Raw genomic sequence first — 56,522 nt, forward strand, 5'->3', positions numbered from 1 at the left:
CCGGATGGAACACCTGCGCGACATCCACCACGTGCCGGAATTCCTGCGCCTGGAGATCGAGCACTTCTTCCGCGTGTACAAGGAACTCGAACCCGGCAAGAGCGTCGAAGGCTCCAGTTGGGTCGGGCGCGTGGCCGCCGAGCAGGAGGTCGAGCGGTCCCGGGAACGCGCGACGACGGCCGGTGACCACGGCACTGGGCTCTCCTAGAGTCGGGCAGTCGCCCGCGCTCCTGACGCTGTGTCCAGCTGTTCCCGGTCGACTCCGGAACACGCCAGCAGCGCCTCGATCACCCGTTTCGTCTCGTCGGGATCTCTGACCTGTATGCACAAGACACCGGCTTCCTTGGCCGGGTAGTCGTTCCCGCCCGGGAACAGGGCATCCCCGATGAACAGCATCTGGTCGATGCGAATGCCGAGGACGTCCCGCAGCTTCCGGATCCCGAAGGCCTTGTCGATCCCGGCCTTCGTCACGTCGACCGATGTGGCGCCACCCAATCGGACAGCGAACTCGGGAAGGAGTGGGTCGAGGATGGCCTTGATCCTGGTGCGCTTGGCGAAATCCGGGTCCCATTCCGCTTTTGCCTTGGCGGGAGCCTGCTGCCCGAGCGCCGAGAACGTGATCTGACTGCCGCGGTCCTCGATGATCTCGCCCCATACCTGTTCGGGGGGATCCAGTGATGAACCGGCCTGCTCGAGTGCTTCGACGATCCGGCTCTTCTCCTCGGCGGTGAGGTCTTCCGAGTACAACTGCTCCCACTGCGTGTCGTAGGAGTAGAACTTGGTGCCGCAGGTGGGCAACAGCGAGAGCATCTCCAAGCGTCGGTCGCAGGGAAGGAGGGCCAGCAACTGTTTCTCGAACTGGGGCCATGCCCCGCCGGAGATCACGGCTACCCGTACCACCCCGAGGAGGTCCGTCAGCAGCCTGACCATCTCGTGGTCGAGCGACGCCTTGCTTTCCGCAAGCGTCCCGTCCAGATCGAATACGATCAGCTGTTTCATCGCGATGTCCCATCCGGCAAAGCCACTTCGAGCAGGATCGCCGCGGGGCTCGGCTGAAAATCGCAGGCTCCTACCGCAGCGGGGAGGAGGACCACGTCGCCCGTACGGAGGGCGAATATTCGCTCGTCATGTTCCAGATTCCCCTGGCCACTGATGCACACCAGGACCCGCGGCGTGCCCTGGGCCCCGACGCTGAATCGGCTTTCGCCGCAGAATCGCCGCAACCCGAACTGCTCGCATCGGAAGAGTTCTTCGACAAGTACGGGATCCCGCCGTTGTTCCACCGGAAGTACCGGAAGGACCGGTCCGGTGCTGAAGTCGGCGCAGGCCAGTGCTCGATCGACCTGAAGCGCCCGGGGTTCTCCGGTCCGGGGGTCGACGCGGTCCCAGTCGTACAGGCGAAACGTCTGGTCGCTGTTCTGCTGGACCTCGAACAACACGACACCAGTACCGATGGCATGAACCGTGCCCGCAGGCAGGAATACCCCGTCACCGGCCTTCGGGGTGAAGCATGCCAGGCGCTCTCGCACCGCCGCGCCGGAGGTCGACCGACGCAGATCGTCCGCGGTCGTGCCCGGCTTCAGCCCCGCGTAGATGAGGCTGTCCGGCTCCGCCTCCAGAACCACCCACGCTTCGGTCTTGCCGCTGTCGTCCAAGCGGAGATCGGACGCCTGGCGATCGGAGGGATGAACCTGGACCGAGAGTGTCTCCCGAGCATCGATGAACTTGAGGAGAAGCGGAAATCGTCGAAACCGTCCGGCCGAGGATCCCAGAACATGTTCCGGCCACCGTTCGATCAGTTGACTTATGCTCAGTCCCTTGAGCGGCCCATTCGCCACCCGGCTCTGGTGCTCGTCCCGGTCGCTCAGCAACCAGGCCTCCCCGACGGGTCCGTCGGGCATGGGTGCCGCGAAAAGGTCTACGAAGCGACGGCCACCCCAGGGCCGGTACTGATAGATGGGCTCGAATCGGAGCGGATACAGCGGAGCCGGGCTCCGACCATCCGCGCGTACGGTCGAGGGAAATTCGATCGGTGGTGCCGGTCTCGCGGGCATCGGTGTCGCCTCGCATCAAATTCGGCCTGCCCCGGACGGGCGTGCGTGGCGACGAGGTCAGGATCACCCGGGGCACTGACGCTATGCCCCTCGAGTCGGTCGGCGCAAACAACCGGACGGGGCACTTCGCGCGGCTGTCGGGAATACCGCAGACGCTGAAGGTTCGACCGCGTCCCTTCGCTTCTGACCCTGGCGTTTTCTTGCCCCCGGGGACCTGTTCGACGCCGGGCATGATCTGTGACACGCTCAGGGGAGTTCGCCCAGGACCGCCGGCGGCCTTGACCTTCTTCGTGCCTGAGGATGGACCGTGACGGGCAGCGATCGGGAACGTTCGATCGTCGCGGCATTCGTGTCGATCGCCGAGGCGTTGGCCGACGACTACGACATCGTCGATCTGCACACGGGATTGACCGATACTTGCGTGCAGCTCCTGGACGTCGACTGGGCGGGCCTGTTGCTCGCGGACCCCGATGGTGTGCTCCGGGTGGCGGCTGCCTCCTCGGAGCACACCCGCAACCTGGACCTGTTCCAACTGCAGTGCGAGCAGGGCCCGTGCCTGGACTGCTCGCACAACGGAGCAGTGGTGTCGGTCCCGGACCTGGAGCTGGAATCGGCGCGCCGGCCGCGGTTCGCGCCGACCGCGGTGGCGGCCGGGCTCGCCTCCGTGCATGCCGTGCCGATGAGGTTGCGAGCGACGCCACTCGGCGTGCTGGGTCTGTTCGGGGCGAAGGTCGGGGCACTCGATGCCGACGACCTGGTGCTGGGCCAATCGCTTGCGAACGTGGCCGGCGTCGCGTTGGTCACGGCGCAATCCGCGGTCGACGAGAAGGCGCTCAACGCCCAACTGCAGCGCGCTCTGAACAGCCGGGTGATCATCGAACAGGCCAAGGGGTTCCTCTCCCAGTACGCTGATCTGGACGTGGACCGGTCGTTCGCCATCTTGCGTAGGTACTGCCGCGATCGGAACCTGCGCCTGACCGATGTCGCGCTGCAGCTGGTCGATCGTGAGCTTCCCGCCGACGTGGTGCTCGGGCACGGCCACGAGAAAGGGCTTGGGCGAGGGGCCGCCCGAACACAGTAGAGCCCCGGAGCGACCGAGGCGAGATCGCACCGATCAGGTCTGATGGTGCGTCAGATAGAGGTCAGGACGGCGGACGTTTGTGGGCGAGCAGGGTGGTGATCAGTTCGGCGTGCGCCCAGGCCAGCCCGCGTGCCCCACGGGGCACGCCGGTGACCGCGTCGATCTGTTCGCTGATGGCCGCCGGATCGACGTGGGCGACCACGAACCTCAGGTACCCATCGGCGAGGTCCCGGTTGCCCTTGTGCAGGTGGTACTGGGCCATCCACAACGTCGCGATCGGCCAGGGATTTCCACCCGTGCTGCCGAAGCCGTCGTTGGCGTCCTCGGGGAACCGGCCGATGCCGGCTCCCGAGTTCCCAGCCCGTCGCCACGCCAGGTTGACCGGCCACTTGGCTGCAAAGTGCGCCTCCAGCCGTCGCGCGGTCTGCGCCAGACAGGGGTGATTGAGGTCGCTCCCGCCGTCGAAAGCGAGCAGGGCGCTGCCCAGGACGCTCACGTCCAGGCGGGTCGTGTGCTTGAACCACGCCGGTTCGGGATCCAGGACGTGCCGCCAACCGCCTGCAGGGTCGACGAAAGTGGGACGTTCGTCGGTGACGCGACACCGTCGGGCGAGGTCCGGGTCGACTTCTGTCGCGACCGCCGCGGCCAGATGCAGCGCCCGCCGACGCAGGTTCGACGCGTGGAAGCTGCGGCCCTTGATGAGTTCCCAGAGGTCGAATCCCGTGCGCCGGCCGGGCAGCAGCAGGTGTTCCAGGAAGGGGCGGACGATCTCGACGGCGTCGGGGTTCAGAGTGAGGACCGCGAGCACCGTGGCGGCCGGTCCGTCGTGCTGCGGATCGCCGTAGCCACCGACCGGTGCGCCGCCCATGGTGGTCCGCCCCGCGGCCACGGCACCGCTGTGTCCGATCCGGTCGACGAACCCCAGGTAGCCGCGGCACAGCGCAGCGGATCGGGCGCGCAGATCCAGCGGCCCAAAGTTGGACAGCGCGTGCAGGGCGAGCGCGGTGGCGGCGGCGTCCCGCTGCCAGAAGAACCAGTAGTCCGGCTCGTCCGGCCCGGCCTGCGGTGCCGCGGCAATGGCGCCGTTCGGGGCGCAGCAGGCCTCGATCGCGGCGAATGCCTTACGCAGCAGAGCCTCCCGGTCCACCGCCACGACCGGGCAGGCCGGGCCCGGGATGTACAGGGGGCACACGGCTCGGTCCACGCCACGCAGGACGTCGAGGTCGAGGGCGATTCGAGCAAGGTAGGGATGTCCGGCACCGGCCGCGCGAAAGGCCACCGCGGCCTGTTCCTGCACCAGGGCCGTGCCCAGCATGCGCAGGATCTGGGCGGAGGTCGCGGCTCCTCGTCCGAGGGTCCGGTGCATCCATCGCGGTGTCGGCCCGGCTCCGACGTACCAGGCGTGGCAACCCGGCACCGGGGGGATTTCGTCGCCGAAGATTCCCACGGCCGGCGTGGTGAGGGTGACCGGACGGCCGCCGCCGACGACGATGACCTGCAGACCCGAAGCCTGCAGCAGCAGTCGTACCTGATCGCTGCCGCCGATGGCTGCCTCGTCGATCAGGACAACGAACGGTTCGCCCTGCCACAGCGCAGGTGTCACCGGTGACCGAGATTCTGCGGATCGCGGTGCTGGCCTCGGTGGCGCATCGCACCCCGCCGCGCAGTTACGGGCCGTGGGAACAGGTCGCGTCCACCCTGGCCGAGGGCCTGGTGGCGCTCGGGCACGACGTCACGCTGTTCGCCACCGCCGATTCGCTGACCACCGCTCGATTGCACAGCGAAGTGCCGACCGGCTACGAGGAGGACCTGGCGATCGATGCCAAGGTCTGCGAGGGCTTGCACATCGCCGCAGCCTTCGAGCGCGCGGGCGAATTCGACCTGTTGTCCAACCAGTTCGATTTCCTGCCGCTGACGTACAGCCGCCTGGTGTCGACCCCGGTGGTCACCACGATTCACGGGTTCTCCTCCGAGCGGATAGTGCCGGTGTACCGAACCTACGACGAGACCTCGCACTACGTCGCGATCAGTGACGCCGACCGGCACCCGGACCTGGGCTACGCGGCGACGATCCACCACGGCATCGACCTGGCCCGGTTCACCTTCGTGCCCGAACCCGGCGGATATCTGCTCTTCCTCGGACGGATCCATCCGCACAAGGGCACCCACCTGGCGATCGAGGTCGCCCGACGCGTCGGGATGCCGCTGGTGATTGCCGGGATCGTGCAGGACGAGGAGTACTTCCGCGAGCAGGTGCAGCCGCAGCTCGGCCCCGACATCACCTACGTCGGGCCCGTGGCCCCGATCGAGCGTGACGGGTTGCTGGGCGGCGCGTTGGCCCTGTTGCACCTGATCGGCTTCGCCGAACCCTTCGGCCTGTCGGTCGTCGAGTCGTTGGCCGCCGGCACTCCGGTCATCGCGTTCGGTCTCGGCTCGATGCCGGAGCTGATCGATCACGGCCGGACCGGATTTCTGGTGGCTGATCTCGCGGGTGCTCTGGAGGCCGTGTCGAAGGTCGGGCAGCTGGATCGGGCGTCGTGCCGCGCCGAGGCTGTGGCGCGTTTCTCCGCCGAGCGCATGGTGGCGGACTACGCGGAATTGTTCGCGCGGATCGTCGCCGGGGGATCTCCGGTGGCGAGCCGGGCGAGCAACTCGGCGACGTTGAAGAAGGCAAAACGCACCGAGGCATCGCTCACTCCGTAGGGCAGCAGCAGCGTTCCCTCGTGGATCATCCCACCGCAGGAGTAGACAACGTTCGGCACGTAACCGTTGCGCTCGTCCTCGTTGGGCCGCATCAGCGGTTGACGCAGGCGCCCGAGAACCTTCGTGGGGTCGTCCAGATCCAGCAGCAGGGCGCCGAGGCAGTACTCGCGCATCGGACCGACGGCATGGGTGAGCACCAACCAACCGGCCTCGGTCTCCAACGGCGAACCGCAATTTCCGGTCTGGATCAGCTCCCAGGGCTCGCGGGGTTCGTAGACCTGCGGGCCGTTCTCCCACCGCCGGCCGTCGGCGGAGGAGGCGATCGAGCAGTTCTCCCGGTCCCAGCGCGACAACGCGAAGTACCGGCCGCCGATCCGACGGGGGAACAACGCCATTCCCTTGTTCTTCGCGCCCGGCCCGGCGAACTGGCTGACGGCGAACTCGTGGAAGTCGGTCGTCGCGATCAGTTGGGGCACGATGTGGTTGCCGTCGAAGGCGGTGTACGGGGCCAGGTAACGCACGGCCCCGTCGTCGTCGACGAAGCGCACGAAGCGCGCGTCCTCCAGCCCGTGGCTCTCGGCCGGCCCGTATGGCCACAGCACGCGCTCGGGCAGGGTCGACTCCTTGGCGAACACCACGCGGTAGCTGTTGCGGACCAGGCTTCGAGCAATCTCATCGGTGTGCGCGCCACCGTGTCGGGTGACCTGTTGACCGTGCAGCGCTTGCAGGGCGACCTCGAGATCCGCATAGCCGAACTCGGTGGCGAGTTGACTGACCAGGTACCGCGCGCTCTCGGTGTCCGCGCCCTCCTCCCGCAGCCGGTCGGCGAAGACTTCGCGGTCGTGTCGGGTGCGTGCGATGGCGCCCTGCTCGACGTGCGGTCCGGGGTCGTCGAAGCTCAACGTGTGCCCCGGACCCCAAACGCCGGTGCGGAACTCGATCGAGGAGACGTGCCCCTCCCCGACGGCGCGCAGGCTCATCACGAAGCGGACGGCACCGGTGGGCAGATCGCTCTGGTCCGGGTGGGGGACGACGCTCGGGTTGAACAGAGCGGCACCCTCGATGGAGTACTCATTGGTGAAGGTCGCCCCGAGCAGGGCCTTGCGCTCAGCGGTCAATGGATCGCCGCTGGGGATGCGGTGAGCGATCTGGTCGTAGTTGGCGCGCAGGATCCCGGACAGGTCGCGGTGTCGACCGAGGTACTCCGTCCGGACATGCTCCAGCGCCGCGCGTACCGCCTCTTCGGGCATCGCCAGAATTCGCGACAGCACCCCAGTGGCGCGGGACTCGGTCTCGGTCGGCAACTCGTGGCCCGGCACGAACAAGAGGGCGAGCACCCGACTGGGATCGGCCCGCAGAACGACGTCGCTGCGGGTGATCACGCGGCGCGCAGCGACAGTGCGCGGACCTGCTGCAGTGCCGTGATGAGCGCGATGGTCGATTCGGCGCCCTGGTTCTCGTTGCGGCCGGTGGCCTCCAGCCCGTCGCAGCCGCCTCCGCTGTCGAGGTCGACCAATGGGACTCCACTGTCGTTGTGCCCGAGGAACCATCGTGCGGCCAGGTGCACGCCCTGCGCCCAGCGAGGGTCTCCGGTGACGGCGAAGGCGCGTCCGCAAGCATCGGCCAGCGCCGCGACCTCGATCGGCTGTTGGTCGTAGCGCGGGTGCCGGCGGTCCGCCGGCCCGCTACCGCCGACCGGGGTGACCGACAGGTGGCCGTCCCGGGTTTCCCGCTCGAGCAGCCAGCCGAGCAGGAACAAGCCGTCCGCGAGGACCACGTCGTCCTCCAGCGTGGCCCCCGCGGTGATCAGGGCTTCGGGCAGGGCTGCGTTGGCGTAGGTCAGGCGCGGCTCCGGCCAGGGCCACCGTGGATCGAGGCCGGGCCGCCCGATGGTGGTGACCGCGTCGCGGAGCAGGGCGCTCGCACCCTGATGGGTGGGCAGGACCGTGAGCAGCTCGGCGGCCCCCAACCCGGCGAAGGTCATCGCCCGCGACCACCCAGAACGCCAGGACACCGCCCTGTCGAATGCTGCCAACGCACCGTCACAGTCCGTCCGCGTCGCGCGGATCACCGCACCCAAGGCCCAGACCCCGCGGCCCCAGCAATCCTCGACGCAAGGCTCCCCGTGCCAGGCGCCGTCGGTGCTCCTGCGGTTGCGGAAGCGGCCGTCGGGCGCTTGGGCGTCCAGCACGAAACGCAGGTACTGACGGTGCAGCAGCTGCACCGGCCCGGCCGGCGTGGACTCCCGGCTGACCACGACCAAGGCCCGGGCGACGTCGTCGAGGCAGTAGCCGTGCTCCGCGCGTGGACGGGTCCGTTCGGCATGTTCGTGCAAGCCACCGCGGTCCGTCAGGCGCACCAGATGGGCGAAGGGCGGGGCGGGGTATTCGATCGTAAGGGTCATGACGCGGACGCCAGCGCGGCGACGCACAGGTCTTCGGCGAGCTCGCGGTACCGGTCGGCGACGGCGTCCCAGAACAATGCCGGTGCCTGCAGTGCCGCGCGCGCCGACATGGTCCGCGCCAGACCTGGTTCGCTCAGCACCTGGCGGACGGCCGTGCCCAAAGCGGCCGGATCGCGTTGCGGGACAAGCAGTCCGGCACCCTGCGCGAGCATTTCGACGGCATGCGGAAAGGCGGTCGACACGATCGGGCGCGCGGCAGCGACCGCCTCGATGAGGACCCCTGAGGTGACCTGCTCCCGAGAGTCGTAGGGCAGCAGCACCAGGTCGGCGCTCGCGACGACGTCGAACAGCTCGCCCGCCGGCAGGTAGCTGGAGTCCAGTTCCAGGAGATCTGCAACGTCGAGATCTCGGGCTCGACCGGAAAGTCTGTTCCGGTAGGCCTCACCCTCCCGGGCGAGGATCCGCGGGTGAGTCGCGCCCAGCACGAGATAACGCGGGTTCAGATCCCGCAGCCCGGGCAACGCCTCGATGGCCCACTCGATGCCCTTCCCCGGGCCGAGCAGGCCCCAGGTGAGCACCAGTGGGCGAGCCCCCGTGCCCCGCCCACCGGCACGCTTGTGATGGTCGATCGCCCCGTGCGGAATGGTCCTGACCGCGCGCGGGTCTGCACCGTAGAGGTCGACGAGTCGGCGCTGCGCCGTCTTCGTCATGGTGACCATGGCATCGGCCGCCCGGATCAGGCGCTCCAGGATCTCTCGCTGCCGGGTGGTCGGTGTCTCCAGCACCGTGTGGAACACCACGATGGTCGGAACCCGGAGACTTTCCACCAGATCGACAACCTCGACCCCGTCGGGACCGCCGAAAATTCCGTACTCGTGCTGAACGATGACCACGTCGTAGTCGTTGAGTTTGTGCACAGCGCCGGCCACGCTGCTCGCAGACCCGTTCACCAGATGCGCCACCACGCCGGGCTCGAGTTGGCTTACCGGCTGGTCCACCAATCGGACGACATCAGTCCGCGGGCCCAAATGGCTGCGCAATGCCGCGCAGAACGTCGCAAGTCCGCACTGCGTCGGCGGATAAGTGCTCAAAATCGCGATACTGGGGCGCCGACCAAGAACCGAAAGGGCAGCCACGGCGCCTCCTCCATCGCAATGAACCCGTCAGCGGCGATGGAGGCACAGGGTCTGGGTAGATCCGAAGCGCGCTACGGGAACCCAGTATGTCACGCTCAACGACGGACGGCCACCGCGGAGCATCGAGCCAGGCCGGACTCGGTGGCCGACGAGTTGAGCCGGCAGGACCGATGAATTGTCAGTTAAATTCTGCACGCCGACTGTGGTCAGTTAAGTGTTTTTCCTGCGCCATGCCGTGGGGAATCAGAATTCAAGACAACCGCTCGACGGAAATAGCGCGAGCCACCGGCAATGACCCCGAACTCGGCCGTTCGTGGCTCGGCGCCCTCTCTGCACCCGAAATCGCGATCAACGTCAGCAGCGGCGCCGGCGAGCGACGACCATGATCCCCTGCAGAGGCCATTCGGCCTCGACAGGCACTCGCCGGAGCCGCGCTGGATCGGGTCTAGATCGGGCGCACGTTCTGCGCCTGCGGGCCCTTCGGGCCGGGGGTGATCTCCAGCTCGACGCGCTGGTTCTCCTCCAGCGAGCGGTAGCCGTCCGCCGCGATCGCGGAGTAGTGGACGAATACGTCCGGCTGGCCCTCCACGGCGATGAACCCGAAGCCCTTTTCGCCGTTGAACCACTTCACGATGCCTTGAGTCATGTCCTCATCCTGTCTGCATCGAGACGTATAAGTCGCGGCGCCCCTGGTGGGCGCGCTGGGCTACGTGGTCGATCGATGCAAAGCGCCCGGCGATATTCACTGATCCGCGGACGTCAGGAACGGCGAGGAATCGTAAACGTGCAACCGCCGACCACGGTAGCACGTCGCGCCCTCGTTGCGGGGTCGATCAATCTGCGGCGTGGCCCTACGGGCGTGGCCGATTGGACCGTCCGGAGGCCGGCGGTGGCAGTGCGGAATATCTGCGCCCCGCAATTGCTCGAAGCGTTCAGGTCAGCCGGCGTTCTTCCCGGGCAGGCCGAGCCCGCACGCCGGGCACACGCGATCCATCACCGGATCATTCAGCAGTTGGTCGGTCGGCTCGAAATACACCCGGTGGCGGCCGAGGCCCACCACCCGCAGAACGTGCTCGCACTGGGGGCAGGTGTAGGTCGCTCGCGCATCCAGCTTGGCCGAGAGGGTCTCGGCGGCGGTCGGTGTGGCGTCGGATCCCCGCTCGGGGATCACTCCTGCCGCGGCCGAGTCGACCGGCGAACCTCGCGTCTTGGAGAGCATTTGGAGGATCTCCTCACGGTGGTGCGAGGGGATCGTCGCGTCCGCTCGTCAATGACTGAAGACCGTAGCATGAAATCGAAGTCTAGAATCGGTAGACTAGTTCGGATGGACGAGAGCGCCGCGCCCGGCTGGACGTTTCTGACCAACCACGCCCAGGTGGTGGTCTGCATCGCCCACGATCCCGGCGTTCGCCTGCGCGACATCGGCGAGCGCGTCGGGATCACCGAGCGCGCCGCGCATCGTATCGTCACCGAGCTCGCCGACGCCGGCTACCTCACGCGCAGGCGAGACGGGCGCCGCAGCCACTACACGATCAACGCCCACCTCCCGCTCCCTGATCCGGTCGCCCGCGAGCGGAGCGTCGGTGAGCTGCTCGCGATACTCGCCGGCCCCGGACTGACCAGGCGGGTCGACCCGCCGGAGACGAGCGGATGATCGCGGGCGAACGGGGCAGTACACTGGGGCCATCGCCTGCCGGCGCCCAGGCGCATCGACGTCACCGCGGTCGACTCAGATACCGCCCCAGGACGCCTCCGTGCGTGGGATGGTGTGAGCCTGCGAACGGCGCGTCGCCCGGTCCGGCTGCATGCGCCGCCCGGACTGACGTAACGTCGCTCGAACGCCTTCACCCGTCTCGCATGTCACACGGCGCCGATGACGATGCCGGCGGCAGGAGCCGATTCACCACTTCCTCAACCCTACGGAGACCAGTGCCCAGACAGCTGAAAGCGAAAACTATCGGGGAGAAGACCAAGCCGGTCCGACGTGTACCGGCGCCCGAAGTGAACCGGGCCAACATCAAGGCGTCCGGCACCGGTTGGACGTCCTGCCGGCCGTGCCGCGAAGCAGGTCCCGGCGCCATGGCCACGTGCGGGCACGTGGCCGACTGGGCCGAGGCCACCCCGACCCCGACCTGAGCACCCCCAAGGCCCGCCGGCGCGCTCACGGCACCGGCGCCGCCGCCGCTCGGCAGCGCCACAAATCGGTACGGGCGTGCGCGGGCGGCGCAAGTCAGGTTCCACAGGTAGATGGCCGAGGCCGCTGAGGATCGCACCGCCGATACCAGGCGCGGGCCGGCTGCGGAACGCGCTGCGCCAGATCCGCCCCCGGGAAGTGGTGTTAGATCCCACTTCAGAGAATGGGGCCGGGCGGTGGCCCGATCACCGTGTTCGGCGTCGCTTGTCAAGCTGTTGCGGTTGGCACTGCCCGGGGGTCGTTCTCGCGCGACGCGAATCGCCGGGACGGCGCTCGGCAGGTCGCCGAACCATCTCGCGGTGCCTGGCGGACCCCAGGCGCCACGACAGGAGAGTCTGTGGCTCGATCTCGCCAGGCGCTGTCGGCGCCTCGCCGGAGCACCTCTGCGCCCGAGCGGCGTGCCCCGCGTCGACGCGACGACGAGGGCATCATCGGGGTGCTCGCCCGCGCCGCGCGTGAGGTCGAGGCCGCCGTGCGGGGCGGGACCGTGTTCCCGTCGGTGCGTACCAAGTTCCAGGTCGTCGCCCTGCTGGTGCGTCGGGAGCGCGCGCGGATCAAGGCAGAGCCGACCGGGTCTGCGTCCCAACGGGCGGAGACGCTGCGACGCCTGGACGGGATCGCAATGATCCTGGCCCAGACCGCGGTTGCCGACACTTCCCTGCTGGCGCTCCTGGCCGAGGACGCCGTCGTCTCCGAGGCGGCCCGGTCGCTGACCCGCGCCATGCTCACCGATGCCGGTGTCGAACTGCCCCCGGAGGAGTCGGCGGACACCTCGCCTGCCACCGAGCCCGCCGGACGCGGCGTAACGCCGCAATCGGTCGTCTCGCGCCAACTGGCCAACCCCTTCCTCGCCCCGGACTTCTCCGCCGCCGGGCAACCCACTGTTTCGGCGCGCCGCCTGGCGGGCTGGGAGCTGCTCGGCCCGCTGTTCCGCTCCTTCGAGGAGGCCGGCGGCGGCGCCCCGGCGTGCATGGCTCTGCCCGCGCCGCGCGCCGTGCGCGTGCCGAGTGGGGTTGAACTGATGCCGCATCAGGCGCAGGTCGTCGCCGCTGCCGCGGCCGGACACCGGACCTTCCTGCTCGCCGACCAGCCGGGCCTGGGCAAAACGGCATCGGCGCTGCTGGCCGCGCAGGCGGCGAACGCGTACCCGTTGCTCGCGGTGGTCCCCAATGTCGTGAAGACCAACTGGGCGCGCGAGGTGGGCCTGTGGACACCTTCCCGCTCGGCAACCGTGATCCACGGCAACGGTGAGACGATCAACGGCTTCGCCGACATCGTCATCGTCAACTACGAGGTCCTCGACCGCCACGTGGATTGGATCGGCGAATTCGGCTTCCGCGGGATGGTCGTCGACGAGGCGCACTTCATCAAGAACAAGACTTCTCAGCGCTCGCGGCATGTGCTCGAACTGGCCGACCGCGTCCGGTCGCGCACCGCGCGGCCGTTGTTGATGGCGCTGACCGGCACTCCGCTGATCAACGACGTCGAGGATTTCCGGGCGATCTGGCAGTTCCTCGGCTGGATCGATGACTCGCAACCGCTGGTCGAGCTCATGCGGGCCCTGGAGGAGACCCGGCTGACCCCGATCGACCACGGCTTTCGTCCCGCCGCTCGGCAGTGCGTGATCGATCTGGGCATCGTCCGGCGCCGCAAGGTCGATGTGGCCGCCGACATCCCCGCGCGGCGCATCGCCGACCTGACCGTCGAGCTCGACGAGACGGCCGGGCGCTCGATCCGCCAGGCCCAGCAGCGGCTGGCCAAGCGCATGGTGTCCCGGTACCAGGCCGCGCTCGAGACGCGCACGTCCGGTGTCTGCGTCGACGGCATCGACCACGACCTGGTGCGGACCATCGCCGGCCGGGAGCGCAAGGAGGCCACGGTCAGCAAGACCGACGGCAACGTGTTCGGCATGATGCGCCGCATCGGTCGGGCGAAGGCGCCCCTGGCCGCGGACTACGCGGTGCAACTCGCGCGCAACGCGGGCAAGGTCGTCTTCTTCGCCAAGCACATCGAGGTCATGGATGCGGCCGAACAGACCTTCACCAAGGCCGGGATCCGGTTCTCGTCGATCCGCGGGGATCAGAGTTCCAGCGCTCGGCAGAAGCAGATCGATGCGTTCGTCAACGACCCACAGGTCGCCGTCGTGGTCTGCTCCCTGACCGCGGCCGGGGTGGGGCTCAACCTGCAGGTCGCCTCCAACCTCGTGCTCGCCGAGCTGTCCTGGACCGACGCGGAACAGACCCAGGCCATCGACCGCTGCCACCGCATCGGCCAGACCGAGCCCGTCACCGCCTGGCGCATCATCGCGGCGCAGACCATCGAGGCGCGCATCGCTGAACTGATCGACAGCAAGGCCGTGTTGGCCGCCCGGGCGCTGGACGGCTCGGAGGACGAACTGTCGTCCTCGGCCGATGTTCAGCTCGAAGCGCTCATCGCGCTGTTGACCGACGCCCTTTCCGGGCCAACTGGCTGACGGGCCGGCTCCGCGGCGTGATTGTCCGCCCGGTTCGGGTTCCTTGGATGGTCGAGCAGATGCTCACCAGGTGGTCGACGAGGTAGGGGTGGTCGGCCAGGTGCTGGGTCCGCGCGATGTCGCTCATGACCGTGAGTTCGGCCTGCACGAGGATGCGTAGTTCGACGCTGTCCATCTCGGGGCGGTCGTGGGTCAGGAGTCGGATCCAGTCGGAGACGAACTCGTGCTGGGCCTGGCGCGCCGCCTGGCGGCGGTCGTCGGGCAGGTGCTGCGTTTCCCCGATCAGCACGTCGAGCAGCGCGCTGTGGGCCACGACGAAAGCGATGGAGCCGCGCAACAGCGCGTCGGCCGCGTCTTCGGCAGCTGACGCCGAGCCGAGCACCTGCGTCACCAGGAACTGGAGCCACTGGGTGGCTCGAGTGATCGCTGAGTCGAGGATCTCGGGCTTACCGCTGAAGTGGTTGTAGACGCTGGGCCCGGCGATCCCGACGGCGGCCCCGATGTCCTCCATGGTCACCCCCTGGAATCCGTGGCGGGCGAACATCTCGACCGCTGCATCGAGCAGGGCCTCCCGGCGGGAAACCCGACCGGCGAGCAACTGGCGGTCGATCGCCGGTCGGGCGGTGGATCGAGGTGTCGTAGCAGGCAGCGGCGCGGCGAGCGCCGAGCACGCGGCGGCGGTCAGGATCTCGTCGAACCTGGGACGGGGGAACTCCCTCTTGCTGTGCGAGGGACTGGCGATGACCGCGAAGACGCTCCAGGCCAGCAACTCGGCCTGGAACTCGGTGAGCTCCGGCCGGTGGCGGCTGATCCGATCCGCCAGGCGCAGAGCCAGTTCCCGGAGCCGGTGCCGAAGCTTGTCCCGCTCGGGCCCGGGCAGCTGGCGGGATTCGCGCTGCCACAGCACCCCAAGATCTCGGACGTCCAGCCCGTGCGAACTCAGTGCGCGGACCAGGTCCTCGAGGGGTCCGTCCTCAGCCGCGCTGAAGACCGCTTCGAATCGTTGCAGCCGGTCGAGAATGATCTCGCCGAGCAGATCCTGCTTGCTCGGGAAGTGCCGGTACAGCGCGCCCGCCGTGATGCCGGCCGCGGCAGCGATGTCGCCGGTGGCCACGCGGTGGTAGCCGAGTCGATGAAACTGGTCGGCGGCTGCGGCGATGATCAACGCACGCCGGTTCCGGGGCCTGGTGGTCATTCGCGCCCCTTCCCTTGACTGACGTCCAAACTAATGCCAATTTACATCCTGACTCAAGCCCCCGTTGGAATCTGCCTGTTCGCGGGGAGTTGGGCGGAGCACTCGTTCACTTCCGGAGAGATAGGTCCCCGTGACCGGCTTGAGCGTGGAGTCACCGCAACCTGGCGTCGCGTTGGTCGTGCTGGACCGGCCCGGCTGGCTCAATGCGTTCGACGAGGCGACGGTCCGGGCCTTGCCAACACTGCTCGAAGCGCTGGCCGAGGATCCGCAGGTCCGGGTTGTGGTGCTCACCGGCGCCCCCGGAGCCTTCTGCGCAGGCGGCGATCTGGCCCTGGTCGGCACGTTGCCACTGCTGGGCGCGGAGGAGTTGGAAGCCCTGCTGCTACGCGGTTTCCAGGCCTCGGCCCTGCTCCACTCGATGGACAAGCCGACGATCGCGGCTGTCAACGGACCCGCGGCCGGGGGAGGGCTGGGTCTGGCACTGGCATGCGATCTGCGCATCGCCGGCCGGGACGCCACGTTCGTGTCGCCGTTCATCAACATGGGTCTCGCGCCCGACTACGGGGTCACCTGGCTGCTCCCGAGGATCGTCGGTCACGCGGTCGCCCTGGAGATGGCGGTGACCGGACGGCGGGTCGGCGCGGCGGAAGCGCTGACCACCGGCTTGGTCAGTCGGCTGTGCGACGACCCGCTGGCGGAGGTGCTGTCGCTGGCGGGCCGGATCGCTGCGCAACCCGCCCAGGCTGTCGCGCTCACCAAGCGCCTCATGCGCGACTCCGCACCGCTGGACCTGCCCACGGCACTTGCCGCCGAGGCCAAGGTGGCGCGGGCTGCCTTGCAGAGCGAGGAATTCGCCGAGCGCTGGGCCACCTGGCGAACCGAGATAAGCGGCGTGACCGACGGGAGAAACTGATGCCTTCGATCTGCGACACCCTGCGCTCCACCGCTGCCCGCTGCCCAGACCGGGAGGCACTGGTCTTCGGCGTTCGGCGCCGGTCCTACCGCCAGTTGTCCGACGACGTCGAGCGCGCCGCCTCAGCGCTTGCCGCCGCAGGGACGCGGCCCGGCGATCGAGTGCTGTTGATGGCCCCGAACAGCGACGCGTTCGTCGTCGCCGCGTACGCGGCCTTGCGTGCCGGAGCAATCCTGGTGCCGGCCAATCCCCGGAACGCCCCCCCGGAGATCGCCCACCTGATTGCGGATTCCGGCGCGACGACAGTGCTCGGGGCCCCGGAGTTCGCCGAACTGATCACGGCGGGGATCGAGCGGGCAGGTGCCCGCTCGACTGTGTTCGCCCTCGGGCCCGGGTCGCCGTTCGGTGACCTGTTCGACGAACCGGAACGCGCTGAGGTCGCTCATCGGCCCGTCGAGTCCGACGACGCCTTGCTTCTGTACACCTCGGGAACCACCGGTAAACCGAAGGGCGCCTTGTTCGACCACCACCGGACCATGTGGGTCGGAGTGAACATGGCGGGTACCTGCGGCGTGCGGGATGCGGAACGGTTACTGCACGTCGCGCCGCTTTACCACGCGGCCCAACTCTGCGCGATGCTCTGGCCCGGCACGATCTTCGGTGCCACTCACGTCGTGCTGCCCGCATTCGAACCGGTCGCGGTGGCGGATGCGCTCGCGGCCGAACGGATCTCGGTGTTCTTCGGCGTACCGACCATGTACCAATTCCTGCTTCGGCTGCCGGATCTCGCGGTGCGCGACCTCACCGCCTTGCGGGTCGGGTTGTTCGGCGCGGCCCCGATGCCCGCGGCCACCGTCAAGTCCTTGCTGGAGGCGCTGCCGGGCGTGAGCCTCTATCAGTTGTGCGGCCAGACCGAGGCAGGACCGGGCGGGATCTACGCCGGGCCGGCCGACGTCGCGGCTCGTCCGGACGCCAGTGGCCGATACGCGTTGCCGAACACCGAGGCACGGGTGATCACGCCCGAGGGTGCCGAGGTGGAGCCAGGTCAAGTCGGCGAACTCATTCTGCGGGGGGAGACGATCATGAAGGGCTACTGGAATCAGCCCGCAGCCACCGCCGAGACCATCCGGGACGGTTGGCTGCACACCGGCGACCTCGCTCGCCTCGACGTCGATGGCTACCTCACCCTCGTCGACCGACTGAAGGATCTGGTGATCACCGGCGGTCGCAACGTCTACTCGGTCGAGGTCGAGAACGTACTGGCCGGCCACCCCGACATCGCCGACGTAGCGGTGATCGGGGTACCGCACGAGGACTACGGCGAGAGCATCCTTGCCGTCATCGCACCCGTCGAGGACCGCGAGCCGACCCTGGACGACATCCGTTCCTGGTGCCAGGACCAGATCGCCGGCTACAAGATCCCCCACGCCGTGGTGTTGCATCCCATCCCACGCAACCCCTCCGGGAAGATCCAGAAGCACCTGCTCCGGGCCGAGCTCGCGAATTCCGTGGCGGTGCTGTCATGACCCGCCGGTCGCTCACGGCCGCGATTGCGAGCTGCACCGCGGTGGCACTGCTCGCCGGCTGTGGTGGCTCCGCCGCCGGGACGAGCACCGTGCAAGCCGGTGCAGCCTTGGGCGCCGTGAACACCGCCGCGCCCGCGGTGGCCGCGGGTCCGACGGTGGCCGGTACCGCCGGCCACCGCACGGGCAATGCAGCGGGAGGCGCGGGCACGTCGACCGCTACCACCGCCGCCGCCCCGAGCAAGCGCGGCACGAAGACCGGAGCCGGCAACGGCGCGAGCAGCGGCAAGACCATCGGTGGCAAGAGCAGCGACGTGCCCAGCATCGGCCAGGCGGCGGCGGGTCCCGCCGCGGCCGTCGAGCGCCTCGTCTCCAGCCACCCGATCTTCGGGGGCAGTGCAGCATGCGGGCCCGCGAGCCTGTCCGAGATCCCGATCGGAAACGTCAGCACGCTGTCCGGCGTCCTGGGCGAGGCGTTGTCGCCCGCACGGGAGGCTCTGCAGATCTTCGTCGCGGCGCAGAACGCCTGCGGTGGCCTCAACGGACACCGGATCAAGCTTTACATCGATGACGATCAGGGCGACCCGGCGACGGCAACTGCCAAGGTCCAGAGCATGATCGAGACCAAGAAGGTGCTGGCGTTCGTCGGCAACACCGAGGTCCTCACGATCGACGCCGTCGTTCCGGTCATCAAGAAGTACGGGATCCCGATCATCGGCGGCGACATAGCCAGCAACACCTGGTTCACCAACCCGCTGCTCTTCCCCCAGGGCCCGCCGCCGGCTTCGGTCGCCTACGGGTACCTCAAGGGCGCCACCGAATACTTCAAGAAGACCAACGTCGGCGACCTGTGGTGCATCGAGATCCCGCGCGCCTGTGAAGAGAACGACCGTGCGTTCAGGGAACTCGCGCCCGGGTTCGGTATCACCGTGAAGCGGTCGATCGCATCGTCGATCACGGCACCGTCGTACGTCCAGCAGTGTCTGGACCTCCAGAGCTCCGGTGTCGAAGCGTTGGCGCTGCTCGTCGACGCGGCGTCCATGGTGCGGGTGGCGCGTTCGTGCGAGCAGGTCGGGTACCACCCGAAGATCCTGCCCACCCCGCTCGGCATCGGCAACCAGAAGCAGTTCCTCACCGGGAACGCGTGGCTCGGCAACTCCTACGTGGCGCTGAACTACTTCCCCTGGTTCGCCAACGAGACCCCGGTGGAGAAGTACTGGCAGTCCGCGATGAAGAAGTACGACCCCGGCGCCGACATCGGCGCCGCGTCCAGCGCCGGTTGGACCGCCGGCGCACTGCTCGTCGCAGCCTCGGCCCTACTGAGCCCGACCAACCCGACCACCGCGGAACTGCTGGCCGGACTCTACGCATTCGGGGGCCAGAAGTGGACCGGGCTCGGCGGCCTCAGCGGGCCACGGACATTCCTTGCAGGCAAGGCCCCCCGGGTGCCCTACTGCCTTTTCGCCGCGATCTCCAACGCAACGAACACCGGGTGGGCGAGCGCGGTCTCCACGCCGCAGTGCACCGAAAAGCTTGCGCCGTCGGATCCGCAGAACGGCCAATGACGCCCCGGCGCTTTGTGAGATGAGGAACTGAGGGGACGTCAGGACGGCACCGTGATTTTCGGCGCGACCTCCTGAGCCAGCCGGTGCATGGACTCGTCCCACGGCTTCGAGTCGTCAAGGTAATCGTGGCCGTAGATCAGCAGGGTGCCGAAGCCGCCGGTGGAGCCCTGCCAGTCGTTGATCTTCTGGGTGACGGTCTCCGGGGACCCGGTGATCCAGACGTGCTCGGCGAGGTAGGCCGCATCGACGTCCTGGACGTTGTGCGAAGGGTCGGCCAGCAGACCCTCCATCACGCCGAAGCGCTTGTAGGTCGGGGCCAGGTACTGCTCCCACGCCTCGCCCAGGCCGCCCTCGATCGCGAACTTCTTGGCCTCGGCGTCGGTGTCCGCGACCACGACGTCCCGCACGACGCGGTGTATGGCACGGTCGACCGGGTGGCCGTGCGCAGTCGCCGCTGCCGAGTAGACCGCCCAGTGGTTCCGCACGAAGGCGTCACCCGAGTAGATGCTGACCGGGATGTAGCCGTTGGCGCCCGCGAAGCTGATCGACGGGGAATCAGGGCTCAGCCCGGTCATCGCCATCTGGATCCGGCCGCCGGGTGGGCGGATGTCGCGGACCGGGTGGATCGGGTCCTCGTGGGGGAAGCCGTGCTTCCAGAACTGACCCTGCTCCTGGTATTCCTTGCCGGCCCAGACCTTCTCGATGATCTCGATCGCCTCGAAGAGCATCTTGTGGTTCACCGACATGTCGGTGATGCCCCGCAGCGCCGCGTCCGTGTGGTAGGCCCCGGCCGCGATGCCCAGCTGGTAGCGCCCTTCGCAGATCTGCGCCAGCCACGCCGTCTGCACTGCCAGCGTGGCCGGGTTGTGGTACGGGAGCAGGTGCGCCAGCGGCCCAAGCTTGATTCGTGAGGTCTGCACTGCCGCTGCGGCGATGACGAGTTCGGGACTGGGGATGCTCTCCCACTGCAAGGTCGCGTGCTCGCCGACCCAGTACTCGCTGAAGCCGGCCTGGTCGGCTGTCACCGCCTGGGCGACTCCCCATTCGAAGACCTGACGCGGAGTCCGGGTCGGCTGCATGAAGGGGTCTGGAACATGCCTACGTCCACGTACCGCCTCTTTCTCCGGGTGAGACGGCTAGCCTGCCCGCGTCGATACCGATCTGTCACCCCTACCGGGAGCCGACGATGCCCGCATATCGAACCGTCGATGACATCAACCTCGGCGACGTGGAGTTCTGGAAGCGGCCGATCCCCGAGATTGACCGCGCGTTCGCCGCGTTGCGGGCGGAGACCCGCCGGGGAGGCGGCATGTGCTTCCACGAGGAGATCACGCTCATGGGCGGGAACTCCCCGGGCCCGGGCTACTGGTCGGCGGTGACTCACGACGACGTGCGGGCCGTCAACCGCGAGCAGCAGATCTTCTCCTCCGCCGGCGGAGTCATCTCCAACGACCCGGCGCCGGAGTACCTCGCGGTCGGATCGATCATCGTCACGGACAACCCGAGGCACCACGAACTGCGCAGCCTGGTGTCGAAGGCGTTCACGCCTCGGGCGCTCGCCCGGACGGAGAACTCGATCCGAGAGCGGGCGCGGCGTCTGATCGGCGCGGCCCGCCAGACCGGCGGCTCGTGCGACTTCGTGGAGTCCTTCGCCGCGCCCCTGCCGCTGCAGGTCATCTGCGACATGCTCGGCATCCCGGAGGAGGACGAGCCCAAGGCCTTCCACTGGACCAACGTGCTGCTCGGCATCGGGGACCCGGAGATGGGCGCCGACGTCAATGCCGTCACGACCGCCGCCACGCAGTTCATGGAGTACGCCATCGGGCTCGGCATCGCGCGGGCGGAGCATCCGGAGGACGACCTCAGCTCCGCGTTGATGCAGGCAGAGGTCGAGGGTGAGCGCCTGACCCCGTTCGACTTCGGCGCCTTCGTCGTCCTGTTGGCGATCGCCGGCAACGAGACCACCCGGCACGCCATGTCCTGGGGCATGCACCAGTTGACCGAGCACCCCGATCAACGCGCTCTGCTCGCGGCGAACTACGAGGCGATGGCACCGCGGGCCGTCGAGGAGATCGTCCGGTGGGCCACGCCGGTCGTGTACATGCGTCGCACCGCGCTGGCCGACACCGTCGTGGGCGACACCAAGATCTCGGCGGGGGAGAAGGTCGTCATGTGGTACTGGTCGGCCAACCGCGACGAAGCGGTCTTCGAGGATGCGGCCCGGTTCGACATCGAGCGCAAGAACGTCGCGGAGATGGTCGGCTTCGGCGGCGGCGGCACGCACTTCTGCCTGGGCGCGAGCCTGGCGCGGCGCGAACTGACCGTCATGTTCGACGAGATCCTCAAGGGTCTGCCGGACCTCCAGATCAGCGGTCCACCCACCCGCTTGCAGGGAAACTTCGTCAACGGCATCAAGTCGATGCCGTGCGAGTTCTCGGTTCGCTGACCGCGAGCAGCCCCATCTCGCCGGGAGTCCTACGGCTTGCCCACCACGAAGGTCCCGTTCATGTCGGGGTGCGGGTCGCAGCGGAAGAACCACCGTCCCGCCGGCAGGGCAGGAACGGAGTATGTGGTGACGCCTGGTCCATCAACGAGATCGCCCTGGAACAACACTTTCTGGGCCGTCGGGTCGCGGTAGATCGCCACGTTGTGGGGCAGGCCGCGGTCGAGGTTCTTGAAGTCGATGGTGAAGGCCTGGCCGGCCGGGGCGGCCAGGCACTTCTTGTCGAACTTGCCGTCGAGGGCGATGACCGACAAGGCGGTGCCGTTCGGGCTGCAGGTTGCCCCGGATTGCGAGTCGGCGAACGCTGGAAAGGCGCTCAGCCCAAGCAGGCATCCGGCGGCGAGCGCCGATGCCCGCAGGGTGACGACAGTGCTGCGGCTACCCATGTCGTTGAGCTCCTCAGCGCAACCGCGGGCAGTCCACCGGCGGTGCTTGAGTGAAGTCGACGGCAGTGGTCGTGTTGCCGATCACCGGCGCCGCGGGCTCGTGGGGGAGGTTGAAGTACATGCTGGTCAGCAGCATGTGATCCTGGCCGTCGTTGTACGCCAAGTGGCGATGCGCGGGGTGATAGAAGCCCTGGCCGGTGTGATAGCTCTCGCTGGTGTCGCACTTGCCGTCCCGGGCCATGACGTAGCTGATCCGCCCGCCGGTCACGATGTTCACAGCCGGAAGGTGGGAGATCCAGCCGGTGCTGAACCCGGGATAGAAGTCGACGAAGTCGGCGAACACGTCCATGCCGGGCTTGATGGTCAGGACGGCGCCACCGCCGAACATGCCGGGAACCATCTCCGCCGATGCGGGGCTGGTCAGCGAGACCCCCGACGGGGCCGAGGCGGCAGAGAAGTCGCGGCAACCTGCAGGCGCGGCGGCGGTCGGTCCCTCGGCCAGCGGCTTCTGGGCGCCGAAGGCTTGGTTGATGAAGACGCCGAAGACCTCGAGCGCTTCCTTACCGGAGTTCTGGACCAGATACGTGCCGGCCGGTAGGACCGATGCCTGCCCCGCGGCGTAGTCCTTGGTGCTGCACCCATCAGCTCGGCGGACCGTCAACGTGCCCTTGTTCACCGCGAGGATCGTGGCGCCGGACAGTTGCCGCCACCCGGTCGCACCGCCGGGTGCGACGGAGTACGACCCCATCGCCAGGGTGGCGCCGGGCTTGATCGGCACGGAGACGCCCTCCATGGCCTGGGCCCGGGTGAGGTCCTTGAACGCGATGGCGCCCGTCGGCGGGGTTGCCATGGCGACGTCCGTACTGAGGACGCTCATCGCCGCGACGACTGTGATGACGGCCGTCCTGACGAGGGCCGAATGTCTGCGCATGCTGTGCCTCCACGAGGAGATTCAGATTCGTCGTGCGGGCGGGGGCAGCGTTCACCGGGGCTCCAAACCTACTCAGGAAAAACTCAGAAAACTAGTGGAGTCAGGGGCACGAAAGCCGCTTCGGCGCGAGGTCCGCACGCGAGTTGAGCATCTGATCACCATTGATCAATCGATCGGGTTTGCCTTACAGTCCTTCCCGACCGAGGAGGACCGATGGCGGTAGCCGCGCCCGAGATCACGCTGGATGCCAGCGACCCGCGCTTCTACAGCGAGCAGAACCGACCCGCCTATCTGCGCATCCATGCCACCGACCCGGTCTACTGGGTCGAGGCCGAACACACCCAGCCGTTCTGGAACATCTGCCGGCACGACCTGATCCGCGAGGTCGGGCAGGACGGTGAACTGTTCACCACCGAGTTCGGCGTGCACCTCAACGCCGCGGCGTTCGAGGTGCGCCACGCAGCGGGGATGATCGCGCAGCTACCGGTGGCGCTGCGCCCGGCGAACTGCCTGGACTCGGCGAGCCACCGCCGGGTGCGCGGTCCGGTCAACCAGCACTTCCGGCCGGCCGCCGCGGAGCTGTTGGAACCCGCGGTGCGGACCGAGGTCGGACGGATCCTGGACGCCGTCGCGTCCGATGCCGAGGTCGACTTCGTGCGGGTGTTCGCCACCCGGGTGCCGCTGTTGGTGACGACCCGTCTCCTCGGGGTCGGCACCGACCGGGAACATGACTTCGAGCACTGGGCGAACACCGTGCTGGAGTCCTTCGAGCCCGGCGCCACCCCGGACTTCGCCGCGCTGGGCGAGATGGTGGCGTTCTTCGCCGCCGAGGTGGGCGCTCGGCACACCGCCCCGCGCGAGGATCTGATGACCCGTCTGATCCACACCGACCTGTCGGACGACGAGGTCGTGATGTGGTGCTGGCTGCTGCTGGTGGCCGGGTTGGAGACCACCGGCAACCTGATCGCCGCCGGCCTGGATCTGTTACTGCGTCACCCCGAGGCCATGGATGCCCTGCTCGAGCAGCCGATGTTGATCCGCCCGGCAGTCGCGGAGATGCTGCGGGTCATCACTCCCGGCCGCTACATCCGCCGCACCGCCACCGCGGACACCGAGATCGGCGGACACCCAATCAGGGCGGGCGACGCGTTGGTCATGAACTTCACCGTGGCGAACTTCGACCCGGCGATGTTCGACGACCCGTTGTGCTTCGACATCACCCGCCGGCCCAGCGAGGCACTGGCCTTCTCCTGGGGTCCCCACAAGTGCATCGGCGCCGCGGTGGCCCTGGTCGAGACCCGGATTGCCTTCGAGGAAATGCTTTTCCGCTTTCCCGGGATCACCGCCCGTGGTCCCGCCGTGATCCGGCCCAGCCTGGCCACTGTGGTCGTCGAGTCGATGCCGGTGTCCTTCGGTGAGGTCTGACCCGCCGTGCCGATCCTGCCCGAGGCCTCTCGCAGCCCGTCCGTGCGCGTCCAGCGCCGTCAGCAACGCACCCGCGCGCAGCTGACCCGCGCCGCCGCGACGATCATCGCGGAGAAGGGCGTCGAGGGACTGCGGCTGCGCGAGGTCACCGACGCCGCGGATGTCGGCTTCGGCTCGTTCTACAACTACTTCGAGTCCAAGGAGGGCCTGGTCGAGGCGGTGGTGCTCGACCTGATGTCCGCCTTGGCCGGCACGCTGATCGCGCACGTCTCGCAGTTCGACGATCCGGCCGAGGCGGCCGGCGCGGCGCACCGCTGGTTCGTGCGCAACGCCACCGAGGACCCGGAGACGGCGCGGCTGATGGTCAACCTGGACCAGGCCGATGTGCAGTTCCAGGAACGGATCCTGCCGTTCGGGCAGCGGCTGCTGGAATCCGGCGTGGCGGCGGGCCGGTTCGGCCCGATGCCCTCGGCGGTCACGACGCTGAGCTACGTGGTCGGCGCCACGATCGCGGTCACCCGCGCGGTGCTCGACGGGCGGCTGGGCCCGCAGGCGGAGTCGGAGACTGCGGAGGTGTTGCTGCGCGCGCTGGGCGTGGACGCCACGCAGGCACGCGAGATCGCGTACCGCGATCTGCCCAGCGTGACCCTGTCGGGCGGCAGCGACAAGTGAGCCACGGCGTCAGGGAGGGATACCGTTGATCATGACTGAGACGGGAACGTTCGTGATCGTCGGTGCCTCACTTGCCGGGGCGAAGGCCGCGGAGGCGCTGCGCGCGGAGGGTTTCAGCGGCGAGGTTGTGCTGATCGGCGCGGAGAGCCGTCGCCCGTACGAGCGTCCGCCGCTGTCGAAGGGTTACCTGCAGGGCACGGAGGACGAGGAGAAGCTCTACGTCCACGAGGCCGGCTGGTACGCCAAGCACGACGTGGACCTGCGGCTGGGCACGGCGGTGAGTGCGATCCACCGGGAGGCCCGTCAGGTCGAGCTCGCCGACGGCTCCCGACAGCGCTACGACAAGCTGCTGCTGGCGACGGGTTCGGTGGTGCGCCGCATCCCGAACACCGACCACGACGGGGTTTTCTACCTGCGGCTGCTCGAGGACGCGGACCGGTTGCGCGAGGCATTCACCCGGCACGGCCGCGTTGTCGTGGTCGGCGGCGGTTGGATCGGCCTGGAGGGCGCAGCAGCGGCTCGCCACCACGGGTGCGAGGTCACCTTGCTCGAACCGGAGCCGGCCCCGCTCAACCGGGTCCTCGGGCCGCAGCTCGGTGGGATGTTCGCAGACCTGCACCGCGAGCACGGCGTCGACCTGCGGCTCGGGGTCGGTCTGGCCGAGATCCGGCCCGGGCCGGTCGTGGTCACCAGCACCGGGGATGTGATCGAGGCCGACGCGGTGCTCGTCGGGGTCGGCATCAGACCGGCGACCGAACTGGCCGAGGCCGCCGGGCTGGAGGTCGACAACGGCATTCGGGTCACCGCGCAGCTGCAGACCACCCGCGATGCGGACATCTACGCCGCAGGTGACTGCATGAACGCTGATCATCCGCTCTACGGCCGGCCGATCCGGGTGGAGCACTGGGCCAACGCCTTGAACGGCGGCCCGGCGGCGGCCCGGTCGATGCTCGGCAACCCCGCACCGTACGACCGGGTGCCGTACTTCTACTCCGATCAGTACGACTTGGGGCTGGAGTTCTCCGGCTGGTTCGAACCCGGTGGGTACGCCGAGGTCGTCTATCGGGGCGACCGCGCCGCGCGGGAGTTCATCGCGTTCTGGCTGGATGCAGCCGGCCGAGTGCTGGCCGGCATGAACGTCAACGTCTGGGACGTCACCGACCCGATCCAGCAACTGGTTCGCTCCCGGGCACCGGTCGACCGGCAACGGCTGATCGACCCGGAGATACCGCTCACTGATCTGACGGCGCCTCAGAATTGATCATCGGGAGACGTGGCGCCGGTGCCTGTCGGGCACAGGTGTGCAAGACCTAAGGAGGTCGACGATGGCAACCACGTCCGAACCGGCGAGCCTCACCGCACTTGAGGCCGAGCAGACGATCACGGTGAACCTGCCACCAGTCGATCACCACGGCGAGGTGGTTGAGCGCGTCGGCGGGGATTCGATCCGAGTACGGCTGCCGTACCACCCGGATTTCATGGGCGCGGAGCCGTGGCAGAACGGTGGCGGGCGTGTGTTCTCCGGGCCGACGGTGATGGGCTTCGCGGACACCGCCATGTACTGCTGCGTCATGGCTGCGCTGGGGCACGGCGTGATCCCGGTGATGGCCAACCTCAACATCACCTTCCTGCAACCGGCCGCTGCGGCGGACCTGATCGCGGAGGCCAGGATCGTGCGGCACGGTCGACGGCTCTACTACCTCGAGTGCTGGCTGACCTCCGCCGGCCAGGATGAGCCCTGCGCACACGTCACCTCGACCTACCGGATCGCCGCCCGCTGACCCGCGACGGTCCACCCGACCCGCGCCGGCTATTGCTGCAGGGCCCAGGCCGCGTTGCGGACTGTGGAACGGAAACCGGGGATCCGTCTCAGGCGTGGCGTGCGCGACACGTCGTTGGCGAGCATCTGCGCGGCCTGGACCTTGATGCGGGTGACCGTCGGGTCCTCGCTCGGGCGGTGGGCCGCCGCCAGCGCGACCCAGTCCGCAATGTACGCGCGCTGTACCTCGCGGACGGTACGGCTGCCGAGTTCGTCGTGCAGGTGCACGGTCTCGGTGATCAGGACGGTGATCAGGTCGGGGTGGTCGAGCGCGAGATCGACGTAGGCGTCGGTGAGCCGCCGCAGGGCGTCCGTGGAGTCCGTGCCGTGCTCCTGCGCCAGGCGCATCGCTTCCTGGAGCTGTGCGGTGCAGCGCCGCATGGCCGCGACGAGGACGGCCTGCTTGCTCGGGAAGTAGTGGTAGATGGTGGGCCCGGCGATTCCGGCGGCGCCGCCGATGTCGTCGGTGGAGACCTCGGCGTACCCACGTTCGGCGAACAGCCGGACGGCGCAGTCCAGGATCTCGTCGGCCCGGGCGACGTCCGATGCCCGGCGCGGGCGGGCATCGCGCGGATCACCGGCGCCCGGGGGCAGCGCCAGGACGCGGGTGCCCAACTCGGCGAGCAGGTCAAGGTAGGCCGGGCGGGGCAGTTCGAGTCGGTGGAAGGAGACGCTGGAGACGGCGTCGATCGCGCACAGGCCGAGCAGTTCGACTTGTGCGGTGGACAATTCCGGACGCGCTGCCGACAGTTCGGCGGTGAGCCAGCCGGTGAGCCGCCTGCGCTTGGCCCGGATCTGGGCCGTTGCGTCGAGACCGAGGTGTCGGGACTCGCGCTGCAACAGGACGCCGATGCTCCGGTGGTCCAGAGCTCGGGTCGCCAGTTGACGCGCGATGTCAGGCAGGTCCGCGGCCCCGGCGGCAGGCAGGTCGGCGACCAACGAGTCCAACGCGGTGCTCAGGATGTCGAACAGCAGGTCGTCCTTGCCCGACCAGTGTCGGTAGAGCGCGGACGGACCGACGTTGACTGCCGCTGCCACCTCGGCCATCGCGACGTTGGCGAACCCGTCCCGGGCGAACAGGTCGGCGGCGGCAGCGCGCACCAGTTCGCGGCGGTTGGGTGGACGGGTGCCCGGCGCCGGGGCCGTGGCACGGGCTGGACTCACCGGTTCTCCTGCTCTAGCGAAGATTCACTTACTCTGCCATGCTAAGTGAATCACGGCTAGAGCTGGAGGAGTTCGGATGACGCACCACGCACGCATTGCCGGAGTGGGGATGGTTCCGTTCGCGACCCCGAGCCGGGCGCAGAGCTACGACGTCATGGCCGCTGGTGCCCTACGGGCGGCCTTGGCTGACGCCGGGGTGTCCTACGACGTGATCCAGCAGGCCTACGTCGGCTACGTGTACGGCGACTCGACTTGCGGGCAGAACGCGCTCTACGGGGTGGGCCTGACCGGCATCCCGGTGGTCAACGTCAACAACAACTGCTCCACCGGCTCCTCGGCGTTGTGGCTGGCGCGGCAGGCGGTCGAGTCCGGAGCCGCGGAATGTGTGCTGGCGTTGGGTTTCGAGCAGATGCAGCGTGGGGCGTTGGGTTCGAACTGGAACGACCGGCCCTCGCCGTTCGAGCGGTTCGACGAGGTGCTCAGCAAGCTCCAGGGCGAGAGCGACGCCCCGATGGCGCCGCGGTACTTCGGCGGCGCGGGAGCGGAGTACGCGGAGCGGTACGGCATGAACACCGATGTGTTCGCCCGGATCGCGGTCAAGGCGCGTACGCATGCGGCGAACAACCCGTACTCCGTCTTCCGCGACCCGATCAGCCTCGAGGACGTGCTGGGTTCACCGAAGATCTACGACTTCCTGACCCGGCTGCAGTGCTGCCCGCCGACCTGCGGCGCGGCCGCGGCGGTGCTGTGCACCCCGGAGTTCGCGGCCCGGCACGGGCTGCGGGCGGACGTGGCTATCGCGGCGCAGGCGATGACCACCGACCGACCGTCCTCCTTCGAGACCGACCTGATGAAGCTGGTCGGATTCGACATGGCACAGGCGGCCGCGGACAAGGTCTACGAGGCGGCCGGCGTCGACCCGTCGGACATCAAGGTCGTCGAGCTGCACGACTGCTTCACCACCAACGAACTGCTCACCTACGAGGCGTTGCGGCTGACGCCGGAGGGCACGGCGGAGAAGTTCGTGATGGACGGCGACAACACCTACGGCGGACGCGTCGTCACCAACCCGTCGGGCGGCCTGTTGTCCAAGGGTCACCCGCTGGGCGCCACCGGACTGGCCCAGTGCGCCGAACTGGTCTGGCAGCTGCGGGGCGAGGCCGGCCCGCGCCAGGTCGACGATGTCAACGTCGCACTGCAGCACAACCTGGGCCTTGGCGGGGCCGCGGTCGTCACGCTGTACGAAAAGGTGGCCTGAGATGGCGATCAGCCCGGACGCGATCGGCATGAGCCTGCCGCCGGTCGGCATGGACATCGAGCGAGGCCGGCTGGCCGCCTTCGCCCGCGCCACCGGTCAACGGGACCCGGTGTATTCCGACGTGGACGCGGCGAAGAACGCCGGGCACCCGGATGTGCCCGTGCCGCCGACCTTCCTGTTCGCGATCGAGCTCGAGCAGCGCGACCCGTTCGCCTGGGCCGGCCGGATCGGTATCGACCTCAAGTACGTGTTGCACGGCGAGCAGCGGTTCGACTACCACCGCGTCGCCCACGCCGGTGAGCGGCTGACCGCGACCGCCACGATCACCGACGTCTACAGCAAACGCGGCGGCGCCTTGGATTTCGTGGTCAAGAAGACGGCGGTCACCGACGAGGCGGGCGCGGCGGTCGCCGACCTGACCTCGGTCATCGTGGTCCGCAACCCGGAGGTGGGTTCGTGAGTGGGTTCGTGAGCGCCCCGGTCGAACTGAAGGTCGGCACCGAACTGCCCGCCCTGAAGATCTCGGCGATCTCGCGGACCACCCTGGCGTTGTTCGCCGGAGCGTCCGGGGACACCAACCCGATCCATCTCGATCACGAACTCGCCCGCGCCGCGGGCATGGAAGACGTGTTCGCCCAGGGGATGCTCTCGATGGCCTACCTGGGCCGGTTCCTCACCGACCTGTTTCCCCCGGACCGGATCCGGTCCTACGCCGTGCGGTTCGCCGCGATCACCCCGGTGCACGCCGAGCCGATCTGTACCGCCACCGTCACCTCGATCGCGGAGGTCGACGGCGAACAGCGCGCCACCCTGGCGCTGAACGTCAGCCTCGCCGACGGCACCACCACCCTGACCGGCGACGCGGTCGTCGCCCTGGCAAACGTAGGAGATTCGTGATGGGCAAGTTGGACGGGCGCGTGGCGCTGGTGACCGGATCCGGGCGCGGCATCGGCCGGGAGATCGCACTGAAACTGGCCGGCGACGGGGCGGCGGTCGTGGTCAACGACCTCGACGACGCGCCGGCCAAGGAGACCGTGGCCGCGATCGAGGCCACGGGCGGCCGGGCGGTCGCCTGCCCCGGGTCGGTGACTGCGGACGGTTTCGCCGAGCGCTTCATCCAAACGGCTGTCGAGGAGTTCGGCGGGGTCGACATCATCGTCAACAACGCCGGCTACACGTGGGACTCGGTCGTGCAGAAGATGACCGACGAGCAGTGGGACGCGATCCTCGACGTGCACCTGAAGGCGCCGTTCAAGATCCTGCGCGCAGCGCAGCCGGTCATCGCGGCTGCGGCGAAGGCCGAGATCGCCGCCGCCGGGGTCGCCCGGTGCCGCAAGGTCGTGAACATCTCCTCGATCGCCGGGCTCGGCGGCAACCCGGGCCAGGCCAACTACGCCGCGGCGAAGGCCGGGGTGACCGGGCTGACCCGCACGCTGTCCAAGGAGTGGGGCCGCTACAACGTCACCATCAACACGGTCGCCTTCGGCTGGATCAAGACCCGCCTGACCGAGGCCTCGGCCGGCGGCAACGCGACGATCGACGTCGAGGGAAAGACCATCGCCGTCGGCGTGAACCCGCAACTGCAGGCCGCGATGGAGCAGATGATCCCGCTGGGCCGCGGCGGCGAACCCCACGAGGCCGCCGGCGCGGTCTACCTGTTCTGCATCCCGGAGTCGGACTACATCTCCGGCGAGACCGTGACCTGCGGCGGTGGGATCCGGATCTAGCGCACGTCCCCCAATCCCGATACGCGGTGCGGCTGCGACGGCTGGTGAGCACACTCGATACGGGTGCGACGGGAAAGCCGGCGCGACCCGCAACGCCGGTTGCGGTGGTGTTCAGGAGCCGACGGGATCGGGGTCCGGAATGCGTTGAAGCGCTGCTGGGTGATTCTCAGCGCCCGGCGCGGTAATCCCCGTACGGGGTGTCCCGCTCCGCGACCGCGGTCCGGAACCCTTCCGCGGCGGCGCGTTGTTGGAATCCGTAGCCCTCGCGGGTGTGCCGGGAGATGCCGTCCAGGACGGTGCTGATCATCGTGGAGTTGGCCACGCCTGCGGCGTGCAGAGCGGAGTTCAGCGCCAGTTTCACCATCATCAACTGGTTGATCGGCGTCGCGGCGACGCGCTCGAGCAGCGCCTCGGTGCATTCGTCGAGTTTCTCGGCCGGCGGTGCCTCGACGGCCAGACCCCACTCGGCGGCGTCCTTGCCGGTGAACGCGTCGCCGGTGAACAGCAGTCGCTTGGCCCGCTGATCACCGACCCGGTGCGCCCACATGCCGCCGGCCGGGATGCCCCAGACGCGGGTTGGCGGGTAACCCATCGTGGTGTCCGCGGCGGCGATGATCAGGTCGGCGAACAGCGCGATGTCGGTGCCGCCGGCGACGGCGAAGCCGTGCAGCTTGGCCACGGTGGGTTTGTTCGCGTGCAGCAGACTGGCGAACCCGCGGTTGAAGCGGCTCATCATGGCGTAGTCCAGCATCGGGTCCCAGGTGCGCCCCGAGTCGTGATTACGGCCTTGCACGACCGGATCGAGGACGCTGCCCGGGTGCGGGCTCGACGCCTCGGCGCTCGCCCCGAAGCCGTCCTCGCCGAACAGCGCCAGGTCGTAGCCGCCGCAGAAACCCTTGCCGCGTCCGGCGAGGACGATCACGTGCACCCGCGGGTCCAGGTCGGCCCGTTCGACGGCGTCGGCGAGATCCAGCGGGGTGTCCCAGGTGATCGCGTTGCCGCGCTCGGGGCGGTTGAACGTGATCCGGGCGATCCGGCCGGTGACCTCGTAGGTGAGGGTGGGGTAGCTGCGTCCGGCGGCCGGTGGGGTGGTGCCGGCGAACACGGAGTCGGCGGCCTCGGTCCAGTTCTGCCGCCAGGCCGCCGCCGGAACCTCGGTCTCGTCGGTGCTCATGCCTGGCCGCCGTTCTGCCGCGGTGCCGGATTCCGTTCTGCGGCAGCGTACTCAGGACCGTTTGGCCTTACGCAGCTTGGCCAGGTCGCCCAGCAATGTCTGCGCCGCGAGCTTGCCCGGCAGCGCGCACACGCCACCGGTCGGGTGCGTGCCGGCTCCGGACAAATACAGGCCGGGCACCGGGGTGCGGTACTTACCGAACCCGGGCGCCGGGCGCATCGGGCCGAAGCGGGTGATCAGCGGGTCGACGTGGTAGACGTTCCCGGCCGGGGCGTTGAACCGCTTCTCCAGGTCCGGGCCGCAGAGCACGGCACGGCCGATCTCATGGGTGTCGAGACCGACGTAGTACTGCGCGGCGTCCTTGAGCACCGTCCGGCCGACCTCGTCGCGCACCTCCTCCCACGGGGTGACCGGGTTCACCGGCGGGATGCCCGACCACAGCCAGAAGGTGTCGCCGTCGGCGGGAGCCTGGGTCGGGTCGACGCGGCTCGGCACGATCGAGCAGTGCACCGGCATCGGGTGGTACCACTCGCCGCGGACCGTCATGTCCCACGCCGCGCTCTGCTCCTCGAGGGTTGCCCAGGCGACGAGGATGCCGGTCGGGTCGAGCTTGTCCTTACGCCACTGCCGGTGCTTCTCCATCGTGATCTTGCCGCTGGTCGCGACGTTGATCTTCAGCGACGTCGCGTGGGTCTTGCGGATCGGGATGTCCTTGGCCCGCGCCTCGAGCTTGTGGTCCAGTGTGCCCGCGGGCAGCAGGCGGGTGAGCGTGATGATCGGGTTGCAGGTGGTCATGACGCCGTCGCGGGCGCGGATCTTCTCGCCGGACTCCAGCGTCACACCGACGAGCCGGTCGCCCTCGAGGTTCAGTTCGGCGACGGGGGAATTCACCCGCACCTCGCCACCGTGGGCGAGGAAACACTGGTGCAGCGCCTTGGGCAGCGCTCCGGTGCCGCCGACCGGCATCGCGTTGGCGACGCGCTGCACGATGCCTAGGTAGATCATCGCCCAGGCCGTCATGTCCAGCTTCAACTGGGAGAACGCCGCCATCGCTGACAGCGCGCCCTTGGGCAGCTCCGTCTCGAAGGTCGAGTCCAGGAATTCGAAGTGGGACGCGCCGACGATGTGCTTGAGCCCCCACATCTTGCGCAGGTGCGGGACCGCCTTCGCGGTCTCCTTCAGGAATTCCTTGCTGAACGGTCGCGTCGGATGCACCTTCATGTACTCGATGACCGGGCCGATCGCGTGGTACATCGCGTTGGACATGTCCAGCCACGCTCGCGCGTCCTTCGGCGAGAAGTAGCGCAGTTCGTCGGCGGTCCTGCTCGCGTCCTTCCAGATCGCCAGCGAGCTGCCGTCGGGCGCGAGCTGGATGTGCGCCGGGTCGACGGGGATCTCGCGCAGGCCGTACTTGTGCAGCTCCAGATCCTCGGCGACGCCGGAGAGCCGGAAGATGCCGGTCAGCTGGATCGCACCTTCGTTGAACAGGTGCGCCGGGGCCTCGGGGATGATCGGGTTGGTCGCGGTCATGCCGCCGACCTGCGAACCCGCCTCCAGGATCAGCACCTGCTTGTTCGCCTTGGCGAGGTAGCAACCGGCGGTCAGGCCGTTGTGGCCTGCGCCGACGACGATGACGTCGGGGTTCGGGGTGAGGGTGACCATGGCCACACGATCCTCCTTTCTGATTGCAGAATCAAGTTTGATATCGAAATCATCTGTGCGAAACTGATCGGGTGACGGAGGACTCCGACGGCCTCGGCCGACGTGAGCGGCGAAAGCTCGAGGCCCGCGCCCGGCTGCTCGCCGCCACGCGGCAGATGCTCGCCGAGCAGGGCGCTGTCGACCTGAAAATCGCGGACATCGCCAAGGCCGCCGACGTCGGCTTCGGCACCTTCTACAACCACTTCGAGTCCAAGGACGCGATTGTCGAAGCGGTCCTCGCCGACGTGCTCGCCACTGCGGCGACGGCGATCGGCTCGTTCGCACTCGAATTTGCCGACCCCGCCGAGACCGCGTCCTTCTCCTACCGCCGGTTCGTGCTGTTCGCCCGCGAGGAGCCCGAGCTCGCGGCGGTCCTCACCAAGCTCGCCGGCGCCGAGGAGCTGTTCGAGGAGTCGTTACTCCCTTACGCGCGCAAGACGCTCGAGCGTGGCCGCGAGACCGGACGCTTCGACATCGAGGACCTGGATCTCTGCCTGACATCGGTGGCCGCGGCCGCGTTCGCCGCGATCAAGGGCGTGCTCGCCGGCCGTTTCGGCCCCGACGCCGACGCCGTCGGGGCGGAGATGATGCTGCGCGCGTTCGGGCTGACCAAACGGGAGGCACGAAAGATCGCCCGGGGACCGCTGCCCGCTCTGGACCTGCACGTCTCCGACTGAGGGGCACCGCCCTGGTGCGCCACTCGCACGCGACGGTGCGCCGGCCTAACTGATCCCGCTGATCCCGGCCAGCTGGCGGCGAACGTCGCGCACCGGTGACCCCGGATGCAGCACCCGCCGCAGAGTGGTGCCGATCATGAACGCCAGCACTGCCTCGGACCGCACCTTCCAGTCCTTGACGCGGCAGTCCTTGAGCAGCCCGGCCAGGACCTCGCGCAAGGCGACCTCGATCGCGACCGCGGGCTCCCGGCGCCCGGCCCGCACGCAGGCGATCGAGTAGTCGAACCAGAGCATCGTGCGCTCGGGCTGCTCGCCCAGTGCCAGGTGGTACCGCTCGGTCACCGCCCAGAACCGGGCGACCGGGTCGTCGACGCCGGCCGCGGTCGCCCGCAGGTCGGCGACGAAGTCGTGCAGATGCGAGGCCATCGCCGCATCGACGATCTCCTCCATCGAGGCGAAGTAGTAGTGGATCGCGCTGCGGCTGAACGCGCTCTCCTCCGCCAGCACACGGGCGGTGCACCCGGCGAGGCCCGCGCGCAGCAGGACGTCCTTCGCGGCGGCCACGATCTGGCGCTGCTTCTCGCGCTGATTGGGGGAGACCTCGGCGATGGTCATGGGCTCAGGGTAGACGTATTGGGCCAGCTGGCCCAAGATATGGGCCAAGTGGCCCAACCGATGGAGGCGAGCCCGGTGCGCGACGTCAAGTACGGACCCTGCGGGCACATGTTCGACCCCGATCTGAACCGCGCGATCGGAGCGCTGTACGAGCGGCAGGGCTACGACTTCATGATCTGGTCCGACCAGATGATGCTGACGATCCCGCGCTCGCTGTGGACGCCGGACCTGGTGCCGGCCAGCGCGGTATGGGACATCGACACGTTCATGGACACCTGGCCGCTGATGACCGACGTGGCCATCCACACCACCGAGATCCAGCTCGGTACGACGGTCTTCGACGCGATCCGCCGGCCGCCGGCGAACCTGGCACAGTTGGCCCTGACGCTGGATCACTATTCGAAGGGGCGTTTCTTTCTCGCGATGGGTGCGGGCGAGGTCAAGCAGTTCACGCCCTACGGCGTCGCGCACGACAAGCCGTTCGCGCACCTCGAGGAGTCCGTGAAAATCATCAAGCTGCTGATGGACGCCGAGGGTGTCGTGAACTACGACGGTCCGATCTGGAGCCTGCGGAACGCGGTGCTGCCGCTTATGCCCTACGGCGCGAAGCGTCCGCCGATCCTCATCGCGGGTGGTCCCGGCCGCGCGGTACGGATAGCGGCGACGATCGCCGACGGCTGGATCACCTACGTGCCGACCTGCGGCAGCCCGGACTGGTACGGCGAGCAGGTCGCCGAAGCGCGCCGCCTGGCCGAGGAGTCCGGCCGCGACCCCGACGAACTGATCTTCTACCTGCTCGCGATGAACATCATCGAGACCACGCAGGAACGGGTGGACGCGCTGGTCGCGAGCCCGATCGCCCGTTGGGACTCGGCCGCGGTCATCCCCGGCCCGCAGTGCTACCGGGACTGGGGGATGGGCGAGCACCCGATCCGCCCGGACTACGCCTATCCGGCGCACCTGATCCCGACCGACTGGTCGCGTGCCGACGCTCTCAAGATCATCGACGCGACGCCGGTGGAGGTGGTCCGGCGGGCGCGGGCCTGTGGGACCTCGCAGCAGGTGGCCGCCCAGTTGCAGCCCTACATCGACGCGATCCCCGCAGCCAACCAGTGCTGGATCAACGTCATCAACTACGCCAGCTTCCTCGGCGGCGGCGCGTTCGGGGATCCGGACTCGCAGGTGGACCTGGTGCTGGAGACCTGCAACCATCTGCGCGAGATGAACGGGCAGCCGGTCAAGCGTTCCGCACTCGCGGCGCCCTGACCATGCCCAGTGCCGGGTCGTTCGACCTGCCTCAGCACCCGGACGGGCTGAGGTTTCCGCACACGTCGCAGATCGTTGTCACCTCGGTGATGGGCGCGCTGGTTCTGGTCTTCGCCTGCTACGCCGTGCGCGAGATCGTCCGGCATCGCAGCTACCTGCTCGCGCTTCTACTGGTCGGCGGCGGAATCTCCTACCTCAACGAGCCGATCGATGACGTCCTCGGCTGCCTCTACCACCCCGTCGACGGTCAGTGGACGGTGCTGGACACCTTCGCCAAGGTGCCGCTGTGGGGCCTGGGCATCTACATCGTGTTCTTCGGCGGCATGCCCTATCTGATCCTGAAGGCCCTTGACCGCGGCGTGACGCGACGTCAGTTATGGCAGTGGGTGGGCATTCTGTTCGTGGTCGACGTAGCTGTCGAGATCCCGATCCTGGCCCGCGACATGTACGTCTACTACGCCGACCCGCCCTTCGACCTCGCCGGCTTCCCGCTCTACTGGCTGTTCATCAACGTCGGCGGACCGTTCGAGGTCGCGGTGCTCCTCTACGCGGCCCGTCACCTGTTCACCGGATGGCGCGCGGCCTACCTGCTCGCGTTGCCGATGGTGTGCAACGCCGCGGGCAGCATCGCCGTGGGCTGGCCGATCTACAGCGCGCTGAACGCGCAGGCCTCCGAACCGGTGAAGTGGGTCGCCGGCGCCGCCACGATCGCGCTCGGCTACCTGTTGCTCGACCTCACCATCACCTGGGCCGCGCGCAAGTCAGGTCAGGCAGAACCCGACCGCGACGTCGCGTACAGCGTGTTCCAGACGACGTCGGTGGCCGCGTCCAGCAGCAGTTCCGCCTCGTCGCTGTCGGCCTTGTCCACCAACTGATAGAGACCGCGCTCGAGCATCCAGACGATCCACTTCGCGGTGCGCACCGGGTCCAGCGTCGCGTCCGCACTGCCCTGGCTCTGCGCTTCCGCGAGGTGCACCGCCAGGCCCTCGGAGACCTGGCCCATGAGCAAGCCCTGCTGGGTGCGAACGCGCTCGTCGTAGGTGGCCACCTCGACCATCGCGCCGAAAATGATGTGCGCGCGGCGATAGGTGTCGAAGGGCACCTGGATCCGGGCGCGCAGGTCGGCCTTGTTCCCGTCGTGCGGGAACTCCCACCAGTTGTCCCCGCTGGCGACCACGTCCGCGACCGCGTCGCCGGCCATCGCGGCCAGCAGGTCGATCTTGTCGTCGAAGTAGTTGTAGAACGCCGACCGGGACATGCCGCCGGCCTTGATGATCCGCTCGACGCTGAGGTCCCCGTAGGGCTCGCCATCGGCGGCGAGCTTCTCGATCACCGGAATCAAGTGCCGGCTCAGCTGGCGCCGCCGGTCCTCGCGGGACACGGCAAAGGGCCGGGCGGCGGGGGCATCGACGGACTTCTCAGCGGACTGGGGCACGAATCCAGGGTACCGATTTGTCCGCCGGCGTACAGCGTGTCTTGACAGACAGACACCGTGTCTCCACCATGGACACCATGTCCGAACAGACCGTCCCAGCGGCGGCCGACCCGGTCTTCGTCATCGGCGCGGGACCGTCCGGGCTCGCTGCTGCCTACCGACTGCACCAGGCCGGCCGGCGCGTCGTCGTGCTGGAATCCCGCGACCGGGTGGGCGGTCAGCTGCTCACCGTCCGACGGGACGGATTCCTCATGGAGGCCGGCACGACGATCCTCCCGGAGGCCTACGGCAGCGTCATGAAGCTGGTTCGCGACCTTGGGATGGCCGACGAGCTGATCCCGGCCAACTCGTTGATGGGCTTCATCCGCGGGAGCCAGATGCACTACCTGCGCGCGGACAAGTTGGCGCTGGACGCGGCCCGGACCAAGCTGCTTTCGACGCGGTCCAAGCTGAAGGTGGCCAAGCTGGTCCGGGACGCGTTCCGGGTGCGCAAGCTGCTGTCCTACGAGGACCTCTCGGTCGCGGGCAAGTACGACGTGGAGACTCCGGCGCAGTACTGCGAACGTCGCGGTCTGGACGGCGAGCTCTACGACTACCTGATCGAACCGACTGTGCGTGGTGGCGCCGGGGTTCCCGCCGAGATGATCTCGGTGGTCGAGTTCTTGTTCCTCTGGCAGAAGGTGCTCGGGACCAAGCTGTTCGCGTTCCGCGACGGCTACTCCTCGTTCCCCCAGCGGTTGGCCGCGGCACTGCCGGACGTGCGGTTGAACTGCAACGCGGTCGAGGTGGTCGAGACCGGCGACGGCGTGGAGGTCACCTATCTCGGCCCGGACGGGTTGATCACCGAACGCGCCGCGGGGGCGGTGGTGAGCTCGATGGGCAACCTGGTTCCGGACCTGGTGCCGCAGCTGGAGCCGGACCGAGCCAAGTTCCTGCGCGAGCTCAACTACACCTCGACGATGTCGATAAACCTTGCGCTGTCGCGAATCCCGCAGTGTCCCGCCTCGTTCGTCGTGGTGCCGAAGCCGGTGTCGGAGGGTCTGTTCGCGGTCATTCTCGAGCACAACAAGGCACCCGGGCGGGCGCCTGCCGGCAAGGGCCTGATCTCGCTGTTCGTCATGAACCAGTGGGCGATCGACCGGATGGACGCGACCGACGACGAGGTTCTCGACGCCGCGCTGGCCGAGCTGGACAAGGTCCTGCCGGGCGTTCGCGCCGACGTCGAGTTCAGCCGGATCAATCGCTGGTACCCGGTGCTGGTCTACAGCCACCCGGGTCTGTACCGGGACCTCGGCCGCTTCCATGCGGCCCGGGATCTGACCAGTCGGATCCACCTGGCGGGCTCGTACAACTCCTCCGGCAACGTCAACACCGCCACCACGGCCGGCGAGCGGGCCGCTCGTGAACTGCTGGCCGCCCTGCCGCGCTGAAGCAACACCGTCCGGTCTGTCCGTCAGTTGTCCCCCGATCGAGGAGCGTGTCCGTTGGCCGGCCGCCACACCGCACGACGGCGCCGAACCTGGCGTCGCGCCGCCGTCCTGGCCGGCGCATCCGTCCTGGTCGTCAGCGCCGGTGCCGCGCTTGCCGTCGCCCCGCCGGCCCAAGCCGCGGACAACAGTTTCGACGCTGTCGCCAGCGCCTACGGCATCAACAACGGGATCTCCAACCCGTCGTTCCCGCTGAACCTGGTGCTGACCGGGTCCGGCCCGGTGTCCTCGGCTCACCTGACCAGCGTCGGTGGCTCGGACGCGTTCGCGTCGTTCCCTTATCCGGGCGACACGATCGTCGGTGCGCCCGGACTGATGTCGGGGTTGTTCGGGGTCTCGTTCCCGAACTACCCGCTGTACGTGGCGACGAGCGCCGGTGAGGCACCTCGGTCGGCGAACTACCCGGGCATCACGCTGAACTCGCGCAGCGACGCGTTGGTCGCGGAATCCCGCGCACTGGTCGGGACCGATGTCAGCGGTTTCGAATCCACCTCGCGGATCGAGGTGGACGGGGACCGCGGCGTCACCTCGCAGGCTCGGACGGTGTTCAAGACCCTGCAGTTCGGCGACGTGTTCACGCTGTCCGGCGTGCGGTCGCTGGCCACGGTCGTCGCCGACGGCAACACCGGAAAACTCACCCGCTCCTCGGAGATGAGCATCGGCGCGATCACCGTTCCCGGGATGCGGATCGTGATCCCGAAGCAGACGCCCGGCACGGTGCCGCTGCCGATCCCGGTGCCGGGCTTCGGCCAGGTGCAGCCGCTGAAGTTTCCGCCGATGCCGGTTCCGTCCGGCGGGCAGACGCTCGACGCGCCGGCCCTCGGCTTCACCGACGGCGTTTTCACGGCGACCTTGCCCGGGCAGTCGGGCCACGACTACGCGATCCCGTCCGGGCCGGTGCTGAAGGCTTTCGCCGACCGGGGAATGAAAGTGACGTTCCAACAGGCCGCCGACACCACGAACGGCGTCGTGGCCCCGGCCGTCACGTTCACCACCGATTTCCCGGCCCCGCCGGCGAATCCGTACTACAACGGGGCCACCCACGCGACCTACACCCTCGGCGGATCCCTGGCCGAGGTCGCGTTCGACGTGCCCAAGCCCGTTACCGCCCTCGGCCCGGCGCCGGCGGCGGATTCCCCGACCAGCACTGGTGCCGTGCCTGCGGCCGTCCCGATCCCGGGTGTCTTCGCACCCGGTCTGCCGTCGGTCACCGATCCTGTCCCCGCGGCCGGCCCGCCGGTTCGGACCGTGCCGGCCTCCGCGCAGCCGGCCGACCTCGTCGCGCTGCGGTCACCGCTGCTGGTGGCCGACACGCAGAACATCTACCTCGCCGTTGTCGCGGTCGCGATTGCTGTCCTCGCGGTCGGTACCGGCCTTCGCCGTCTGGGGGTTCTCCGGCCATGGAAGTGATGACCGCGCTGCGTACGCAGTGGGACCGCACCGGTGCGATCGTGGCTGTGATCATCGGTCTGGTCTCGCTGCTGCTGGGCTATCTGGGCGTCAGCGACACCGAGTACATCGTCAAGCAGATGCCGTACATCATCTCCAACGGGTTGTTCGGCCTGTTCATGCTCGGCATCGGCACGGCCTTGTGGCTCTCGGCCGACCTGCGCGACGAATGGCGTGAACTGCGTGCGCTGCGCATCGCCGTCAACGAGCACGGCATCGCGGCCCGGACCGATGACGAGGGCACCGCGAGCCGATGACGACCGCTGTGCGCGAACCGCGCGTGCGCCGCGCCGCAACCCGAACCGGGGGCCCACGGGTGCCGGCCTACGTGACGGCGTCGAAACGGCGCTCCCGGGGCGAGGTGGTGCTCGGCGATCGCCCGTGGGGTCGCCGCGACCGGGACATCGCGATCGGCGGGAGCGTGCTCGGCCTGGCCGGGCTCGCGGTGTGCAGTTGGGGCGGCGCCGGTGAGGTCGACCTGGCAACCCAGATGCGTTGGCTGCTCGGGGGAATCGGCGCCGTCGTGGTCTCCGCCCTCTGCCTGGTCCACTGGCTGTTGGCGGGCTTGCGGACCGTGCGGATCGAGATGGCCCGGGTGTTCAGCACGATCACGCCGAACCGATCTGTGGTGGGTGCCGCGGCGACCGGCGGCCGGGTCGTGACCGTGGCCGGCATGGTGCGCTTCCACCGACCCGAGTGCCCGCTCGTGGCGGGCAAGGCGATCCGCGTGCTCGACCCGGCCGACGCTGCCGCCGAGGGGTTGCGTCCCTGCGGAGCGTGCGAGTCATGAACGCCTACATCCCCTTCATCGTCACGGGATTGATCGTCGGGTCGATCTACGGCCTGTCCGCGATGGGCCTGGTACTGACCTACAAGACCTCCGGGTTGTTCAACCTCGGCCACGGCGCGATCTGCGCTGCCGCCGCATTCGTCTTCTACGAACTGCGCCAGGTGCACGGCGTCCCGTGGGCAGTGGCAGCCGTTGTCACGGTCGTTGTCTTCGGCGCCGCGACCGGCCTGGTGCTGGAACGCCTCGCCGGTGCGCTGTCCGGGGTGACCACCACGTACAAGATCGTCGCCACCGTCGGTCTGCTGGTTGCCGTCCGCTCGATCGTGATCCTGATCTGGGGATCCGAGCAGCTCACCTTCGAGCCGTTCCTGCCACAGGGCAAGGCATTCGGGGTCTCCAACGTCTCGGTCAGCTGGGACAACGTCATCGACATGGCCCTCGGGGTCGCCGCGGCTCTCGGCCTGTCGGTCTTCTTCCGAACCTCTCGGCTGGGCGTCGCGATGCGTGGCGTCGTCGACAACCCGGCGCTGCTCGACATGGCAGGCACCGCGCCGGCGAAGGTGCGCCGGACCGCATGGATCATCGGCTCGATGTTCGCGGCCGTCTCCGGTGTGCTGTTCGCCTCGGTGACTTTCCAACTCGACGTGAACGTGCTCTCGCTGCTGGTCGTCCAGGCGTTCGGGGCCGCGGCGATCGGGCGGTTCACCTCGATCCCGATGGCCTTCGTCGGCGGCCTGACCGTCGGCCTGGTGCAGAAGTTGGTGTCCAAGGAGTTCGCCGGGGAAGTGGTGCTGCGCGGCATCGATCTGAACGTGCCGTTCATCATCCTGTTCATCGCGATGCTGGTGACTCCCAAGAGTCGCCTGCAGGAGATCGGGCGCAAGGTGAAGGATCGGGCGCCGACTGCCGGCTCGTTCAGCGTCAGGACCCGCGGCGCCGGCTACGCCGTCCTGCTGGGCGCCGCGCTACTCGTGCCACACCTGGTCGGCACTCGACTCTCGCTCTACAGCACCGGGCTGACCCAGGTGATCCTCTTCCTCTCCCTCGGCCTGCTGGTGCGGACCTCCGGACAGATTTCCTTGTGCCACGTGGGTTTCGCCGCGGTCGGTGCCGCCGCCTTCGGACACATGCTGCACGACGGCCTGCCCTGGGGCGTCGCACTGTTGCTCGGCGGCCTGTTCGCTGTCCCGGTCGGGGCGTTCATCGCGATCCCCGCGATCCGCCTGTCCGGGCTGTTCCTCGGCCTGGCCACTCTCGGGTTCGGGATCCTGCTCGCGCAGTACGCCTACGGGCAGAGCTGGATGTTCGGGTTCGGTCGGCTGGACACCCGGCGCCCACACTTCGGCGGCCTGGACTCCGACACGCGTTACTACTACTTCGTGCTCGCCGTCGCGCTGGCCTGCGTCGTCGCCGTCGTGCTGGTGGAACGCTCCCGGCTCGGCCGACTGCTGCGCGGCCTGGCCGACTCACCGGCGGCGCTGACCTCGCTCGGGACCAACCTGAACATGATCCGGGTGATGGTGTTCTGTCTGTCGGCGTTCCTGGCCGGGATCAGCGGGGCGATGTACGCCTCACTGTTCGGCAGCGTCAATCAGGACAGCTTCAACTATCTGCAGTCGCTGGTTCTGCTCGCGGTACTGGCCATCTCCGGTCGCGGCACGGTGACCAGCGCGGTGCTCGGCGCCCTGTTGCTCTACGTGCTGCCCGGCTACATCGACAACCCGGACCACCTCTCGTTGCTGCAGGTCGGCTTCGGCCTGGCCGCGATCCTCGCCGCCGCGCTGTCGCAGGGCCAGTTCGCCGAGGTAGTCGGACGGGTCGCCGCGGCCGGACGACAACGAACGCTCAGCCCCTGGCGCGACCGCATGGACCCGGTGCACCAGTTGCCCCCCGAACTGCTCGTCAGCTCCGCGACCCACGAGCCTTTGCTGACCACTGGAGTACATCGATGAGAACCCGTAACGGCACGGCGGTCGCGCTGGTCGCCACGAGCGCATTGCTCCTGACCGGATGCGGCAACCGCGTCTCGGAGGCCCGCATCGAGGCCGCCAACTCCGCCGTCATGAAGCTCAGTGACCAGCAGCTCAAGGACGCCGGGATCAACCCCGCCACGGCGCCGCAAACCACCGACAGTGCCGAGACCACAGCCACTGCGACCAACTCGGCCGCCGTGGCCACTGCCGCGGCGGCGCCGGTTCGCGCCGGCGCCCCGGTCACGGCAGGCGCGGCAGCCGGCGGGGTCCCCGCGGCGGCCGGGACCGGCAGCACGGCCGCCACCGTCGCCGCGGCGGGCGCGCCCAAGGCCCATACCGTCGGCGCGGCGCTCACCACCGCGTCGGGTGCCTGCACGAGTTCGCTGCCGCCGGTGTTGCTCGGCCAGACTGGCGTGTTCAGCGGGTTCATCGGCGCCGTGGGCGCAGGCGCCCGGCCCGGGCTGCAGGTCTGGGCCAAGGACCTCAACTCCCGTGGTGGGCTGGCCTGCCACCCCGTCGAACTGATGCAGCTCGACGACCAGTCCGACCCGGCCAAGGTCACCGCGAACGTGCTGGACCTGGTCCAGAACAAGAAGGTCGCGGCGCTGATCGACGCCTACGTCCCGATCACCGTCGGCCCGTACCGGGAAGCCGCCGCGAAGTTCAAGATGCCCACCATCGGTGGGGACAACATCGACCTGGACTGGAACAAGGATCCCTACCTGTTCCCGGTCGGGGCCTCGCCACTGGGCACCTACCTGGGCAGCATCAAGTCCGCCGCGGAGTCCGGACACTTCAAGAAGTTCGGCATCCTCTACTGCGTCGAGGCCACGATCTGCGGCGTCCTCAAGGAGTCGACGACCTCCAAGGGTGGGTTGGCCGACCAGGCCGGTGTGCAGACCGTCTACAGCGCGCCGTTCTCCTTGACGCAGCCGGACTTCACCTCCGAGTGCCAGAACATGAAGAACGCCGGCGTGCAGTTCGCGTTCGTGGGCGGCGACGGCTCGGCGGTGTCCCGGGTGGCCCGCGCGTGCAACAGCCTCGGCTTCAACCCGACCCTGAGCACGGTGAGCCTGGCTGCCGGATCGGCTGTCCAGAGTGACAAGTTGGTGGCCGGCGACGGGCTCTACCTCGGTTCGTTCCTCGCCCCGTTCCCGGCCGACGACACCCCTGGCCTGAAGGAGTACCACGCCGCGTTCGAGCGCTACGCGCCGACGCTCACCCTCGACGGCGCCTCGATGATCGCCTGGTGCTCCGGCAAGTTGCTGGAGGCGGCGGTGAACACTCTCGGAGCCCAGGCGCGCTCCGGCCCGCTGACCACGGCTCTGATCATGAAGGGCCTGGGCAACATCAACGGCGAGACACTCAACGGTCTCAGCCCGCCGATGACGTTCAAACCGGGTCAGCAGTTCGCGCCGGCCATCAACTGCTACGCCGTGATCGCCCTCACCGCCCGCGACGTCAAGTTCCGGGCGCCCGAGGGCACGAAGTTCCACTGCCAGTGACGGGTCGTCAGTGATGAGCGCGCAAACGAGATCGAGCGACGTGGACGGCTTGGCCGTCGAGAAGCTGACGGTCCGCTTCGGCGGTCTGACGGCGGTCGACGGGCAGACGCTGACCGCTCCGCGCGGCCGGATCACCGGGCTCATCGGGCCCAACGGTGCCGGTAAGACCACGACGTTCAATGCCTGCACGGGCGTGGTCCGGCCCAGTGCCGGTCGGGTTTCCCTGTTCGGTCAGGACATCACCACCTGGTCGCCGGACGCCCGGGCACGCAACGGCATGGGCCGAACCTTCCAACGGATGGAACTGTTCGACACCCTCACCGTGCGGGAGAACGTCCGGCTCGGCAAGGAGGCCGGTCTGGCGGGCAGCAATCCTTGGCGGGCGTTGCGATCCAGCCGTGCGCAGGCCGCGGCCGTCCGTCGCCTGGCCGACGACGCGATGGACATGGTGGGAATCGGCGATGCGGCCAACCGGCGCCCGGCCGATCTGAGCACCGGCGCGCGCCGGTTGGTCGAACTGGCCCGCTGCATCGCGGGCGGTTTCACGGTGATGCTGCTCGACGAACCCTCCTCGGGCCTGGACGGGACCGAGACCGAACAGTTCGGCGGGGTGCTGCGTCGCCTGGTGGCCGAGCGCAACGTGGCGATCCTGATCGTGGAGCACGACATGGAGTTGGTCATGACCACGTGCAACTACATCCACGTCCTGGACTTCGGCAGGCCGATCTTCGAGGGCACGGCGCGCGAGGTCGCGTGCTCCCCGTTGGTACGCGCCGCCTATCTGGGTACGGAGGCCGACGGCCTGGACGAACTCGCCGGCACCGGGGCGGTCGGCTGATGCTGAGGCTGGACTCGATCCGTGCCGGTTACGCCGGTTCCACCGTGCTGCGCGGCGTCAGTCTGCTGGTGCCCCCGTCCAGCGTGGTCGCGTTGTTGGGTCCGAACGGGGCCGGCAAGACCACGTTGCTGCGGGTGGCCTCGGGCCTGCTGCGTCCGACCTCCGGCCAGGTCCTGCTCGACGGCCGGGACGTCAGCCGGTACGCCCCGCACAAGTTGGTCGAGCGCGGGGTCTGCCACGTGCCGGAGGGCCGCGGCGTGTTCCCGTCGCTCTCGGTGCGGGAGAACCTGATCCTGCATTCCAGACCCGGCACGGAATCCGAGTCGGTGGAGAAAGCGGTGTCGGCGTTCCCGCGGCTGGGGGAGCGGCTTTCCCAACAAGCGGGCACGATGAGCGGCGGCGAGCAGCAGATGCTCGCGCTGGCGCGGGCGTATGTGCAGAACCCCCGCTTCGTGCTGCTCGACGAGGTCTCGATGGGCCTGGCCCCGAAGATCGTCGACGAGATCTTCGACTTCCTTCGGCTGCTGGCTTCGCAGGGCGCCTCCTTGCTGCTCGTCGAGCAGTACGTGACCCGCGCGCTGGAGGCCGCCGACTACGTCTACCTGCTCGGCCGGGGAACCGTGACCTTCTCCGGCGAGCCGGGAGAACTCGACGCCGACGCGTTGGCCGAGCAGTACATCGCGGCCGCCCACACCTGAGGAGAAGAAGGCATGCACCAGATGGTGTTCCAGCGGGTCTGTGCGTGGAGCGGAATGGTCTGTGTGACCCTGTTCTTCGCGGCGTTCGGGTTCATGCACTTCATCCCGCCGATCACCCCAGGCAGGTCGGCCGAACAGATCGCACACCACTACCAGGAGCACACCAACAGCATCCGCTTCGGCGCCCTGCTGATGCTGTTCAGCAGCATGTTCTACGCCGCCTTCACCGCAGTGGTCTCCGCTCAGATGCGCCGCATCGCGGGTATCCACCCGGCAGCGATCTACACGCAGCTCGCGGCCGGCGCGTTCGCCTGCCTGACCTTCCTGGTCCCCGGCCTGATCTTCGAGGTGGCCGCGTTCCGGCCCGACCGCGACCCGTCCCAGACCCTGCTGCTCAACGACATGGGCTGGATCTTCATGGTCATGCCGTGGATGCCGTTCCTCACGCAGAACTGGACCTTCGCCTACGCCATCCTCTCCGACAACCAGGATCGGCCGGTCTTCCCGCGCTGGCTCGCGTACTGCAACGTCTGGGCGATCATCATCTTCTCCCCTTCGGTCGCCCTGCCGTTCTTCAAGCACGGAGTCTTCGCCTGGAGCGGCCTGTTCGTGGTCTGGATCCCGGCCTTCGCGTTCATCGCCCAATTCGGCGTGAACACCGCGATGTTGCTACGTGCGATCGACCGGGAGGAGGCCGAGGTCCGGTCGACGGGGCCGGAACGCGAACTGGTCCCTGCTTAGGTCGACTCCCGGGGTTCTGGTGCCCCGGTTCCCGCGGGGGCTAGGGTCCGAGCACGCCCCGCGTCCCCGGAGGTTCCGATGGCCAGACGACGTGACATCGAGTTCGACAGCGACGGCACCACGCTGCGCGGGTGGTTCTACCCGGCCGCGGGCGCCTCCGGCACCGCCCCGACCGTCGTGCTGGCGCACGGGTTCTCGGCCGTCAAGGAGATGTACCTCGACAGCTATGCCGAACTGTTCGCCGACAACGGGCTGAACGCCCTGGTCTTCGACAACCGCAACTTCGGCGACAGCGACGGGACGCCTCGTCAGGAGATCGAACCGTGGGCACAGGTCCACGACTACCGGACCGCGATCACCTACGCGACCACGCTGCCGGAGACCGACGTCAACCGGATCGGCCTCTGGGGCAGCAGCTACTCCGGCGGGCACGTGCTCGTCGTTGCCGCTATCGACCGTCGGGTCAAGGCCGTTGTCGCCCAGGTTCCGCTGATCAGCGGCTACGAGAACGTTCGGGTCCTGGTCCGTTCCGACTTCATCGACATCTACCGCGAGCAGTTCGACGCCGAGCGGCTCTCGCGGTTCCAGGGCAACCCGCCCACGATGGTCCCGGTGGTCGCCGAGGACCCGATGGCGCCGTCCGCCCTGCCGACGTCGGACTCCTGGCAGTGGTTCACCGAGACCGGCGCCGGTCGGGCACCGAACTGGAAGAACGAGGTCACGCTGCGCACCATCGAGGCCCTCGGTGAGTACAACCCGGTCGACTACATCGACAAGGTCAGCCCGACCCCGTTGCTCCTGCTGCCTGCCCGCAACGACGTGCTGACCCCGGCCCGGTTCGCCATTGCCGCCTACGAGAAGGCGCTGGAGCCGAAGAAGCTGGAGATCCTGCCGGGCGGACACTTCGACGCCTACGTCAAGGGTTTCGAGGCTTCCAGCAGTCCCGCGCTGGCCTGGTTCCTGGCCCACCTCGCGCCCTGAGCCCCAGCGGCCGCCCGCTGCCGCCTGGACGGCGCACCGGGCAGAGAGTTTCATGGGCCTGTGTCGGAACCACTTGGGGCGAGCACGGGGGTGGGGCTCTCGCCCGCCGTGTCTGCGGTGGCCGCGTTTCGTTCGGTCACGGCGGCCCTGGTGGAGGAGCAAGACCTCGATACCGTCCTGCGCCTGATCGTCACCAAGCTGTCCGAGCTGACCGGCGCCGGCCGATGTTCGATGCATCTGCTCGACCGGGAAACCGGGTTGTTCCATGGAGCTGTTGCGCACGCGCCGAGCGACATCGACTCCAAGGTGAAAGCGCTCATCAGCGGTGGGCCGGGCGACGAGTTCACCCGCGAGATCGTGCGTACCCAACGCCCCGTCATGGTCGTGAACACGCTGGTCGATCCGCGGCCGCTGCAGGTCGCCATGCGCCGGTGGCACACGAAGTCCCTGCTCGGTGTGCCGATGATCCTCCGCGACGAGGTGATCGGCGTCCTGTGCCTGGACAACGAGGACGTCGTGCTCGAGTTCGGTGCCCACGACCAAGAACTGGCGCTGATCTTCGCCGAACTCGCCGCGACCGCGGTCAATCAGGTACAGCTGACCTCCCGGTTGCGCGCCAGCCTCGCCACCCAGGCAGGCCAGCTCTCGAGGCTCCAACAGGCCGCCCGGATGGAGAACCAGCTCACCGAGATCCTGCTCCGCGGCTGGGGAGTTCGCGGCCTTGTCGAGGCCGTGTCGCGCCTGCTGGACAAGCCGTGCTGGATCTACGACGCGAGCTTCCACTGTCTTGCCCAAGCAAACCCCGAAGGAGGAGTTGTCCGCATGCTCGACGAGGACCTGCGCCGGCAGCCGGCCGTGGCGTCGCTGCTCGAGCAACTTTCCGGGGGCCACCCGCTGACCGTGGGACCGCTTCCGCGAGCCGACCTGTTGCACCGGCTGATGGTGGCCAAGATCGCGGTCGAGGAGGAATGCCGGGGCTATGTCGTGGTCGCGGAGCATCCTGGCCGCTTCGGGCCTTTCGACGCAGCGATCGTGCGCCGTGCCGCCCACAATTTGGCGCTGGAGCGTTCGCGCGCCAGGCGCGAGGGTGACATCGAATGGCACGCCGTCGAGGCGTTCACCGGGAGCCTGATCCGAGGCGAACGGGTGGCGCTCGACTACCGCGCCCAGGGCCTCGGAATCAGTCTGGACTCTCCGCGCGTGGTGGTGCTGGTCGGCCGTCGAGACGGCGGAGAGTTCGACCTCACCCCGAAGCTGATGGCCCGCATGATGACGGCAACCGACGCTCCATCCGCGGTCCTGGCCACGCCTTCGGGCAACGACATCGCCCTTGTCATCGAGGTACCCGGCACCCTCGACGAGCGCGCCGGATCTGCCTGGGTGCGCAAGCAGGCTGAGATTGCGTTGGACGGTATGCAGCACGCCTGCCCGGTCTTCATCGCGATCTCCACGATCGTCCGGTCGCCCGGTGATGACGCCGCCGCGCACACTCAGGCCTGCCAGGTGTTGCAGGTCATGCGGGCCCATGTCGACTCCGATGGCGACATGGTGCTCGCGACCGGTGACCTGGGCGCCGGACGGCTCCTGCTCGCGACCGCCGACCACGACTGGGCGCAACGCTTCGCCCGCGACACCTTGGGTGCGATCCTGTCGCCGGCGCCCAAGCACGAGGAGCTGCTCGTCACCCTCAACGCGTTCCTCCAGGTCGGTCGGGGCGTGCGCCGCGCTGCGGAGCTTCTTGATGTGCATCCGAATACCGTCAGGTATCGGCTGGCCAACATCGAACGGATCACCGGTCTGGCCGTGACGACCGACGACCATGCGTATCTGACGGCCCAAATGGCGCTGCTCGTGCTGCGCCTCTCCGGTCGCCTGCCGTTGGTGCCGCTCGCCTAGGTCGGAGGTATCCGCTGGAGGCCGGCGGCGCGCCGGGCGCGATCGCTCATGCGTTGGTGCAGGTCGAACAGCAGGGCATCCACAGCGGGATCGAGGGTGTCCGAGTTCCGCCATGCCTGTTGGATGTCATCGAGGTCGGCCTGCAGTCGTTCGTTCTCGTGGATCGACCCGGCGAGCGCGCCGTCCTGCACGCCGGGGACCGGCTGTTGCCAATCCACCCGATGGGTCGGAACCAACCCCGTCCGGGTGCCGATCTGCGCCAACGTCGCTCGCAGATCCGCGTTGTCCTCAGCCACATAGGCCGGCATCAGGTCCCAGGTCCGCTCCAGCTGATCGAGGATGTGTATTGCCGCCTTCAGTTGGCGAGCGGCAGCCCCGGCAGGGACGGCTGGGAGAACCTGGGTGGTGAGCGCCTCGCGGGTCAGGGCGAGCAGTTCTCCGGGCGTAGGCCTCAGCACGGGTCCGCCACCTTCGATTGATCGATCCAGGACAGGCACAGATCCACGGCAGGAACGACGGTTCGGGTGCGATCCGCCAGGCGGAGGTTCATGGTCAAGCCGTCCACCACCGATCGTGCGGCCTGCAGGCTGATCACCGCGAACTTCACCTCGGCGAACACCCGGTGCCACAGCAGGGAGTCCGCGTCGACGGCGCCCCCGCCGGCAGCGACGTAGGCCTCGACGAATTCCGGCAGCGGGAGGAACCGCGCCGGGCTCCACAATGCGCGATAGGCCCAGGCAAGGTCCTCGGTCGGGTTTCCGACGTGGGCCATCTCCCAGTCCAGAACGCCGGTGATGCGCTCGCCGTCGTAAAGCACGTTTCCCACCCGAAAATCACCGTGCACCACGGCGAAGCGCTCCGGCGGGCGCTCGTGATCGGCCAGCCAATCGAAGAGCCATCCCAATGCCGGGTGCGGCTCCAGCCGGGCGGCCAGGAACTGGTCTCGCCAGTGCGCGAGGTGACTCTGCGCGCCGGGGACCTCGGTGTGCGCCGGAGTCGCCGAATGCAGCTCAGCCGCCGCGCGGGCCAGATCCAGGGTGCGCGCGCGTCCGGTCGCCGGGTCCGCAGCCAAGTAGGACACGGGGTCCGCGCTGCCCGTCATCCGTTGCAGCAGAACGGCGGGACCCCCCAGGAGGTGCCCGTCGAGGTCGTGCGCCCAGACGCGGGGAGCACGAACGCCCTGCTGCGCCAGAGCGGACAGGTGGCGGACTTCCTCGGCCGGGTCGGTACGCACCTGCGAACCCGGCTGCCGGACCAGCAGGATCACCGGTTCCGCGCTCGGGACACCGCAGGCATCGACCCACTCCACCGACGCAGCCCACGCCCGCCGGGCGTTGCCGCCGAAGACCTGGACCGCATCGCTGACGCTGACGCTTCGGGCGTCCGGGTGCCACGCCCCGAACAGCTCGCCGATCCCTTCGGTGACCTGTTCGAGGCTCAACTCAACCGGCGGCGCCGTCACTAGCGGACTCCCGCCGCCACCCGCATCGTCTCCCCGGTGATCGCGTCGGACTGTGGCTCGAGGAAGAACGCGATGCCCTCGCCGAGGTCGTCCGGGGTCGCCAGATCGCCGAGCGCGGTGTACTCGAGGTGGCGGTTCAGGTAGCTCTGGTCGATCCACTTGCGGACCCGGTCGGAGAGCACCAGGCCGGGGGCGATGCAGTTGGCCCGAATGCCGTTGCGACCGCCCTGCATGCTGAGGCTTTGGGTGAAGGCCACAACTGCGGCCTTCGCGGAGTTGTAGGCGGCGTTGCCGAGCTCCATCCGGTTGGCGAACGCGGCGAGCGAGGCGACGTTGACGACCTTGCCGTAGAGCTGGGCGGTGAAGTGCTTCTCCAGCGCCCGACACATCAGGAACGCGCTGGTCACGTTCAGGGCGTACATCGCGTTCCATGACTCCAGCGAGAACGACTCGAGCGGGACGTCGTAGACCTCGCGGTCGATGTTCACCATGCCGCCGGCGACGTTGGCGATCCCGTGCACGGCGCCGAACTCGCGCAGCGCGGTGTCGGTGGCCTCGGTGGTGCCGGCCTCGGTCGTGACGTCCACCTTGCAGGTCCGCAGGGTTCCGGGCAGGTCCGCCGCCTTGTCGACCGTCTCGGCCAGCCGGCGTGAGCTCAGGTCGACGGCGAGCACCTTCGAGCCGGCCTTGAGCAGCCGCAGCGCGGCGGCCCCGCCGATACCGCCGCCGGCGCCGGTGACGATGTAGACCCGCTCGGAAAGGGGCAGCGTGAGGCGCGGTGGCGGGACGAACTCGGTCTCGGACACGGCTGACTCCAGGAAAACTGAGGGGTGATCAGATGTACGAGCGCTGCTCGAAAACCGGGGGACGCTTCTCGCGCAGGGCGTTGAGACCTTCCTGCGCCTCGGGTCCGGTGAACCCGATGATCCCGAATGCGAGAGAGGCTTCGAACGACGACCAGTTCGAGCGGATCCAGTTGTTCAGGGCCGACTTGGTCCAGCGGATCGCACCGGGCGCGCCCTTGGACAGCTTGATGGCGATCTCCAGGGCGCGGCGGTCCACCTGGTCGTCGTCGACGCAGAAGGTGACCAGGCCGATCCGTTCGGCCTCCTCGCCGCTGATCGCCTCGGAGGTCATCAGGTAGTACTTGGCCTTCGACATCCCCACCAGCAGGGGCCAGATCGCGACCGCATGGTCGTCCGCCGCGACGCCGAGCGTGGTGTGCCCGTCGACGAGCTTGGCGGTCCGGCCGGCCACCGACACGTCGGCCAGCAACGCCGCGGCGAGTCCACCGCCGGCGGCGGCGCCGCTGATCGCGGACACGATCGGCTTGTTGCACTCGAGCATGTTCAACACCAGCGCGCGGCCCTCCTTCCACATCTGCATGCGGAAGTCGTGGTCGTCGATGATGCGCTGCACCATGTCGAAGTCGCCGCCGGCGGAGAACGCGCGGCCCTTGCCGCCGAGCACCACCGCGGAGACCTCGGGGTCGGCGTCGATCAGCTTCCACACGGCACCGAGTTCGCAGTGCATGGCGAAGTCGAACGAATTCATCGGTGGCCGGTTCATCATGACCCGCAGTACGTGCGGCTCCGGCCAGTCCAGTTCGAGGCTCTGGTAGTCGGGGTAGAGCACCTTCTCCGACATGGCTACTGGCCCTTTCCCTGCGCGAACTCCGTGCGGAGTTCGTGCTTGGCGATCTTCCCGTAGACGGCCCGGGGAAGCTCCTCGCGGATCTCCACCCGGCTGACCCGCTGGTACTTGGCCAGCTGGAGGTTGCCCCACTCCCGCAGCGTCTGCGCGTCCACTGTTCCACCGGGGCGCAGCAGCACGACGAGCACCGGCGTCTCGCCCCACTTGTCGTGCGGTTCGCCGATGCCCGCACACTCGCTGACATCGGGATGGCGCATGAAGACGTCCTCGATGTCGATCGCGAAGATGTTGTGGCCGCCGGACTTGATCATGTCCTTCAGCCGGCCGGAGACGTGGACGAAGCCGTCGGTGTCCATGTGCCCGACGTCGCCGGTACGCATGAACGTGCGCCCGTCCGGGGCGACCCAGGTCGTCTCCTGAGTGCGTCGCGGGTTCTTGTAGTAGCCGGTCATCATCATCAGCGCGCGGGCGACGATCTCGCCGGTCTGCCCGGCGGCCACCTCGGTCAGGTCCTCGCCGATGACGCGGATGTCGTCCAGGAACAGCGAGGTGCCGACGCTGTTCTGCTTGCCCCGGGCGGCGTCCTCGGGGGTGCGCAGGGTCGCGAAGCCCTCGGTGGCCCCGTAGACCTCGTACAGCCCGCTGCTCGGGAAGGCCGCGACGATCTCGTCGTAGGTCCGCCTCGCCATCGGCTGACCGGCCGTCACAAGTGCGCGCAGCGAGCTGACGTCGAACGAACGCAGCTTCTCGTGCGCCAGGATCGTGATGAACTGCGTCGGTACCAGGAACGCGTGGGTGGCGCGCTCCCGTTCGACCGCGGTCAGCCAGGCCTGCGCGGAGAACGAGCGCAGGATCACCAGCGTGCCGCCGGTGTACATGACCGGCGCCATGGTGATCCACGTGCCGGACGCGTACGGCGGGGTGCCGAGGACCGCGACCGAGTACCGGTCCACCTTGAGCCCGATGCCGAATCCGTAGGGGTAAGCCATCCGGCTGGCGTGGGTGTGCTCGATGCCCTTGGGCTCGCCGGTGCTGCCGGAGGTGTAGAGGATCGTGCTGATGTCGGTGGGCGCGATGGCCACCCCGCAGGGCGTGTCCGGGGCTGCGTCGAGTTCCGCGCGCGCGGACGTCCAGCCTGCTGCGCCCGCCCCGAAGGTCAGCCACGCCGTGATCGCCGGCAGCCGGTCCCGGATCGAGTCCAGCAGCTCCTCGGTTCCGGTGTCGGCGACTATCACCACGGCGTCGGAGTTCCCCGCCAGTCGGGCCAGTGCGTTCATGTCGAGCATGACGTTCAGCGGCACCGCGACGCAGCCCGCCTTCAGGGTGCCCCAGAACGCGATCCACGCGTCGAGCGAGGCCGGCATGAGCAGCGCGACCTTGTCCCCGGTGCGCAGGCCGCGGGCCCGCAGGGCGTTGGCGAACCGGTTGGTCCGCGCGTGCGCCTCGCGCCAGGTGATCCGCTCGTCCTCGCAGACGACCGCGATGCGGTCGCCGTGGATCCGGGCGTTGTGCGCGAAGACGTCCGGCATCAGCAGCGCGAAGTCGAAGCTCAGCGGGGGGGTCGCGGTGCTCACCACAGCTCCCATCCAGGCTTGCCGGCCACGCATGCCTCGTAGGCGTCGGGCTCCAGTGGCTGCAGGATGCCGGTGGTGGTGCAGCCGTCGCGAGGCCCGCCGATCTCCCGTACCCGGCAGTGGTGCTCGTCCAGGCCGCGCAGGGCCAGCCGGGCGACCGGGTCGGTGACGTCGTACCGGTCCCACTCGACCCGAGGCGGCCCGTAGTACTCGCCGTGCTGCAGGCCGGGGAACTCGGCGCCCGGGCCGTCGGGCGTACCGCCGTAGAACCCGCAGCGCAGGTACGCGGTCTGCGTGCCGAGCCGCTCCAGGTGCAGGTGCCGCGTGGTGCCGTCGGACAGGGTCAGCCCGATCAGACCCTCGCTCAGGATCTGCGTGTCGGGCTCGAAGCGAAGCTTGCGATGCACCCGTTCGACCTTGCCGGCGCCCGGGCGGGGGTCGCCGTGCGGGTAGAGCACGGTCTTGCCCCAGATCGCCAGGTCGCCGAGGTCGATCCAGATCCCGCCCTTCCAGCCGCCGCGCCTGACGACCCCGTCGTTCAGGGCCGGCCCGCCGACGCCGCGGCCCACGCCCCAGTGTCGGTCGCGGGTGCCGCGCGCGCAGCCGGCCGGCCACTCCATGCGGGTGTCGCCGATCCGGACCCAGCCGTGAACGGCCACGAATGTCTCGAAGCCGACCGTGACCTGCCGCTCGCCGGTCTCGACCCGCGGTCCCCACACAGCGCCGTGGACGGCGCGGTGGGTGTCGGTGGTGGTGAGGTCGTAGGAGAAGCCCCAGCCGCCGTGCTCCAGGGTGTGCCGCCACTCGCGTAGGCCGGTGACGATGGTCGGGCGCAGCGGCCCGACGGTCAGGTCGGAGCGGTCGTCGCAGTCGCCGAGCCGCCCGAAGGCGCGGACGGAACGGTGGTCCCCACGCAGGTTGACCACCGCGTAGGACTCCGCCCGCCCGAGGTTCGGGTACCGACTGCCGCCGATCGCGACGACCAGGTCGCCGGTCTCGTCGTGCAGGACGTTCCAGTAGCGCTCGAAGAAACGCAGGTCCTGACTGTGCGGGGTGTCGGCCATCCCCAGGGTGCCGGGGCCGCGGTGCACGAGGTGGTCGTCGGCGGGGGACAGGCTCGCGTCGACGGCGACGCTCGGCCGGCTCACGTCAGGGACACCGGCAGCCTCGCGGGGCCACGCGCGACCATCGAGTTGACCCACGGGATCTCCGCGAGCGGCTCGTCGATGTGCCAGTGCGGGAAGCGGCGCAGGATCTCGGCGAGCACGACCGCCGCCTCCATCCGCGCGACCGGCGCCCCGAGGCAGAAGTGCGCGCCCTTGGAGAACGCGAGGTGGGCCGCGGGGTGACCGTCGATGGCGAGTGCGTCGGGGTCGGTGAAGACGGCGGGGTCGCGGTTGGCGGCGGCGAGCAGAGCGAAGATCCGATCGCCGGCGCGCAGCCGTGCCCCGGCCACCTCGGTGTCGGCCGTGACCAGCCGG

Annotated in this window: 56 protein-coding genes (1 of these 56 running past the window's edge); 32 read left to right on the plus strand and 24 right to left on the minus strand. The window is 68.7% G+C overall.

From position 1 onward, the window contains the following. Positions 1–208: inorganic diphosphatase (locus tag VHU88_13180; GenBank protein ID HEX3612632.1), on the plus strand; the 208-nt coding region annotated here is incomplete at its 5' end. On the opposite strand, the gene VHU88_13185 is transcribed toward VHU88_13180, so the two are convergent. Beyond that, positions 205–999: an HAD-IIB family hydrolase gene (locus tag VHU88_13185; GenBank protein ID HEX3612633.1), complete on the minus strand. Its 795-nt coding sequence runs from the start codon at positions 997–999 to the stop codon at positions 205–207. The two genes, VHU88_13180 and VHU88_13185, sit on opposite strands and share 4 nt — an antisense overlap. Further along, on the minus strand, positions 996–2,054 hold the full coding sequence (locus VHU88_13190; GenBank protein HEX3612634.1) for a type I phosphomannose isomerase catalytic subunit: 1,059 nt from the start codon (positions 2,052–2,054) through the stop codon (positions 996–998). The genes VHU88_13185 and VHU88_13190 overlap by 4 nt, the downstream gene beginning before the upstream one ends. Positions 2,055–2,361: 307 nt before the next feature. Between VHU88_13190 and VHU88_13195 the strand changes: the two genes are divergently transcribed. Further along, positions 2,362–3,135 carry a GAF and ANTAR domain-containing protein gene (locus tag VHU88_13195; GenBank protein HEX3612635.1) on the plus strand — a complete coding sequence of 258 codons (774 nt, stop codon included), beginning with the start codon at positions 2,362–2,364 and terminating at the stop codon, positions 3,133–3,135. A 61-nt stretch (positions 3,136–3,196) separates the two neighbouring features. On the opposite strand, the gene VHU88_13200 is transcribed toward VHU88_13195, so the two are convergent. After that, a complete protein-coding gene (locus VHU88_13200) occupies positions 3,197–4,738 on the minus strand; it encodes a glycoside hydrolase family 15 protein (protein ID HEX3612636.1) in 1,542 nt (513 codons plus the stop codon). A gap of 2 nt (positions 4,739–4,740) precedes the next feature. Here VHU88_13200 and VHU88_13205 point away from each other — a divergent pair, with 2 nt between their 5' ends. After that, positions 4,741–5,838, plus strand: a complete 1,098-nt coding sequence (locus VHU88_13205) for a glycosyltransferase family 4 protein (GenBank protein HEX3612637.1) — start codon at positions 4,741–4,743, stop codon at positions 5,836–5,838. On the opposite strand, the gene VHU88_13210 is transcribed toward VHU88_13205, so the two are convergent. From VHU88_13210 to VHU88_13230, 5 genes are all read right to left on the minus strand, one after another. Further along, positions 5,724–7,220: a glycoside hydrolase family 130 protein gene (locus VHU88_13210; GenBank protein HEX3612638.1), complete on the minus strand. Its 1,497-nt coding sequence runs from the start codon at positions 7,218–7,220 to the stop codon at positions 5,724–5,726. The genes VHU88_13205 and VHU88_13210 overlap by 115 nt on opposite strands. Continuing rightward, positions 7,217–8,242: a hypothetical protein gene (locus tag VHU88_13215; protein HEX3612639.1), complete on the minus strand. Its 1,026-nt coding sequence runs from the start codon at positions 8,240–8,242 to the stop codon at positions 7,217–7,219. Before VHU88_13215 ends, VHU88_13210 begins: the two co-directional genes overlap by 4 nt. After that, complete coding sequence (locus VHU88_13220) at positions 8,239–9,240, minus strand: glycosyltransferase (protein HEX3612640.1); 1,002 nt, start codon at positions 9,238–9,240, stop codon at positions 8,239–8,241. The genes VHU88_13215 and VHU88_13220 overlap by 4 nt, the downstream gene beginning before the upstream one ends. A gap of 583 nt (positions 9,241–9,823) precedes the next feature. Then, complete coding sequence (locus VHU88_13225; GenBank protein HEX3612641.1) at positions 9,824–10,024, minus strand: cold-shock protein; 201 nt, start codon at positions 10,022–10,024, stop codon at positions 9,824–9,826. Between the two features lie 291 nt (positions 10,025–10,315). After that, on the minus strand, positions 10,316–10,597 hold the full coding sequence (locus VHU88_13230; GenBank protein ID HEX3612642.1) for a hypothetical protein: 282 nt from the start codon (positions 10,595–10,597) through the stop codon (positions 10,316–10,318). A 105-nt stretch (positions 10,598–10,702) separates the two neighbouring features. Here VHU88_13230 and VHU88_13235 point away from each other — a divergent pair, with 105 nt between their 5' ends. The 3 genes from VHU88_13235 to VHU88_13245 all read left to right on the plus strand — a co-directional run bounded on the left by VHU88_13235 (position 10,703) and on the right by VHU88_13245 (position 14,045). Beyond that, positions 10,703–11,032 (plus strand): helix-turn-helix domain-containing protein, encoded by a 330-nt coding sequence (locus VHU88_13235; protein ID HEX3612643.1) that lies wholly within the window; start codon positions 10,703–10,705, stop codon positions 11,030–11,032. A 275-nt stretch (positions 11,033–11,307) separates the two neighbouring features. Further along, complete coding sequence (locus VHU88_13240; protein ID HEX3612644.1) at positions 11,308–11,514, plus strand: hypothetical protein; 207 nt, start codon at positions 11,308–11,310, stop codon at positions 11,512–11,514. A 395-nt stretch (positions 11,515–11,909) separates the two neighbouring features. Next, positions 11,910–14,045 (plus strand): DEAD/DEAH box helicase, encoded by a 2,136-nt coding sequence (locus VHU88_13245; GenBank protein HEX3612645.1) that lies wholly within the window; start codon positions 11,910–11,912, stop codon positions 14,043–14,045. On the opposite strand, the gene VHU88_13250 is transcribed toward VHU88_13245, so the two are convergent. Beyond that, positions 14,002–15,240: a helix-turn-helix domain-containing protein gene (locus tag VHU88_13250; GenBank protein HEX3612646.1), complete on the minus strand. Its 1,239-nt coding sequence runs from the start codon at positions 15,238–15,240 to the stop codon at positions 14,002–14,004. The genes VHU88_13245 and VHU88_13250 overlap by 44 nt on opposite strands. Positions 15,241–15,370: 130 nt before the next feature. Between VHU88_13250 and VHU88_13255 the strand changes: the two genes are divergently transcribed. From VHU88_13255 to VHU88_13265, 3 genes are read left to right on the plus strand one after another with little or no spacing between them, the layout of a single operon-like run. Further along, positions 15,371–16,153, plus strand: a complete 783-nt coding sequence (locus VHU88_13255; GenBank protein HEX3612647.1) for an enoyl-CoA hydratase/isomerase family protein — start codon at positions 15,371–15,373, stop codon at positions 16,151–16,153. Beyond that, positions 16,153–17,679, plus strand: a complete 1,527-nt coding sequence (locus VHU88_13260) for an AMP-binding protein (protein ID HEX3612648.1) — start codon at positions 16,153–16,155, stop codon at positions 17,677–17,679. The genes VHU88_13255 and VHU88_13260 overlap by 1 nt, the downstream gene beginning before the upstream one ends. After that, the gene (locus VHU88_13265; GenBank protein ID HEX3612649.1) at positions 17,676–19,241 is read left to right on the plus strand and encodes an ABC transporter substrate-binding protein; all 1,566 of its coding nucleotides are present in this window, start codon (positions 17,676–17,678) and stop codon (positions 19,239–19,241) included. Before VHU88_13260 ends, VHU88_13265 begins: the two co-directional genes overlap by 4 nt. A gap of 38 nt (positions 19,242–19,279) precedes the next feature. Here VHU88_13265 and VHU88_13270 read toward each other — a convergent pair whose 3' ends face one another. Further along, the gene (locus tag VHU88_13270; GenBank protein ID HEX3612650.1) at positions 19,280–20,320 is read right to left on the minus strand and encodes an LLM class flavin-dependent oxidoreductase; all 1,041 of its coding nucleotides are present in this window, start codon (positions 20,318–20,320) and stop codon (positions 19,280–19,282) included. A 107-nt stretch (positions 20,321–20,427) separates the two neighbouring features. On the opposite strand from VHU88_13270, the gene VHU88_13275 reads away from it, so the two are divergent. Further along, positions 20,428–21,687, plus strand: a complete 1,260-nt coding sequence (locus VHU88_13275) for a cytochrome P450 (protein HEX3612651.1) — start codon at positions 20,428–20,430, stop codon at positions 21,685–21,687. A gap of 29 nt (positions 21,688–21,716) precedes the next feature. Here the strand turns inward: VHU88_13275 and VHU88_13280 are convergent, their stop codons facing one another. Together VHU88_13280 and VHU88_13285 are read right to left on the minus strand one after the other, a co-directional pair. Next, positions 21,717–22,130, minus strand: coding sequence for a cupredoxin domain-containing protein (locus tag VHU88_13280; protein HEX3612652.1), 414 nt, complete (start codon positions 22,128–22,130; stop codon positions 21,717–21,719). A gap of 13 nt (positions 22,131–22,143) precedes the next feature. Beyond that, positions 22,144–23,061, minus strand: a complete 918-nt coding sequence (locus VHU88_13285) for a hypothetical protein (protein ID HEX3612653.1) — start codon at positions 23,059–23,061, stop codon at positions 22,144–22,146. A gap of 213 nt (positions 23,062–23,274) precedes the next feature. Between VHU88_13285 and VHU88_13290 the strand changes: the two genes are divergently transcribed. From VHU88_13290 to VHU88_13305, 4 genes are all read left to right on the plus strand, one after another. After that, positions 23,275–24,486 (plus strand): cytochrome P450, encoded by a 1,212-nt coding sequence (locus tag VHU88_13290; GenBank protein HEX3612654.1) that lies wholly within the window; start codon positions 23,275–23,277, stop codon positions 24,484–24,486. A 6-nt stretch (positions 24,487–24,492) separates the two neighbouring features. After that, complete coding sequence (locus tag VHU88_13295) at positions 24,493–25,158, plus strand: TetR/AcrR family transcriptional regulator (protein ID HEX3612655.1); 666 nt, start codon at positions 24,493–24,495, stop codon at positions 25,156–25,158. Positions 25,159–25,189: 31 nt separating this feature from the next. Continuing rightward, positions 25,190–26,419 carry an FAD-dependent oxidoreductase gene (locus tag VHU88_13300; protein ID HEX3612656.1) on the plus strand — a complete coding sequence of 410 codons (1,230 nt, stop codon included), beginning with the start codon at positions 25,190–25,192 and terminating at the stop codon, positions 26,417–26,419. A 64-nt stretch (positions 26,420–26,483) separates the two neighbouring features. After that, positions 26,484–26,939 carry a PaaI family thioesterase gene (locus VHU88_13305; GenBank protein HEX3612657.1) on the plus strand — a complete coding sequence of 152 codons (456 nt, stop codon included), beginning with the start codon at positions 26,484–26,486 and terminating at the stop codon, positions 26,937–26,939. 29 nt (positions 26,940–26,968) lie between these two features. On the opposite strand, the gene VHU88_13310 is transcribed toward VHU88_13305, so the two are convergent. Beyond that, a complete protein-coding gene (locus VHU88_13310; protein ID HEX3612658.1) occupies positions 26,969–28,141 on the minus strand; it encodes a TetR/AcrR family transcriptional regulator in 1,173 nt (390 codons plus the stop codon). Between the two features lie 76 nt (positions 28,142–28,217). Here VHU88_13310 and VHU88_13315 point away from each other — a divergent pair, with 76 nt between their 5' ends. From VHU88_13315 to VHU88_13330, 4 genes are read left to right on the plus strand one after another with little or no spacing between them, the layout of a single operon-like run. Continuing rightward, positions 28,218–29,399, plus strand: coding sequence for a lipid-transfer protein (locus VHU88_13315; protein HEX3612659.1), 1,182 nt, complete (start codon positions 28,218–28,220; stop codon positions 29,397–29,399). A gap of 1 nt (position 29,400) precedes the next feature. Further along, positions 29,401–29,859: a MaoC family dehydratase N-terminal domain-containing protein gene (locus VHU88_13320; protein ID HEX3612660.1), complete on the plus strand. Its 459-nt coding sequence runs from the start codon at positions 29,401–29,403 to the stop codon at positions 29,857–29,859. Further along, positions 29,856–30,296 carry a MaoC/PaaZ C-terminal domain-containing protein gene (locus VHU88_13325; GenBank protein ID HEX3612661.1) on the plus strand — a complete coding sequence of 147 codons (441 nt, stop codon included), beginning with the start codon at positions 29,856–29,858 and terminating at the stop codon, positions 30,294–30,296. The genes VHU88_13320 and VHU88_13325 overlap by 4 nt, the downstream gene beginning before the upstream one ends. Further along, positions 30,296–31,126 carry an SDR family oxidoreductase gene (locus VHU88_13330; GenBank protein HEX3612662.1) on the plus strand — a complete coding sequence of 277 codons (831 nt, stop codon included), beginning with the start codon at positions 30,296–30,298 and terminating at the stop codon, positions 31,124–31,126. The genes VHU88_13325 and VHU88_13330 overlap by 1 nt, the downstream gene beginning before the upstream one ends. 166 nt (positions 31,127–31,292) lie before the next feature. Here the strand turns inward: VHU88_13330 and VHU88_13335 are convergent, their stop codons facing one another. Both VHU88_13335 and VHU88_13340 read right to left on the minus strand, forming a co-directional pair. After that, a complete protein-coding gene (locus VHU88_13335) occupies positions 31,293–32,300 on the minus strand; it encodes a crotonase/enoyl-CoA hydratase family protein (GenBank protein ID HEX3612663.1) in 1,008 nt (335 codons plus the stop codon). Between the two features lie 51 nt (positions 32,301–32,351). Then, positions 32,352–33,962, minus strand: coding sequence for an NAD(P)/FAD-dependent oxidoreductase (locus VHU88_13340; GenBank protein ID HEX3612664.1), 1,611 nt, complete (start codon positions 33,960–33,962; stop codon positions 32,352–32,354). 71 nt (positions 33,963–34,033) lie between these two features. Here VHU88_13340 and VHU88_13345 point away from each other — a divergent pair, with 71 nt between their 5' ends. Then, complete coding sequence (locus VHU88_13345; GenBank protein HEX3612665.1) at positions 34,034–34,678, plus strand: helix-turn-helix domain-containing protein; 645 nt, start codon at positions 34,034–34,036, stop codon at positions 34,676–34,678. A gap of 45 nt (positions 34,679–34,723) precedes the next feature. On the opposite strand, the gene VHU88_13350 is transcribed toward VHU88_13345, so the two are convergent. Then, positions 34,724–35,293 (minus strand): TetR family transcriptional regulator, encoded by a 570-nt coding sequence (locus tag VHU88_13350; GenBank protein HEX3612666.1) that lies wholly within the window; start codon positions 35,291–35,293, stop codon positions 34,724–34,726. A gap of 48 nt (positions 35,294–35,341) precedes the next feature. On the opposite strand from VHU88_13350, the gene VHU88_13355 reads away from it, so the two are divergent. Both VHU88_13355 and VHU88_13360 read left to right on the plus strand, forming a co-directional pair. After that, the gene (locus VHU88_13355) at positions 35,342–36,559 is read left to right on the plus strand and encodes an LLM class flavin-dependent oxidoreductase (protein ID HEX3612667.1); all 1,218 of its coding nucleotides are present in this window, start codon (positions 35,342–35,344) and stop codon (positions 36,557–36,559) included. 2 nt (positions 36,560–36,561) lie between these two features. After that, positions 36,562–37,434, plus strand: a complete 873-nt coding sequence (locus VHU88_13360; protein ID HEX3612668.1) for a hypothetical protein — start codon at positions 36,562–36,564, stop codon at positions 37,432–37,434. Here VHU88_13360 and VHU88_13365 read toward each other — a convergent pair. Next, complete coding sequence (locus VHU88_13365; protein ID HEX3612669.1) at positions 37,326–37,994, minus strand: TetR/AcrR family transcriptional regulator; 669 nt, start codon at positions 37,992–37,994, stop codon at positions 37,326–37,328. The genes VHU88_13360 and VHU88_13365 overlap by 109 nt on opposite strands. 77 nt (positions 37,995–38,071) lie before the next feature. Between VHU88_13365 and VHU88_13370 the strand changes: the two genes are divergently transcribed. The 11 genes from VHU88_13370 to VHU88_13420 all read left to right on the plus strand — a co-directional run bounded on the left by VHU88_13370 (position 38,072) and on the right by VHU88_13420 (position 50,352). Further along, on the plus strand, positions 38,072–39,424 hold the full coding sequence (locus VHU88_13370) for an NAD(P)/FAD-dependent oxidoreductase (GenBank protein ID HEX3612670.1): 1,353 nt from the start codon (positions 38,072–38,074) through the stop codon (positions 39,422–39,424). Positions 39,425–39,478: 54 nt separating this feature from the next. Further along, entirely contained in the window at positions 39,479–40,891 is a 1,413-nt protein-coding gene (locus VHU88_13375; protein ID HEX3612671.1) for a hypothetical protein, read from the plus strand. After that, complete coding sequence (locus VHU88_13380; GenBank protein HEX3612672.1) at positions 40,882–41,187, plus strand: hypothetical protein; 306 nt, start codon at positions 40,882–40,884, stop codon at positions 41,185–41,187. Before VHU88_13375 ends, VHU88_13380 begins: the two co-directional genes overlap by 10 nt. Then, entirely contained in the window at positions 41,184–41,720 is a 537-nt protein-coding gene (locus VHU88_13385; protein ID HEX3612673.1) for a hypothetical protein, read from the plus strand. The genes VHU88_13380 and VHU88_13385 overlap by 4 nt, the downstream gene beginning before the upstream one ends. Next, a complete protein-coding gene (locus VHU88_13390; GenBank protein HEX3612674.1) occupies positions 41,717–43,672 on the plus strand; it encodes an ABC transporter permease in 1,956 nt (651 codons plus the stop codon). Before VHU88_13385 ends, VHU88_13390 begins: the two co-directional genes overlap by 4 nt. After that, entirely contained in the window at positions 43,669–45,198 is a 1,530-nt protein-coding gene (locus VHU88_13395; protein HEX3612675.1) for an ABC transporter substrate-binding protein, read from the plus strand. Before VHU88_13390 ends, VHU88_13395 begins: the two co-directional genes overlap by 4 nt. Positions 45,199–45,211: 13 nt before the next feature. Continuing rightward, entirely contained in the window at positions 45,212–46,036 is an 825-nt protein-coding gene (locus VHU88_13400) for an ABC transporter ATP-binding protein (GenBank protein HEX3612676.1), read from the plus strand. Beyond that, positions 46,036–46,734: an ABC transporter ATP-binding protein gene (locus VHU88_13405; protein ID HEX3612677.1), complete on the plus strand. Its 699-nt coding sequence runs from the start codon at positions 46,036–46,038 to the stop codon at positions 46,732–46,734. Before VHU88_13400 ends, VHU88_13405 begins: the two co-directional genes overlap by 1 nt. A 12-nt stretch (positions 46,735–46,746) precedes the next feature. After that, positions 46,747–47,475: a hypothetical protein gene (locus VHU88_13410; GenBank protein ID HEX3612678.1), complete on the plus strand. Its 729-nt coding sequence runs from the start codon at positions 46,747–46,749 to the stop codon at positions 47,473–47,475. Positions 47,476–47,553: 78 nt separating this feature from the next. Beyond that, the gene (locus tag VHU88_13415) at positions 47,554–48,456 is read left to right on the plus strand and encodes an alpha/beta hydrolase (protein ID HEX3612679.1); all 903 of its coding nucleotides are present in this window, start codon (positions 47,554–47,556) and stop codon (positions 48,454–48,456) included. A 117-nt stretch (positions 48,457–48,573) separates the two neighbouring features. Beyond that, complete coding sequence (locus VHU88_13420) at positions 48,574–50,352, plus strand: GAF domain-containing protein (protein ID HEX3612680.1); 1,779 nt, start codon at positions 48,574–48,576, stop codon at positions 50,350–50,352. Here VHU88_13420 and VHU88_13425 read toward each other — a convergent pair. The 7 genes in view from VHU88_13425 to VHU88_13455 are tightly spaced (at most 28 nt apart) and all read right to left on the minus strand, a layout consistent with a single transcriptional unit that may run on beyond the window. Further along, positions 50,349–50,810 (minus strand): hypothetical protein, encoded by a 462-nt coding sequence (locus tag VHU88_13425; GenBank protein ID HEX3612681.1) that lies wholly within the window; start codon positions 50,808–50,810, stop codon positions 50,349–50,351. The two genes, VHU88_13420 and VHU88_13425, sit on opposite strands and share 4 nt — an antisense overlap. Continuing rightward, the gene (locus VHU88_13430) at positions 50,804–51,814 is read right to left on the minus strand and encodes a phosphotransferase family protein (protein HEX3612682.1); all 1,011 of its coding nucleotides are present in this window, start codon (positions 51,812–51,814) and stop codon (positions 50,804–50,806) included. The genes VHU88_13425 and VHU88_13430 overlap by 7 nt, the downstream gene beginning before the upstream one ends. After that, positions 51,814–52,620: an SDR family oxidoreductase gene (locus VHU88_13435; protein HEX3612683.1), complete on the minus strand. Its 807-nt coding sequence runs from the start codon at positions 52,618–52,620 to the stop codon at positions 51,814–51,816. Before VHU88_13435 ends, VHU88_13430 begins: the two co-directional genes overlap by 1 nt. Positions 52,621–52,648: 28 nt before the next feature. Then, positions 52,649–53,461, minus strand: coding sequence for an enoyl-CoA hydratase/isomerase family protein (locus tag VHU88_13440; protein HEX3612684.1), 813 nt, complete (start codon positions 53,459–53,461; stop codon positions 52,649–52,651). A 2-nt stretch (positions 53,462–53,463) separates the two neighbouring features. After that, positions 53,464–55,041, minus strand: coding sequence for a class I adenylate-forming enzyme family protein (locus tag VHU88_13445; protein HEX3612685.1), 1,578 nt, complete (start codon positions 55,039–55,041; stop codon positions 53,464–53,466). After that, positions 55,038–56,189: a hypothetical protein gene (locus tag VHU88_13450; GenBank protein ID HEX3612686.1), complete on the minus strand. Its 1,152-nt coding sequence runs from the start codon at positions 56,187–56,189 to the stop codon at positions 55,038–55,040. The genes VHU88_13445 and VHU88_13450 overlap by 4 nt, the downstream gene beginning before the upstream one ends. Continuing rightward, a protein-coding gene (locus tag VHU88_13455) for a cytochrome P450 (protein ID HEX3612687.1) crosses the window boundary here: on the minus strand, positions 56,186–56,522 show its 3' end. 905 nt of this gene lie beyond the right edge of the window; the window shows 337 of its 1,242 coding nt (coding positions 906–1,242); the start codon falls outside the window, past its right edge; its stop codon occupies positions 56,186–56,188. The genes VHU88_13450 and VHU88_13455 overlap by 4 nt, the downstream gene beginning before the upstream one ends.

The sequence above is a fragment of the Sporichthyaceae bacterium genome (genome assembly GCA_036269075.1).
Taxonomy (GTDB): domain Bacteria; phylum Actinomycetota; class Actinomycetes; order Sporichthyales; family Sporichthyaceae; genus DASQPJ01.

What these genes read in the sequence shown, in the direction of transcription:
- VHU88_13185 (HEX3612633.1), bottom strand. Translation starts at nt 999, where the DNA reads ATGAAACAGCTGATCGTATTCGATCTGGACGGGACGCTTGCGGAAAGC.
- VHU88_13190 (HEX3612634.1), bottom strand. Translation starts at nt 2,054, where the DNA reads ATGCCCGCGAGACCGGCACCACCGATCGAATTTCCCTCGACCGTACGC.
- VHU88_13215 (HEX3612639.1), bottom strand. Translation starts at nt 8,242, where the DNA reads ATGACCCTTACGATCGAATACCCCGCCCCGCCCTTCGCCCATCTGGTG.
- VHU88_13225 (HEX3612641.1), bottom strand. Translation starts at nt 10,024, where the DNA reads ATGACTCAAGGCATCGTGAAGTGGTTCAACGGCGAAAAGGGCTTCGGG.
- VHU88_13230 (HEX3612642.1), bottom strand. Translation starts at nt 10,597, where the DNA reads ATGCTCTCCAAGACGCGAGGTTCGCCGGTCGACTCGGCCGCGGCAGGA.
- VHU88_13235 (HEX3612643.1), top strand. Translation starts at nt 10,703, where the DNA reads ATGGACGAGAGCGCCGCGCCCGGCTGGACGTTTCTGACCAACCACGCC.
- VHU88_13250 (HEX3612646.1), bottom strand. Translation starts at nt 15,240, where the DNA reads ATGACCACCAGGCCCCGGAACCGGCGTGCGTTGATCATCGCCGCAGCC.
- VHU88_13260 (HEX3612648.1), top strand. Translation starts at nt 16,153, where the DNA reads ATGCCTTCGATCTGCGACACCCTGCGCTCCACCGCTGCCCGCTGCCCA.
- VHU88_13265 (HEX3612649.1), top strand. Translation starts at nt 17,676, where the DNA reads ATGACCCGCCGGTCGCTCACGGCCGCGATTGCGAGCTGCACCGCGGTG.
- VHU88_13270 (HEX3612650.1), bottom strand. Translation starts at nt 20,320, where the DNA reads ATGCAGCCGACCCGGACTCCGCGTCAGGTCTTCGAATGGGGAGTCGCC.
- VHU88_13275 (HEX3612651.1), top strand. Translation starts at nt 20,428, where the DNA reads ATGCCCGCATATCGAACCGTCGATGACATCAACCTCGGCGACGTGGAG.
- VHU88_13280 (HEX3612652.1), bottom strand. Translation starts at nt 22,130, where the DNA reads ATGGGTAGCCGCAGCACTGTCGTCACCCTGCGGGCATCGGCGCTCGCC.
- VHU88_13285 (HEX3612653.1), bottom strand. Translation starts at nt 23,061, where the DNA reads ATGCGCAGACATTCGGCCCTCGTCAGGACGGCCGTCATCACAGTCGTC.
- VHU88_13290 (HEX3612654.1), top strand. Translation starts at nt 23,275, where the DNA reads ATGGCGGTAGCCGCGCCCGAGATCACGCTGGATGCCAGCGACCCGCGC.
- VHU88_13300 (HEX3612656.1), top strand. Translation starts at nt 25,190, where the DNA reads ATGACTGAGACGGGAACGTTCGTGATCGTCGGTGCCTCACTTGCCGGG.
- VHU88_13305 (HEX3612657.1), top strand. Translation starts at nt 26,484, where the DNA reads ATGGCAACCACGTCCGAACCGGCGAGCCTCACCGCACTTGAGGCCGAG.
- VHU88_13315 (HEX3612659.1), top strand. Translation starts at nt 28,218, where the DNA reads ATGACGCACCACGCACGCATTGCCGGAGTGGGGATGGTTCCGTTCGCG.
- VHU88_13320 (HEX3612660.1), top strand. Translation starts at nt 29,401, where the DNA reads ATGGCGATCAGCCCGGACGCGATCGGCATGAGCCTGCCGCCGGTCGGC.
- VHU88_13330 (HEX3612662.1), top strand. Translation starts at nt 30,296, where the DNA reads ATGGGCAAGTTGGACGGGCGCGTGGCGCTGGTGACCGGATCCGGGCGC.
- VHU88_13335 (HEX3612663.1), bottom strand. Translation starts at nt 32,300, where the DNA reads ATGAGCACCGACGAGACCGAGGTTCCGGCGGCGGCCTGGCGGCAGAAC.
- VHU88_13340 (HEX3612664.1), bottom strand. Translation starts at nt 33,962, where the DNA reads ATGGTCACCCTCACCCCGAACCCCGACGTCATCGTCGTCGGCGCAGGC.
- VHU88_13350 (HEX3612666.1), bottom strand. Translation starts at nt 35,293, where the DNA reads ATGACCATCGCCGAGGTCTCCCCCAATCAGCGCGAGAAGCAGCGCCAG.
- VHU88_13360 (HEX3612668.1), top strand. Translation starts at nt 36,562, where the DNA reads ATGCCCAGTGCCGGGTCGTTCGACCTGCCTCAGCACCCGGACGGGCTG.
- VHU88_13370 (HEX3612670.1), top strand. Translation starts at nt 38,072, where the DNA reads ATGTCCGAACAGACCGTCCCAGCGGCGGCCGACCCGGTCTTCGTCATC.
- VHU88_13380 (HEX3612672.1), top strand. Translation starts at nt 40,882, where the DNA reads ATGGAAGTGATGACCGCGCTGCGTACGCAGTGGGACCGCACCGGTGCG.
- VHU88_13385 (HEX3612673.1), top strand. Translation starts at nt 41,184, where the DNA reads ATGACGACCGCTGTGCGCGAACCGCGCGTGCGCCGCGCCGCAACCCGA.
- VHU88_13390 (HEX3612674.1), top strand. Translation starts at nt 41,717, where the DNA reads ATGAACGCCTACATCCCCTTCATCGTCACGGGATTGATCGTCGGGTCG.
- VHU88_13395 (HEX3612675.1), top strand. Translation starts at nt 43,669, where the DNA reads ATGAGAACCCGTAACGGCACGGCGGTCGCGCTGGTCGCCACGAGCGCA.
- VHU88_13400 (HEX3612676.1), top strand. Translation starts at nt 45,212, where the DNA reads ATGAGCGCGCAAACGAGATCGAGCGACGTGGACGGCTTGGCCGTCGAG.
- VHU88_13405 (HEX3612677.1), top strand. Translation starts at nt 46,036, where the DNA reads ATGCTGAGGCTGGACTCGATCCGTGCCGGTTACGCCGGTTCCACCGTG.
- VHU88_13410 (HEX3612678.1), top strand. Translation starts at nt 46,747, where the DNA reads ATGCACCAGATGGTGTTCCAGCGGGTCTGTGCGTGGAGCGGAATGGTC.
- VHU88_13415 (HEX3612679.1), top strand. Translation starts at nt 47,554, where the DNA reads ATGGCCAGACGACGTGACATCGAGTTCGACAGCGACGGCACCACGCTG.
- VHU88_13440 (HEX3612684.1), bottom strand. Translation starts at nt 53,461, where the DNA reads ATGTCGGAGAAGGTGCTCTACCCCGACTACCAGAGCCTCGAACTGGAC.